This is a genomic window from Mesorhizobium sp. M2A.F.Ca.ET.043.02.1.1, assembly GCF_003952405.1.
Lineage (GTDB): Bacteria > Pseudomonadota > Alphaproteobacteria > Rhizobiales > Rhizobiaceae > Mesorhizobium.
In genome coordinates this window covers 2,938,716-2,994,436 of record NZ_CP034445.1, presented here as the reverse complement: position 1 = coordinate 2,994,436, position 55,721 = coordinate 2,938,716, and the positions used below count along the sequence as shown (strand labels likewise).

Genomic DNA, 55,721 nt, shown 5'->3' with positions numbered 1-55,721 from the left:
GGCGACGAAGGCATCCTGGCGCTCGGCGCCCTCACCCATTGGTGGCTGTCGTTCCGCGCCTTCCTGCACCGCCGCGCCGAGCGCCGCAGGCGGGAGCGCGACGAGTTCGAGCCGCCGATGCAGCCCAAGTCCAGCGCCTGGCGGCGCGCCGCCGAGCGCGTCGAATCTGCCGAATTCGCCGAAAGCCGGGTGAGCCCGGGCGGCCGCGCCCGTGTCGAGCCGGAATTCTTTGCCGCCATGGTCAACGACCGCAGCGCTTCAGTCGATCCGGCGGACCAGGATATTTTCGAAAACGAGCAGGACGAGGACGTCGACCTCGACGACTTCGACGACGAGGCGCCTGCCCAGCGGCGCGGCGCGCACGCCAAGGTGCAGAATTTCCGCTCCGATGCCGCGACCCGTGTCGCGGCGCCGGCGGCGCGGCCGGTGCCGGGCGCCCGTGTACAGCGCGAGGCGCAGACCTCGCTGATCGGCTCCGACACGTTCGAGATGCCGTCGCTGCATTTCCTGTCCGAGCCGAAGAACGTCGCCAAGGATCCAAGCCTGTCGAAGGACGCGCTGGAGCAGAACGCGCGGCTGCTCGAAGGCGTGCTGGAGGATTTCGGCGTCAAGGGCGAGATCATCCATGTCCGCCCCGGTCCGGTCGTCACGCTCTACGAGCTGGAGCCGGCGCCCGGCATCAAGTCCTCGCGCGTCATCGGCCTGTCCGACGACATCGCCCGCTCGATGAGCGCGATCGCCTGCCGCGTCGCCGTGGTGCCTGGCCGCAATGCCATCGGCATCGAGCTGCCCAACGCCAAGCGCGAGACGGTCTATCTCAGGGAGATCATGGCCAGTCGCGACTTCGAGACGACCAAGGCGAAGCTGGCGCTGGCGCTCGGCAAGACCATCAATGGCGAGGCGGTCATCGTCGACATCGCCAAGATGCCGCATGTGCTGGTCGCCGGCACCACCGGCTCCGGCAAGTCGGTCGCCATCAACACGATGATCCTGTCGCTGCTCTACCGGATGACGCCGCAGGAATGCCGGCTGATCATGATCGACCCGAAGATGCTCGAGCTCTCCGTCTATGACGGCATCCCGCATCTGCTCACGCCGGTCGTCACCGATCCGAAGAAGGCGGTCGTGGCGCTGAAATGGACCGTGCGGGAGATGGAGGACCGCTACCGCAAGATGTCCAAGGTCGGCGTGCGCAACATCGACGGCTTCAACGCACGCGTTCAGCAAGCGGAGAAAAAGGGAGAGAAGATCTCGCGCACGGTGCAGACCGGATTCGACCGCCAGACCGGCGAGGCGATCTACGAGACCGAGAACCTCGATCTCGAGCCGATGCCCTATATCGTGGTCATCATCGACGAGATGGCCGACCTGATGATGGTGGCCGGCAAGGATATCGAAGGCGCGGTACAGCGCCTGGCGCAGATGGCGCGCGCCGCCGGCATCCATGTCATCATGGCGACGCAACGTCCCTCGGTCGACGTCATCACCGGCACCATCAAGGCCAATTTCCCGACCCGCATCTCCTTCCAGGTGACGTCGAAGATCGACAGCCGCACCATCCTTGGCGAGCAGGGCGCCGAGCAGCTGCTCGGCATGGGCGACATGCTCTACATGGCCGGCGGCGGGCGCATCCAGCGCGTCCACGGTCCGTTCGTCTCGGACGACGAGGTCGAGCGGATCGTCGCGCATCTGAAGCTGCAGGGCGTGCCGGAATATCTCGACGCCATCACGGAGGACGACGAGGAAGAGGACGAGGATGGCCCGTCCGGCAAGGGTGGTTCCGGCGGCGGTGGCGCCGGCAATTTCGAGGATTCCGACGATCCCTACGACCAGGCGGTGGCGGTGGTGCTGCGCGACGGCAAGGCCTCGACCAGCTACATCCAGCGGCGGCTCGGCATCGGCTACAACCGCGCCGCCTCGATCATCGAGAAGATGGAGAAGGAAGGCATTGTCGGCCCGGCCAACCATGCCGGCAAACGCGAGATTCTGGTGCCGACCGAGGATGACAAGTTCTAGGGTTTGTCAATATTCTGGTGAGGCCGGCCTGACCTGAATCTCGACAAACCTTGGCCCGACCAGAACGTAGGGTGAGCAGGCAACCGGAAATCGTCTGGCGCGTTTGTGCGAAGTTGTCGCGCACCCGCCAAACTTAGGCCCCAGTGGGAGTCCAGATACTGCCACGACACGAATCACAGGAAGTGACCGGCATGAACACCCAGACCGAATTCGCCATCACCCGCCGCCAGCTCCTCGGCCTCGGCTTGATGCTTGGCGGAGCTGCCGCTCTCAACCTTGTGCCCGGCTACCAGCTCGTGGCGGCCGCGCAGGCGGCGGTGCCGCCGGCGGCGCAGAAGATCGCCGATCATTTCTCCTCGGTGAAGTCGATGAGCGGCGAGTTCGTCCAGTTCGGCCCGAAGGGCGAGCAGACCGGCGGCAAGTTCTTCCTGGAGCGTCCGGGCAAGATCCGCTTCAACTATGACGGCTCCTCCAACTTCCGCGTCATCTCCGACGGCAAGTCGGTGGTGATCCTGAACAAGAAGCTCAACACTTCCGACCTCTACCCGCTGTCGAAGACGCCGCTGAAATTGCTGCTCGACGACCGGATCGATCTCTCCGGCGGGCGCGTCAAGGCCGTCAAGGAAGAGGACGACCTCACGACCATCAAGCTTTCCGACAAGTCGGTCTTCGGCAATGCCATGATCACCATGATGTTTGACCCGAAGACCTATGATCTGCGCCAGTGGACGATCACCGACGCGCAAGGCAAGGACACGACGGTGATGATCTTCAACACCAAGGAAGGCGTTAGCTTCCCGGCCGACACGTTTGCGATCGACTACACGGCGAACCGCGAGCTGAACACGAAGACGCGGTAGGCTTTCGCCGCGGTCGGAGCTTTATCCCGTTACGTTGGCGCCGCCCCTCATCTGGCTGCCGCCATCTTCTCCCCGTGAACGGGGAGAAGGGGCTTGGCGTCACCGCTTTCGCCGATCCCAGAGCGTCGCAACCGCTTCTTTCTCCCCGTTTACGGGGAGAAATGCCCGGCAGGGCAATGAGGGGCTGCGCCGACCTCCGTGAGTATAGCCGACCTTGTCTTTCCGGCGCGCGGCTGGCACTAGTTCGGCGATTCCTTTCCGGACCCGCCTGAATGCCTTTCACCATCGCCACCTGGAACATCAACTCCGTGCGCCTGCGCATGCCGATCGTCGAGCGGCTGCTGAAGGAGCATGCGCCGGACGTGCTGTGCCTGCAGGAAACCAAGGTGCCGGACGAGCTGTTCCCGGAGAAGGCATTCCGCAAGGCGGGCTACGAGCACATCCTGTTTCACGGCCAGAAGGGCTATCACGGCGTCGCCACCGTCGCGCGCCGGCCGATCGAGCTGGTCGAGAAGCGGCGCTTCTGCGAGATCGACGACAGCCGGCATCTGTCGGTCAGGGTCCAGGCGGGCGGCAAATCGGTGCTGGTGCATAATTTCTACGTGCCGGCCGGCGGCGATGAGCCCGATCCGGAGATTAACCGCAAATTCCGCCACAAGCTCGATTTCGTCTACGAGATGAATTCCGTGCCGGCGATCGGCGACGAATCGTCGGCGTCGATCCTGGTCGGCGACCTGAACATCGCGCCGCAGGAGCACGATGTCTGGTCGCACAAGCAGCTGCTCAACGTCGTCAGCCATACGCCGGTCGAGACGACGAATTTCGAGGCGATGCGCAAGACCGGCGGCTGGGTCGACCTGATGCGGCTCAACGTGCCGGCCGAGCAGAAGCTCTACACCTGGTGGAGCTATCGCGCGAAGGACTGGGAAGCGTCGAACCGCGGCCGCCGCCTCGACCATGTCTGGTCGTCTGCCAATCTGGTGCCGAGCTTCAAGGGATATGAAATCCTGCAGGCGGCGCGAGGCTGGGAAAAGCCGTCCGACCATGTGCCGGTGATTGCGCGGTTCGACCTGGATTAGGACGGGCCTTCCGGCGGCGCCTACCCCGTAAAACGCGGCGCCAGTTCCTCGATGCGGGCGATCATCTGCTGGAATTCCTCCAGGATGCGCTCATGCAACAGCACCGCGATCTCCGGATATTCTTCCAGGATTCGGTGGAACATCTTGCGGCTCAATCGGATCACTTCAGAGTCGACCGCTGCGGAGGCGCTGGTCAGCCGGTTGGTGTCGGCTATCAGCGCCAGTTCGCTCAGCATAGTGCCCGGACCCGCGGTGCCGATCGGGACGCGTTCGCCCCCTAGCTCCCGATAGAGCGTGATCAGGCCGCTGACCACGATGTAGGCAGAATCAGCAACATCATCCTCGCGGTAGAGCTTATGGTCGGCCTGCAGCATGGTGGTCTCGGCGCCGAAGGCGAGCAGGCGCAACTGTTCCTGGGTGAAGCCCTGGAAAAGCTTCACGCCGGACAGGATGCGGATGTCGTCATCCAGCGCCATCCTAGCTGTGTCCCCGAGCGGTCAGTCCAGTCCCTCCTTTGGAGCGGCGCGCCCTCCTGGGCGCGCGAGAAGCGCTCCACCATGCATCGTGCGATGCGTGCAACGAGCCGATCCATCACCCTCCAGCATCAGGATCTACCCGAAGCGGTCCCGCCCGACCGCTCTCATCTCTTTTGGCTCAATTCCGGACGGAAGGCTACGGCGAAGCCGCCAAGCCCAGCCGTTTCGTACTTTTCCTGGAATTGCTTAGATCATGAAATGTTTAAGGAACCAGCTTGTAGCCGCCGCTTTCTGTCACAAGAATTTCGGCATTGGAAGGATCGCGCTCGATCTTCTGGCGCAACCGGTAGACATGGGTCTCGAGCGTGTGCGTGGTGACGCCGGAATTGTAGCCCCAGACCTCTTCCAGCAGCACGTCGCGCGTCACCACCTTCTGGTCGGCGCGGTAGAGATATTTGATGATCGAGGCTTCCTTCTCGGTCAGCCGCACCTTGGCGCCGCGCGGATCGATCAAGAGCTTCTGGCTGGGCTTGAACGTGTAGGGTCCGACCGAGAAGGTGGCGTCCTCGCTCTGCTCATGCTGGCGAAGCTGGGCGCGGATGCGGGCTAACAGGACGGCGAAGCGGAAGGGCTTGGTCACATAATCGTTGGCGCCGGCCTCGAGACCCAGAATCGTGTCGGAATCGGTGTCGTGGCCGGTCAGCATGATGATCGGCGCCTTGTAGCCGCCCTTGCGCAGGATCTTCACCGCCTCGCGGCCATCCATATCGGGCAGGCCGACATCCATGATGAGCAGGTCGACGACGCCGCCGCGCGCAGCGGCAACGCCTTTCGCGGCGGTCGATTCCTGCTGAACGTCGAATTCCTCGTAGAGCGCCAGCTGCTCGACCAGGGTGGCGCGCAGGTCGTCGTCGTCATCGACGATCAGGATGGTGCGTGATGTCATGGATATCAATCCGTTGTTTTAAAAAGAATATTCAGTTGACCTCCCCCATTTATGCGGAAGCTCACCGGCGCAACAGCCGATCACAGTGATTTGTTCCGTGACACGATCATACAAGAAAAAACGCGCGCGCAATGAGGCGGGCGCATTTTTGCCGAAAGGCCTGCGCGTTTTGGTGGTGCGGACGCGGCCCGGCAATCCCGCGCAAGGCTTCCTGCAAGCCGGCATAACGGCGTTTCCCTGCGCCCTGGGGCGCAGCGGCATCACAGCCAACAAGCATGAAGGGGATGGCGCGACGCCGCTGGCGTCGATGCGCATCCTGTCGGGCTATTTCCGGGGCGATCATTTCGCGGGCGGGCGCAGGACGAAGCTTCCGATGGCGCCGATCGGTCCGGATCTCGGCTGGTGCGAGGTGCCTAACGACCGCAACTACAACCGTCCGGTGAAGATCCCCTATGGCGCGAGCCATGAGCGGATGAAGCGCGACGACCGGCTCTACGATGTCTGCCTGGTGCTCGACTGGAACATCGCGCCGCGCTTGCGCGGGCGCGGCAGCGCGATCTTCTTCCATCTGGCCCGGCCGGGCTTCACGCCGACCCAGGGCTGCGTGGCGGTGACGGCGCGGACCATGGCAAGGCTGCTTCCGTTGCTGTCGGATAGGACGGTGGTGAAGGTGGTGAGGTAGGTAGGCAGTAGGGCAGTAGGGCAGTAGGCGGTTCTTTTCGCTACTGCCCTACTCCCTTACTGCCTTAGCGACGACGCTGCCAACCTGTCCCCAGCAGTCCGATCTCTCGGAACTCGCGGTCCAATGCCTTTGCGATGTCGCGACGCCGGCTGCCGACGTCGCGCAGGTCGCGGTCGGAAAGGTCTTCGACGGATTCCCCAGGCAAGGTGGCGGCGACGCGGGCCTGGCGCAGCCAATCGCGTGCCGAACGCAGCCAAAGGGTCAGGCCCGAGGGCGATTCCAGGGGGGTGCAGGGCTTCAGGGCGATCTCGGACATGGCTTTATCCCGTGTTCTCCGGATATCAAATCCGGTTTGATGGTGTTTCGATGAAGCCATCATGCCGGATTGAAAAACAAACGAGAAACGAGTAGTTCTTTTCCGATCATCAAGTTTTATTTGGAGATCATATGTCCAGGCTGCTGCCCGGAACGCGCGCGCTGAGGACGTTCGACGCGGCCGCCAGGCACCTCAATTTCACCCGCGCCGCCGACGAGCTCGGCCTGACGCCGGCGGCGGTCAGCCACCAGATCAAGGAAATCGAGGATCAGCTCGACCTGGTGCTGTTCACGCGCACCAGCCGTAGCATCCGGCTGACCGAGGCGGGCAGCCTGCTGCATGATGCGTCGATCGACGCGCTCGACCTGCTCAACCGGGCGGTGTCTCGAGCCCGCAAGATGACGCGCGGCACTGCATTGTTGAAGGTGACGCTCGACGCGCAGTTCGCGACGAAATGGCTGATGCGCCGCATCGACGATTTCCGCCAACAGAAGCCCGGCATCGAGCTGCGCTTCGACATCACCTACGACGTAAGGGACTTCGAGCGCGACGATGTCGATATCGGCATCCGCTTCGGTACCGGCAAATATCCGGGGCTCGTCGCGCACCGGCTGTTCGAGAACATCATCATCCCGGTGTGCAGCCCAGCGCTGCTGGCGTCGGGTCCGCCGCTGAACGAGCCGCGCGATCTCTTCAACCATACGCTCGCGCATATCGAATGGTCGCGGCAGGGTGTGACCTGGCCGAACTGGAGCATGTGGATGCAGGCGGCCGGCGTCGATGATTTCGACGACAGCCGCACGCTGGTGTTCGGATCGTCAACCGATGCCACCCAGGCAGCGCTGGACGGCAATGCGGTGGCACTGGCCGACTTCGCCATGGTCGCCAACGATCTTTCGCAAGGGCGCCTGGTGCGACCCTTCGAGCTCGGCATCAAGGTCGCGCCGGAATTCGCCTATTTCCTGGTCTACCCCGAGACTGCGAAAGACGACGCGCGGGTCACCGCTTTTCGCGAATGGCTGCTGGACGAGGCGGCGAAAACGCCGACATAGTACCTGTCGTCAGACTGCCGGCGCGGCCGGCGCGCCGAACCAGCCGATGACGGCGCCGATGATCAGCATCACGCCCAGCCAATGGCCGGCATCGATCAGGGTCAGGGCCCAGCCGAAACCTTCATAGCGGTGGTTGACGGCAAGCGTGGTGGCGATGAAGCCCAGCCAAAGCACGAACCCGAACAGCAAGCCCGCGACCGGGTTCGGCTCGCCGCCGGTGATTGCCCCCACCACCAATGTCAGGACAAGCGCCATGACCAGCTCGGCGACGAAGCTGACGATGAAGGGAACGGCCGAGCGTTGCATGGTGGCCGGGTCGAGCTTGGCCGCCTTCAGCCAAGGCTTGCTCAGGCTCATATACCAGGCTGCGCCGAACAACCATGCGACGACGGCGGCGACAACCACCGCCAGCCAGTTCACGACCGAAAAATCCATGCTTTCCCCTCCAGATCGAGACGCGATGGAACGCTTGTTCGGCGATCGCGTCAAGCGAGGCGCCAGACGGTCGTGCGCTTGACTTCGGCATCCTCCAGCACGCGCGTCACCGGAACCTGGTAGACAGCAAGCGATTGCAGCCCGGTCCTGGGGAGGTAGGCGCGGCCGGGATCGCCGACGAGGATCTCGGCGCCGCGCGCCTTCAGTGACGCGAACCAGGGCAGCAGCCTGTCGGCGAAAGCCTTGTCGTAGAAGACGTCACCGGCAAGCACGACGTCCCAGCCATCGTCGGAGCCGACGCAATCCGTGCCGAGGAACTGCGCTTCGACGCCGTTGGCTTCGAGGTTAAGCGCGATCGCCGTCTCGCAGAACGGATCGATGTCGGCGGCGATCGCCTGCCTCGCACCCGCTTTCATCGCGGCTATGGCGACGAGGCCCGAGCCGGAGGCGAAGTCGAGCACGCGTCTGCCGCGCACCGCCCCGGGATTGTCGAGCACATAGCGGGCGAGGCCCTGGCCGCCGGCCCAGGCGAAGGCCCAGAAGGGCGGCGGCAGGCCGATCTCGGCCAACTCCTCCTCGGTGCGCAGCCAAAGGTCATGTGCCTCGTCGGCGAGGTGCAGCAGCACTTCCGGCACATGCGGCGGCGCCATCAGCGCTGTGTTGTCGAGGATGAACTTTTTGGCGCTTTTCGGCGTGAGCCTGGTCACGGCGCCGGGTTGAGCTTGGCCATGCGGCAGACCTCTTTCCATTCGGCCGGCGTCACCGGCTGCACGGAAAGCCGGCCGAGCCGGACCAGCGCCATCTCGGCGAGCTTGGGATTGGCCTTGACCTGTTCCAACGTCACCGGCTTCGGCACGTCCTTGTAGGCGCGGATGTCGACGCATTCCCAGCGCGGATCGTCGGTCGTCGTATCGGGATGCGCCAGCGCGCAGACCTCGGCGATGCCGACAATGTCGAGCCCTTCATTGGAATGATAGAAGAAGCCGAGATCGCCGATCTGCATCGCCTTCATGTTGTTGCGGGCGGCGTAGTTGCGCACGCCGTCCCACTGCGTGCCGGCCTTGCCCTTGGCCTTCAGCGCCTCGAAGGAAAAGACCGAGGGTTCGGACTTGAACAGCCAGTAGTTCATGCTCGTATTCCTCCTTGGCGCACGGACCTGAATTAACTAGCCGCCGGCTTGTTGAAGGTCCAGTTCCACTGACGGATCTCGACGCTCTCGAACAGGCCCGCCTTGGCGTAAGGGTCGGCTGCCGACAGCGCCTGCGCTGCAGCCAGGTCCGGCGCCTCGACCACGACGAGGCTGCCGTCCGGCTTGCCCTCGGCGTTGAGGAAGGGACCGGCGAAGGCCAGCTTCCCCTCGCCGTTCAGGCCTTCGAGAAACGCGACATGGGTCGGCCTGGTGTCGATGCGCAGCTGCAGGCTGCCGGGCTTGTCCTTGCAAATCAACGCAAACAGCATTTTTCAACTCCGATGGTTCAGATGTCGGTTTCGGTCTTGAGCGGGCGTGTCATCAGCGCGGTCACGGCCTGGCCGATGGTGATCCTGCCGTCGAGGATGGCGGCGACGGCCGAAATGATCGGCGCCTCGATGCCGCGCTCGGCGGCGATGCGGGCGGCAATGCCCGCCGTCGGCACGCCTTCGGCAAGCGGCAGGCCGGCAAGCGGCTTGCCCTGGCCGAGCGCCAGGCCATAGGCGAAATTGCGCGATTGCCTCGAGGAGCAGGTGAGCAAGAGGTCGCCAAGGCCGGAAAGCCCCATCAGCGTCTCCGGCCTGGCCCCGAAAGCGGCGCCGATGCGGCGCAATTCGACGAAGCCGCGCGTCACCATGGCGGCCTGGGCGCTTGCGCCAAGACCCGCGCCGGTGACGGCGCCCGCGGCGATGGCAAAGACGTTCTTCAGCGCGCCGCCGATCTCGACGCCGATCAGGTCGTCGCTGGAATAGCAGCGCAGATTCTCCGCCGAGAAGCGCGCGGCAAGCTCGGCCGCCAGTTCCGCCTCGCGGGCCGCGACCACGACCGCCGTCGGCAGGCCGCGCGCGACATCGCTGGCGAAGCTCGGGCCGGAAAGTGCTGCGACCGGATTGCCCGGCAGGCTTTCCTCGACAATCGTCGAGAGCAGCGCGCCGGTGTCGCGCTCGATGCCCTTGGCGCAGAGCACAAGCGGTATGCCCGCAGGAACGTGGTTGTCGGCTTGGGCCAGGACGGCGCGCAGCGACTGCGCCGGCGTCACGGCGAGCACGCAGTCGGCGCCGTCGAGCGCGGCCGCCATGTCGCTGGTGGCCGCGATGCCGGGCGCGATCTTGATGCCAGGCAAATAGCGCGGGTTCTCGCCGCGGGCGATGGCGGCGACGGTATCAGCGTCGCGCGCATAGAGACGCACATCATGGCCGGCGCGCAGCATGGCAAGGGCCAGCGCCGTGCCCCAGGCGCCGCCGCCGAGCACCGCGACGCGCCAGCCGCTGCCGGATTTCCTGCCGCTCGTTTCCTTCGCGCTCATGCCTTGGCCCCGCGCCGACCCGAGCCGACCAGGGGCGCGGAAACGCTGTCGAGCGGCCAGCGCGAACGTGGCACGAAGTCGGCGCTGTTTTCGTCGGCGATGCCGGCGCGCAGGCGTTCGATGCCGGCCCAGGCGATCATCGCCGCATTGTCGGTGCACAGTTTCTGCGGCGGCGCGACAAAGGCGAAGCCGGCTTGCGCGCAAAGCGCTTCAAGCGTCGCCTTGATCGTGCGGTTGGCCGCAACGCCGCCGGCGACGACCAGCGCCGGTTTTGCCTGATCGGGAAATTCCTGGCGGAAGCGGGCAAGGGCGCGGCCGACACGGTCGCCCAGCGCGTCGGCCACCGCCGCCTGGAAGGAAGCGCAGATGTCGGCGACGTCCTGGTCGCTCAACGGCGCAATCGCGGTCGCCGCCTGGCGCACCGCCGTCTTCAGACCCGAGAAGGAGAAATCCGGCTGCGCCGAGCCTTTCATCGGGCGCGGGAAGGCGAAGCGGCCGGCGTCGCCTGTCGCCGCCGCCTTCTCGACATTCGGGCCGCCGGGATAGGGCAGGCCGAGCATCTTGGCCGTCTTGTCGAAGGCCTCGCCGAGCGCATCGTCGATCGTGGTCGCCCAGCGCTGGTAGTCGCCGACGCCGCGCACCGCGACGATCTGGGTGTGGCCGCCGGAGACGAGCAGCAGAAGGTAAGGGAAGTCCAGCCCGTCGGTCAGCCGCGCGGTCAGCGCGTGGCCCTCGAGGTGGTTGATGGCGATCAGCGGCTTGTTCGCGGCGGCCGCGATCGCCTTGGCCGTCATCAGGCCGACGATCAGCCCACCCACCAGGCCAGGCCCCGCCGTCGCGGCGATGGCGTCGACCTCGTCCAGCGACACCTTGGAATCTTCAAGTGCCGCCTCGACGATGCCGTCCAGAGCCTCGACATGGGCACGCGCGGCGATCTCCGGCACGACGCCGCCGAAGGCCGCATGCTCCTCGATCTGGCTCAACACCACGTTGGACAGGATTTCGGGCGCGGCGCCGCCGTCCAGCGCCACAACGCTGGCCGCCGTCTCGTCGCAGCTCGTCTCAATGCCCAGAACGCGGATCAATTGGTCGCTAGCCTCAAAGATTGTATCACCGGAGGTCTATCGATATTCAGGTGATGCCGGCCTGCAAATGACGGGTTCCTGCGCTTCCGGTGCTCACGTACTTCAAGTACGCTCCGCTCCGGTTCTCGGAACCCACCATTTTCGGCTCGGCCTGACCTGAATCTCGACAGACCTCGGCCAAGGACGGGGTTATCACGGACCGCGCGCCATGCAAACTTTGAAAATCGGAACACGCGGCAGCCCGCTGGCGCTGGCACAGGCGCATGAGACGCGGGCGCGGCTGATGCAGGCGCACGGGCTGCCGGAGCAGGCGTTCGAGGTGGTGCCGATCTCGACCAGCGGCGACCGCATCCAGGACCGGCCGCTCTCGGAAGCCGGCGGCAAGGGCCTGTTCACCAAGGAAATCGAGGAAGCGCTGCTCGACGGGCGCATCGACATCGCCGTGCATTCGTCGAAGGACATGCCGACGGTGCTGCCCGACGGGCTGGAGCTTGTCACCTTCCTGTCGCGCGAGGACGCGCGCGACGCTTTCATCGGCAAGCGGGTGAAGCGGATCGCCGACCTGCCGCATGGCGCGGTGGTCGGTTCGTCGTCGCTCAGGCGCCAGGCGCTGCTTCGCCGCATGCGCCCGGATTTCGAGGTGGTGATCTTCCGCGGCAATGTGCAGACGAGGCTGCGCAAGCTCGACGAGGGCGTCGCCGAGGGCACGATCCTGGCCTATGCCGGGCTGAAGCGGCTCGGGCTCGAACATGTCGTCACCGACCTGATGTCGCTCGAGGATTTTCCGCCGGCGCCGGGGCAAGGCGCGATCGGCATCGAAACCCGTGTCGGCGACCGCGAGGTCGAAAAAATGCTGGCGGCGATCCATCACGTGCCGACCGGCCAGGCGCTCGCCTGCGAGCGCGCCTTCCTCGCCGCGCTCGACGGCTCCTGCCGCACGCCGATCGCCGGCCATGCGACGGTCGCAGGCGAAAAACTGTCCTTCGCCGGGCTGATCATCTCGCCCGACGGTTCGCAATCGCATGAGGTGCGGCTGGAAGGCGAGGCCGCGGACGCGGCGGAGATCGGGCTTGACGCCGCGCGGACGGTCCGCGCCAGGGCGGGCGCTGAATTCTTCGACGGCTGGGCCTGACATGGTCCGCGTCCTGGTGACGAGGCCGGAGCCCGGCGCGTCGCGCACGGCGCGACACCTCGAAGCCCTGGGATTTCAGCCTGTCCTGCTGCCGCTTACCGAGACGAGGGCATTGCCGGTCGAGTCGGCCATCGGCGCCGATGCCGTCGCGGTTGCGGTCACCAGCGCCAATGCGGTGCGCCATGCGCCAAAGCCGCTGGTCGCGTCGCTTGCGGGCCTGCCATGCCACGCGGTCGGCAAACGGACGGCCGAGGCCTGCCGCGCGGCGGGATTTTTATCGGTCGCGGAAGGTCCGGGCGATGCCGAGGCGCTGGCCGACGCCATCGCCGGCGGCCTTGCCGGCAAGGCAATCGTCTATCTGTGCGGCCGCGTCCGCTTTCCGGTGTTCGAGCAGCGGCTGACGGCGGCCGGCGTGCATGTCCAGGCAATCGAGACCTACGACACGACAGGCGTCGACTATGGCGATGCCGATGTGGTCGCCCGCCTGTCGGGCCGGCCGGTCGAGGCCGCGCTGCTCTATTCAGCCAAGGCCAGCTTAGCGCTGGTCGGCCTGATGGCGCGGCCGACGCTACGGTATCTCTTTGAAAAAACGCAGTTCCTGGCGCTCTCGACGCGCGTCGGCCAGCCGATGGAAGGCATTGCCGGCAGCAGGGTCCGCGTCGCGTCCCAGCCTGAGGAAGAGGCGTTGCTCGCGCTTTTGTCGCAACCGCGCTAGGCCGCGTCATCACACCGCCCCTTTTCACCGCTTGGTGATGTGCTAGAGCATCCTGAAGCTCTGGACCCTTCGATCCATCCCAAGCCAATTGCGGAGCCCAAGCATGGTCAAGACGCCGAAGATGCGACATTCGAAGACCCGGCGCGAGCCGGTGACCATCGAACTCGAGCCCGGCGCCGTCTCGCGAATCACCGACGAGGATGCCGCGAAGGCCAAGGCCGCGCAGACCGACGAGGCGAAGGCGGAAGAGGCTGCGGCCGCTTCGCAGCCGGAGGCGCCGGAAGAGCCGATCCATGCCGAGCAGGCCGATATCGAGCCGTGGGAGCATAGCGACGCCGCCCAGGCAGCGGCCGAAAGGCCCGAAGCCGCCAAAGGCGAGCCCGAGGCGCCGTATCCAAGCGACTCCGATGAGCCGAGGAGCCAGCCCCAGGGCTTCGACTACAATTTCGAGGACGCATCCGCGCCTGGGTCCAGCGCCCCGGCATCGAAATCAAGCGAGACGCGGGCCGAGGATCGCGCGCCGCAGCCGCCGCGCAGAACCGGCGTCAGCGCCATCGCAGCGGGGGTCATCGGCGGCGTGATCGCGCTTGCCGGCGCCGGCCTGCTGCAGGCGGTCGGCCTGCTTGGCGCGCCGGGATCGAACGGCGGATCGCTCGAAGGCGTCAATGGCGAGATCGCGTCGCTGAAAAGCGAGATCGCGGCGCTGAAGGAAAGCGGCGACAAGGGAGCCTCCGCCAAGGTCGAGGGTCTGTCCACGGCGATCGAGCAGGTCAAGTCCGATGTGGCGGCGTTGAAATCCTCGGCGGGCCAAGGCGGTGACAGTGCCGCGCTCAAGGCGCTCGGCGACAAGGTCGGCCAGATCGAGACCGCCGTTGCCGATCTGCAGAAGAACGGCAATACGGCGCCCGTCGATCTCGGTCCGCTCAACGAGAAGATAGCCGGGCTCGACGCTCTGGTGAAATCGACCGGCGACGCGGCCAAGGCCGAGGATGGCCGGCTGGCGGCGCTGGAACAGTCCGTGTCGCAGCTTTCCGGCAAGGTCGAGGCGCAGGCCTCGCAGCCCAAGATCGCGCTGGCCATTGCCGCCTCGGCGCTGAAGGCGGCGCTCGACCGCGGCGCGCCCTTCGCGACCGAGCTCGACACCTTCGCGGCCATCGCGCCGGACGCGCCCGAGCTCGCGGCGCTGCGCTCCTATGCCGATAAGGGCGTGCCGACCCGCGCCACCATCGCGTCGGAGGCCGAGACCGCCGCAAACGCCATGGTCGAGGCGGCAAAGCCTGTCGACCAGGATGCCGGTTTCTTCCAGAGCCTGGTGTCGAGCGCGGAATCGCTGGTCAAGGTGCGGCCGGTCGGCAGCGTTGAAGGCAAGGGCGCGCCCGAAACCGTCGCCCGCATGGAAGTGGCGGTCAACCAGGGCGACTACGCCAAGGCGCTCAGCGAATATGACACGCTGCCCGACGCCGCGAAGGCGGCCGGCGCCGACTTTGCCGGCAAACTGAAGGCGCGGCTGGAGGTCGAAAAGCAGCTCGAAGCGCTGATTGCCGGCGCGACGAAGGCGTGAGGACGAACAGATGATCCGCCTTCTCGCCTTCCTCTCCGTCGTCTTCGCGCTGGGGCTGGGCTTTGCCTGGCTGGCCGACCGTCCGGGCGAGATGCTCGTCACCTTCAACGGCTACCAGTACCAGGTCACGCTGATGGTGGCGGCGGTGGCGATCGTTGCCGTCGTCGCCGCGGTGATGATCGTCTGGTGGCTGATCAAGTCGTTGTGGAACAGCCCCTACACGATCTCGCGCTATTTCCGCGTGCGCCGCCGCGACCGCGGCTACCAGGCGCTGTCGACCGGCATGATCGCGGCCGGCGCCGGCGACGGCGCGCTGGCGCGCAAGAAGACCAAGGAAGCGGCGAAGCTGATCAACGCCGACCAGGAGCCGCTGATCAATTTGCTCGACGCGCAGGCCTCGCTGCTCGAAGGCGACCATAAAGGCGCGCGCGAGAAATTCGAGCGTATGCTCGACGATCCCGAGATGCGGCTGCTCGGCCTGCGCGGGCTTTATCTGGAAGCCGAGCGGCTCGGCGACCGCAATGCCGCGCGCCACTATGCCGGCCGCGCGGCGGCGGTGGCGCCGCAGCTCGCCTGGGCGGCGGAGTCGACGCTGGAGGAACTGACCGAACGCGGCGACTGGGATGGCGCGCTGAAGCTGGTCGAGGGGCAAAAATCGACAAGGCAGATCGAGCGCGACGCGGCCAACCGCCGCCGCGCCGTGCTGCTGACGGCCAAGGCGCAGGCGCTGGTCGACAGCGACCCGAACGCGGCCCGCACCGCGGCGCTCGAAGCCAACAAGCTGGCGCCCGATTTCGCGCCGGCCGCGGTGATCGCCGCCGATCTGGTTATCCGGCAAAACGACGTGCGCAAGGGCGCCAAGATCCTGGAAGCCGCCTGGAAGGCCGAGCCGCATCCCGACATTGCCGAGCTTTACACGCATGCGAGGCCGGGCGATGCCGTGCTCGACCGTCTCAACCGGGCGAGGAAGCTGCAGGAATTGAAGAGGAACCACGCCGAGTCGTCAATGGCCGTGGCGCGCGCGGCGCTCGACGCGCAGGACTTCGCCACCGCGCGGCGCGAGGCGGAGGCCGCGATCCGCATGGATCGCCGCGAGGGGGCCTATCTGCTGCTCGCCGATATCGAGGAAGCCGAGACCGGCGACCAGGGCAAGGTCAGGCAGCTGCTGTCCAAAGCCGTACGCGCGCCGCGCGATCCGGCCTGGGTGGCGGACGGCGTCATCTCCGAGCGCTGGGCGCCGGTGTCGCCGGTCACCGGCAAGCTCGACGCCTTCACCTGGCGCGCGCCGATGGAGCGGCTCGGCCAGCTGATCGACAGCGAGACGGACGCCGCGGTGCCGGCGATCACAGCTGCGCCGCCCGCTGCAGCACCCGCTGAAAAGGCGATCGACATTGTTGCGGACGCGCCTGTCGAGAAGCCCTTGCCGGCGAATGGCGGCGAGAAGGACGCGGCTGTTACGGAAGATGTCAGCGAAGCTGAAACCGCTGGGCGGGGTTCGGAATTACCTCCTCTGCCCGACGATCCGGGTGTCGCGCCGGAAGAGGAAGCGGAAAAATCGCCGCGCCGGTTTCGTTTGTTCTGAGGCAGGGTTTTGGCGGGTAGGGAAAAACATCAATGTTCGAGCGCGTATTGGCCTTCCTGAGGGACCTGCCGGCCGGCGGCGAAGCCAAGCCGAGCGCCGACGATCCGCGCGTCGCGGCCTCAGCGCTGCTCTACCACGTGATGAACGCCGACGGCGTGCGCCAGGACGTCGAATGGGAGCGCTTCAAGCAGATCCTGGCCGAGACCTATTCGGTGAGCGGCGAGGAGCTCGACGCGCTGGCCGCGGCCGGCGAGCGCGCCGACAATGAGGCGATCGACCTCTACGCCTTCACCAGCGTCTTGAAGCGCGATCTCGACGCCGAGGCGCGCAAGGCCTTCATCGGCCTGATGTGGGAAATCGTCTATGCCGACGGCGAGCTTGACGAGCTGGAGGACAACACCGTCTGGCGGGTCGCCGAGCTGATCGGCGTCGAGCGCCGTGACCGCATCGAGGCGCGCCGCAAGGCGGCGGCGCAGGTGCCCGGCGCGCGGGGCAAGTCGAGCGACGAATAACGGGACCCATCGCCTTCCATGCCACCCAGAGCGAGGCCGAGACCAAAAATCCTGATCGTGCTGCATCAGGAAACGTCGAGCCCCGGCCGCGTCGGCCATATGCTGCTGGAAGAAGGTTTCGATCTCGACGTCCGCCGGCCGCCATTGGGCGACGAATTGCCCTGCACGCTGGACGATCATGCCGGCGCGGTGGTGTTCGGCGGGCCGATGAGCGCCAATGACGAGGACGAGTTCGTCCGCCGCGAGACCGACTGGCTGCAAATCCCGCTGAAGGAGAACCGGCCGTTCCTCGGCATCTGCCTCGGCGCGCAGATGCTCGCCAACCATCTCGGCGGCAAGGTCGAGGGCCATGGCGACGGACTGGTCGAGATCGGCTGGTATCCGCTGAAGGCGACCGAGGCCGGCAGGAAGCTGCTGCACTGGCCGGAAATGGTCTATCAGTTCCACCGCGAGGGCTTTTCGCTGCCGAAGGAAGCGACGCTGCTGGCGACAGCGGAAACCTATCCCAACCAGGCGTTTCGTTACGGCGAGAACGCCTGGGGTATCCAGTTCCATGGCGAGCTGACCCGGATAATGATGCATCGCTGGGTGGTGCGCGGCGCGCATCGCTTCGAGCTCCCCGGCGCCCAGCCCGGCCGCGACCATCTCGGCGGCCGGCTGATCTGGGACATGCACCTCAAGCGCTGGCTGGGTGAGTTTTTGGGGCTGATTTTTGGCAGGCCGGCGGCGGGGTAAAGTCAACCGAATGTGCTTCGAACGGCTGTGCTCGACTCAAAAAACCGCCTCCGCCTTCAAGGATTTTGCTCGCTAGAGCGTTTCACCGTTTCACGGAAACGGCGAACCGCTCTATCTCTTTTGTCTTGACGCAATTCCTGACGGAAAACCGCTCACACTTTTCCTGGAATTGCTTCAGTAAGCTCCTGTATTTTCTCGAGGAGATTTTTGACGAGCAGTCGGTAGACGCGCGTGAGTTCGTCCGGCGACAATTCAACTCTGATGTCGTACTTGCCGGAATAGTTCGCCTGGAGATCAACGGTGCCGAACAGCGTCGTCGCGCCATCGCGAATGTCGGTGGCCACGATCATGTTCGCCAATGGCTGATCCAGCAGAATGACGCCTGGTTGTCCTGGATGATTGTGCGTTGTCGTGCGTATTTTCACAACGTAAACCTCCTGTCAGGTGAGAGCCCGCCTCGCCACATCAGCATCGGGCCCTGTCCAAGATAGAAGCCATCCCCTGGAAACGCGAGGAACAAAAACGGATGGTATCGGAGCGGCCCCGAATCTGTGTTATCCGCCGCCCCATCAATCAAAAGGAAGATATTGTGAGCGAACTGACCCTGGCCGAGGCGACCGAAAATATCTATGCCTCACTCCGAGCGGACAATGCCGACCTCGATGCGCATATCGCGGCCCTCAAGGCGGCGCTGGCACGGGAGGGGAAGAAGCAAGCGGTGTTCGATCCGGCCAGGCTGGTGCAGAACAACCGCGCCGGCCGCAAGCTGATGCAGGCCTATTTTCGTCAGCGCGGCGTCAGCGTGAGCTTCTCGGAGTAGGTCTGCTCGCGACCCGTCTCGTTGACCGACGGCGCAGCCTGATCGGCTCCAGCGTCGGATTTGGCGGCTTAGATACAGGGCGCGATCACTCGCGGCTGTTCAAATGCCGCACCTGCCGCAGCGCCGGGAACAGCCAGGCCCACAATCCCGCGACCGCGACAGCCCCGATGCCGCCGATCACCACGGCGGGGACGGTGCCGATCAGGGCCGCCATCGTGCCGGCGCGGAATTCGCCGACCTCGTTGGAGGCGCCGACGAAGACCTGGTTGACGGCGTTGACGCGGCCGCGCACCTCGTCGGGCGTCCAGAGCTGGATCAGCGTCTCGCGGATATAGACGCTGAACATGTCGGTGGCGCCGAGCAAGGCGAGGGCTGCGATAGACAGCCAGGTGATGGTCGAGACGCCAAACAGCACGGTGAAGGCGCCGAACAAGGCGACGAAGCCCAGCATGATCTTGCCGGCATGGTCGCGGAGCGGGTGACCGGCAAGCCAGACGGCGACGCAGATCGCGCCGATGCCGGGCGCCGAGCGCAGCAGGCCGAGGCCCCAGGGGCCAAGCTGCAGGATGTCGCGCGCATAGACCGGCAGCAGCGCCGAGGCGCCCGACAGAAGCACGGCGAAGAGGTCGAGCGAGATCGCGCCGAGCACGATCTTCTCGCCCCAGATATATCGGAAGCCGGCAAACAGCGTCTGCATCGTCGGCTTGTCGGTGGCCGTCTGCTGAGCGGGCTTCGGGATGGTGAAGATGAGCACCGCGGCGGCGAGCATCAATATGGCGGCGGTGGCGTAGGCGACTTCCGCCGACACGCCGTAGAGCAGGCCGCCGGCGACCGGGCCGACGATGGTCGCCGTCTGCCAGGCCGACGAGTTCCAGGCGATGGCGTTGGCGAAATCCTCCTGCGGCACGAGATTGGCGAAGAGCGAGGACGAAGCCGGTCCGTAGAAGGCCCGCGCAATGCCGAACATCACCAGCACGATGAAGATCGGCAGCGGGCCGTGAAGGCCACGCAGCGTCAGAAGCAGCAGGGCCAGCGCGCAGCCGGCCTCGACCAGCGTCGCCAGCGTCATAATCAGCCGGCGGCCGAAGCGGTCGGCGACCACCCCGGTGACCAGGACCAGAAGCAGCGAAGGCAGGAACTGGACGATGCCGACAATGCCGAGATCGAACGGGTCGCGGGTCAGGTCGTAGACCTGCCAGCCGACCGCAACGGACACGATCATCGTGGCGAAGGTGGTGAGGAAACGCGCCGTCCAGTAGCTGACGAACGGGCGGTGCCGGAACGCGGCGTAACGCTGGTCTGGTGAGGTTGCTTCGACGGTCATGATTCGAGGGCCCCGTTGCGACAATGGCCGGCGGGGCACTTCCACGATGGGGGCTGGTCCGGCCAGAACCCTTTAGCCCAGTTCGTCCTGCCATGCGCGCAAAAATCCGCGCTGGATCAAAGAAAATCGAATTTTTGCCCGGACGGCGATTCAGCTCCGCAACGCGGCGGAGATGGCGGCCAGCCCGCCGCGCAGCTCCGCTTCCGTCGGCCAGCCGAAGCCAAGGCGGAAGAAGCGCTTCGGCATCTCGAACCAGTGGCCGGGACCGACATAGGCGCCGTGCTCCTCCAGCAGCCGGGTGTAGAAGCGGTTGAGGTCGAAGCCCGCATCGACATTGAGCCGCGGGAACCCGACGACGCCGCCTTGCGGCCGCACCCAGTCGACCAGCGTCTCGCCGTCGATCCAGGCCTGCACGATGTCGCGGCGCCTTGCCATCTCCGGCAGCAGCGAGGCGAGGAAGGCGTCACGGCGTTCAAGCGTGGCGCGGGCGATCGCCTCGTCGATGACGCTGCCGCAGATGCCGATCTGCTCCTTGGCGGCAAGGAAGGTTTCCTGCAGCTCCGGATCGCGAGTCAGCAGCCAGCCGATGCGGATGCCCGGAATGCCGAAGGCTTTGGACAGGGAGCATACGCTGATGGCGCTTGGGCTGAGCGAGGCCGCCGCCGGCAGGCGCTCGCCGTAGGAGAGATCGCGATAGGTCTCGTCGACCAGCAGGCGGCACTTGTGATGTTCGGCAAGCGCGATCAGCGCGTCGAGATCGGCGCGTGTCATCATCGTGCCGGTCGGGTTGTGCGGGCAGGTGACGCTGATCAGTTTCGTGTTCGGCCGCAGCTCCGCCTTCACGTGCTCGATGTCGATGGCAAAGCCCTGGTCGAAATCGAGATCGACATAGGAGATGGCGCAGCCGATCGCCTTCGGCGTCTCGATGTTGGTGGCGTAGTTCGGCCGGACGACGACAAGATGGTCAGCGGGCGACAGCAGCGCGGTGGCGATGATGAACAGAGCGCCGGCCGCGCCCGCCGTCACCAGCACATCGGCGTGGGAAAGGCCGTTGTCCTGCGCGGCGATCAGCGCGCGCAGGTCCTTGTCGCCGCGATGCTCGCCATAGAACAAGGTGAGGTCCGGCAGCGTCAGACCGATGTCGGAGAGTTTCTGGTCGGCGATCGAGCTTTCGGAGAGGTTGTAGCGGATGCGGTCGTAGCCGTATTCCTCCGGCGCTTCCTTCTCGATCAGCATCCTGGCGTAGTTCATGGTCGGTTCCCCCAATGGAACAGTTCACCGTTTCCACGAAACGGTGAACCGCTCCCCCTTTTTGTTCTTGCGCAATTCCAGACGGAAAACCGCGTCACACTTTTCCTGGAATTGCTCTGGCGGTAGCAACCAAGCCACAAAAGCAGGAAGCCTGCCAAGGCGGATTCCTCGGCAGGCTTCCTCAAATCATTGGTGCAGGCGCGCTATTTCAGGCGAGCGATTCAGACGGGCGCCTTGGCCTTCCTGCCCTTGGCTGGCTTCACCGGTTCCGGCTCCGCCTTGCGGCCGAGGCCGATCGATTTGGCCAGCTGCGAGCGCGAGGCCGCATAGTTGGGAGCGACCATCGGATAGTCGACCGGCAAGCCCCATTTGGCGCGGTAGGCTTCGGGCGTCAGGCCGAAATGCACGCCGATATGGCGCTTCAGGGATTTGAACTTCTTCCCGTCCTCGAGGCAGATGATGTAGTCAGGCGTCACCGAGCGCCTGGGATTGACGGCGGGGGTCGGCGGGGGCGCCGCGGGTTCCGCCGGCTGGCTGATCCCGCCGATCGATGAGGCGACGCTGGCGATCAGCCCGCCCAGGTCCGAAGCGGGCAGGCGGTTTTTCGCGACATAGGCCGATACGATGTGAGCGGTGAGCTCGAGCAGGTCGACTTCCTTGGCTGTGCTGGTGTCTTCGTCCACGTAGTCCCTCCATTTCCTACCGCAAGGCCGCGAAACCGATCCGGCTTTCGCGGCGTGTAATCTCAAAGCGCTGCCAGCGTTGTTGGCGAATTCGAAAGCCGCAGGGGCCGCAGGCCGGCGAATTCCTAGTCGGCAAATCTGCGCGACGCAACGTTTGTCGCATCAATACACGCTGTTTTGAACAATTATACTGAAATGTAACTATATCAGACGATCAGCGCCTTGTCGCGCCATAGACGAAATCCACCCTCGAAAGCGCGAGTGTTGTCGCCGCGCCGGGATTTTTCAGGCAATTCATCGAGCTTGTCGACATTGCCGCCGCCGATCACGACATAGTCCGGCTGCAAGGCGGCCCGAAGCCTGCCCACGACGTCGAAAACGTATTTGCGCCACTTCTTCTTCCCGTGCTTCACCAGGCCGCGCTCGCCGACATAATCCTCGAAAGTCGCGCCCTTCTTGTAAGGCAGATGGGCAAGCTCCATCGGCTGGCCGACATTCCTGATGATCATGGCGGCGCCCAGGCCCGTGCCGAGGCCGAGGAACAGCATGCGGCCCCCGTCATAGCTGCCGATCGCCTGCATCAGCGCGTCGTTGACGAGCTTCACCGGCTTGCCGAAAGCGGCGGTGAAATCATAGCCGTTCCAGCCCTTGCCGAGATTGAAGGGATCGAGCGAGGGCTTGTTGTCCGTTACAGGGCCGGGAAAGCCCATCGAGATCAAGTCGTAGGTCAGGCCCTCCGCCAGTTTCCCGACCGAAGCGACGACCTGGTCGGGGGTCAGGCTCGGGCCGGACGGAACGCGGCGCATCTCGCCGCCGGCGCTGGTGAGGATCTTCACATGCGAGCCGCCGACATCGATGCTGAGCACGATCGGATCGCTGCCCGTCGCGGCGGTCTTTGCTGCCTTCGCCATTCCCTCCTCCCCGGAAATTATCTGGTCGGATTGATCCAGCCATCGGGCGGGCCGAAGCCTTTCATGGCGTCGGCCGGCCCCCAGGTCTTGGGCGCGTAGATTGCCGGCGGCGTGGTGTCGCCGAGCACCGGGCCGACGATGCGCCAGGCAAGCTCTGCGGCGTCCTGGCGCGTGAACAGCTGGCCATTGCCGTTCATGGCGTCGCCGATCAGCCTTTCGTAAGGCGGCATGTCGCCCTTGGAGTCGTCGAGCGCGGTGAGCTCCACCTGCTCGCCGATCATGTCGTCGCCGGCCCTCTTGCGCTGAGCGCCGATCGAGATTGCCACCTGCGGGTCGATGCGGAAGCGCACGTAATTGGCGTCGTCCGGCTTGATCGGATCGAAGACGTCGAGCGGCGGCCGCTTCAGCCGCACGATCACCTCGGTGGCGTGCACCGGCATGTTCTTGCCGGCGCGGATGAAGAAGGGCACGTCGCGCCAGCGCCAGGTGTCGACGAAGAAGCGCACCGCGGCGAAGGTCTCGACCGGCGAGTTGGGCCTGACGCCCGGCTCGGCCAGATAGCCGTCGAACTGGCCGCGCACGACGTCGTCCCTGGTCAGCGTGCGGATCGCGCGCAGCACCTGCACCTTCTCGTCGATCAGGTCGTCGGCCGAGCGGCCGACCGGCGGCTCCATGGCGAGCAGAAGCAGGATGTTGAGCAAATGGTTCTCGATCACGTCGCGGATGCAGCCGACATCGTCATAGAATTTGCCGCGGCCCTCGATGCCGAAATCCTCGGCCATGGTGATCTGCACGCTCTCGACGAAGTTGCGGTTCCAGATCGGCTCGAGGAAGGAGTTGGCGAAGCGGAAATAGAGCAGGTTCTGGATCGCCTCCTTGCCAAGATAGTGGTCGATGCGGAAGATCGACTGCTCGTCGAACACCAGATGCAGCACCCGGTTCAGCCAGCGCGCCGACTGCAGATCGTGGCCGAAGGGTTTTTCGATCATCAGCCGCGCGCCGCGCGCGGTGCCGGACTGCTCCAACCCCTGCACGACGGTCTCGAACATCGTCGGCGGCACGGCCATATAGTGCAGCGGGTGTTGCGCCGGACCCAGCGCCGTCCTCAGCTTCTCGAAGGTGGCGCCGTCGCGGTAGTCGCCGCTGACATAGCGCAGCTGCGAGGCGAGCTTGGCAAAGACCATGTCGTCGATGCCGCCCAGCGCGGTGACGATGCCGTCGCGGGCGCGGTCGACCAGCTTGGGCAGCTCCCAAGGGTCGAAGGCAACGCCGATCACCGGCTCGGCCAACGTTCCCTTGGCGACCATCTGGTAGAGCGCCGGGAATATTTTCTTGTGCGCAAGGTCGCCGGTCGCTCCGAAAAGCACCAGCGTGTCGGACCTCTCCTGGCTCATGCCGTCTCTCCCCTCACGCGCCGGTCTTCGGCTTTTCGACATGGCCGCCGAAGGCATAGCGCATGGCGGACAGGAGCTTGTCGGCGAATTGCGATTCGCCTTGGGAGGAGAAGCGGTCGAACAGCGCCGAGGACAGCACCGGGGCCGGCACGCCGGTGTCGATCGCCGCCTTCAGCGTCCAGCGTCCCTCGCCGGAGTCGGAGACGCGACCGCCGAACTGGGCGAGCGCCGGATCGCTCTTCAGCGCGCCGGCGGTGAGATCGAGCAGCCAGGAACCGATGACGCTGCCATGCCGCCAGACTTCGGCGACCTGGGGCAGGTCGATATCGAACTGGTAGTACTGCGGGTTTTCGAGCGGGCTCGTCTCTGCGTCGGCCGTGCGCTGCCTTTTGCCGGCATTGGCCGATTTCAGGATGTTCATGCCCTCGGCATAGGCGGCCATGACGCCATATTCGATGCCGTTATGCACCATCTTGACGAAGTGACCGGCGCCGCTCGGGCCGCAATGCAGATAGCCGAAAGCCGCCGTTCCATCGTCCTTTGAGGGACTGGTTCCGGCGTCCGGGCCCGGCGCCAGCGTGGCGAAGACCGAATCGAGGTGCTTCACCGCGTCGTCCGGGCCGCCGATCATCAGGCAGTAGCCGCGTTCAAGGCCCCAGACGCCGCCGCTGGTGCCGACATCGACGAAGTTGATGCCCTTCACCGCCAGCTTTGCCGCTAGGTCGACGGCATCGTGGTAGTAGGAATTGCCGCCATCGATGATGATGTCGCCCGGCTCCATCAGCGCCGCCACCTGGTCGACGATCCTGCCGGTGATCGCGGCCGGAAGCATCAGCCAGGCGCAGCGCGGCTTGGCGAGCTTGCCGACGAACTCTTCCAGCGAGGCAGCGCCCACGGCGCCGTCCTTGACCATGCCGGCGACGCTTGCCGAATTGATATCGTAGACGACGCATTCATGGCCGTCGCGCATCAGACGCCGCACCATATTGGCGCCCATCCTGCCCAGCCCCATCATTCCGATCTGCATGGTTTCATCCCGATTGCTTGAGGAAAGAAGAATTCACTGGCCGTTTGGTTGGTCGATCGCGACGGTAAAGTCGACATTCTCCCAACGCATCGCTTCCGGCCAGAAAAAAGTGAAGACGATGGTGGTTCCCGGTTGCAGGCGGTTAACGGGCAAATCCACCAGATGGATGCCGAACGCGTTTTCGACCGTCCTGCTGTCCTGCACCGTCAGCCATTTGTCGCTGCTCCAATGGACGACGCCAGGCGCCGACAATTCGACGCGCAACAGCTTGCCGGCGGGGATGGCGCGGATCTTGTTGTTGAAGCGCCATGTCCGCAGCGGCGAGACCGTCTTGCCCTTGATGTAGCGTTCGACGCCCTGCGGCGGCAGGTCGAAGACGGCGCCGTCGCGCAGCGAGCGCAACAGCTTGATGTGTTCGGCATGCGCCCAGACCAGCGGCATGGCGCTGCCGGACGGCTTGCCCAGCCACAGCTCGCGGTCAGGCATGTCGGGGCGATCCCAGACCTGCTCCGGCAGAAGGCCGCCCACGCCCGCCGAGCGTTCGAAAGTCTCCAGCAGCTGCGCGGCCTTGTCCTTGCGGCCGGCGGCCAGCTCGTAATGGGCGCGCTCGCCGGCAAGCAACGGCCATGGCCGTCCCTGGCCGGTGCCGTCGAAAGGCGAGCCATCCTCATGCTCGCCATAGCCGTCGCCGGTATAGCGGTACCAGAGCGGCCCTTGCGGCAGGTCGCAGCGCAGCTCGGCGTCGATCGCCTTGACGGTGTTCAGGATGCGCGGGTCGTCCGCGGCTCTGAGGCCGAAACGCACCAGCGCCAAAGCGTCCGGGCTGATGATGGCTTCCGCCGGCTCGTCGGTATCGGCCGGCGGCCGGTTCTTGATCGGCACGAAGCCGTCCTTCGGCGAGGCGGCGCCGCCGTCGTCTGGCGGGGCGATGCGGACATAGTAGCCTTCGACACCCGCTTTGGCGCCCGCCTCAGTGCCGGTCACAAAGGTCCAGCGCTCGATCTGGTCGTTCCAGCAATCGGCGGTCTCGCGCAGATAGTTTGCCGGCTCATTTTTGCCGCAGGCATCGAGCATGTCGGCCGCGGCAAGCAGCCCGGCTATCTCCACGGCCAGTGTGAAGGGGCTGTAGCCGGCATCCTCCTCCCAGCGGTCCTCGCCGGTGACCGGGCCGTTGCGCACGACATAGGCGGCCGCGTTCTCGATCATGGCCAGGAAGTCCGCGAGCTTCGACTTCGGCAGATGGCCGGCGCGGCGCAGAGCGTCGGCGAGCAGCAGCGGAAAGGCGCATTCGTCCATCTGGATGCCCGGCCAATAGGCGGTGCCGTCGGACCAGACATTCTGCGGCCAGTGGCCGTCCGGTTGCTGGATCGAACGCAGATAGGCGAGGATCTGCAGCGCCTGCCTGCCGTCGCCGGCGGCAAGGAAGCCGCCCGCCGTCTCTACCAGGTCGCGCGGCCAGACGAGGTGATAGCCGCCGAGGTCGTCGTCGCCCTTGTTGAAGCCCCAGGGGATCGACAGGCTGGCTACCGCGGCGCCGGGCCTGGCGACCGACAGGTGTGTCGCCAGCACCGCCGTGCTGGCGCGGTAGGTGTTCAGACCGGAGGCGGCGCGGCGGTCGAGCTTTTCCAACCTTGCCTGGAATGTCCGCCAATTGTCGACATAGGTTTTCGCGGCCGGCTCGAAACCCTGTTTCAGGCTCGCAAGCGCAAGGTCGGCGGCTTCCTCCGGCGAAGCGCCGAAGCCGAGCGCCAGCAGCGCAACCGTCTTGCCGGCCGAAAAGCCGATCTCGCCGGTGAGCGCGACATTGCCGTCTTCCGCCGTATGACAGGAAGGATCGAGCGCGCAGCTGTCGTGCAGTTGCCGCCAGCCGTCGGAAAAGCCGACATAGCCGGCCGAGCAGGCGCCCCAGGGCAAGGATGAAGCAAGCGCCAGCGAGACGCCGCGACCGGTGGCGAACAGAAGACGCTCCCCCTTATGCTCGCCGATCCAGGCGGTGTTGCCCATGCCGGCATTGACGAGATGCGGCGCGAGCAGCGCGTAGACGCGATAGTCGGCGGCCTGGCCCTTGATCGCGGTGAAACTTGTTTCCTGGAGCAGGACAGGTCGTTTCGAATCCGTAACGAGTCGCTTCTCGATTTTGTACGCGCCGTCGGATGCGGTGTTGGTCAGTCGGTAGCCAGGCACCCCGTCCTCGAACGGTTCGACGGCATGGGCCGCATCGCGCTTCTCTTCGGAAAAATAGCCGTCCGGACCGGTGACGATCAGCCCTAGGTCGCGCGTGCAGGCGCTGTCGAGGCGCGGGTAATAAATCTCATTCAGGATGCCGTGACTGGTGGTGAACCAGAGCGGGCTCCTTGCCGAAAGGGCGGTGCCGACGCCGCTCTTGGCGCTTGATGTCCAGCGCGCCGGAATCCCGGGCGCGCCTTTGGCAACGGTCGGCGTTACTGCCATCCAAACCTCTCTTCTGCCGCGTTCCTAGACCATCAGCGGGAGGCTTTTCAATCGTCGCACCGCAAGTTGATCGGTGGCCCATCAAGCTTTGCCGTTGACAGCTTGCAGTTCCTCGAAATTTGTCTGACAATAGATAAAAAACAGGCGCTACACGTCACGGCCATTCGTCAAGATCAGCAACCTCGGGAGGAACCGACATGAAGAAACTGCTCGTATTGAGTGCATTCGCGGCGATGCTCGCCTCGGGCACCGCGCTTGCCGACACCAGCGGCAAGAAGATCGCCTTTTCCAACAATTACGCCGGCAATTCGTGGCGCCAGGCGATGCTCGACAGTTACGGCATCGTCACCAAGAAGGCGGTCGAGGACAAGATCGTCGCCGCGGCGGATGTCTTCACCACCGCCGACAAGGAGGTGCCGACCCAGGCGGCGCAGGTGCAGAACCTGATCCTGCAGGGCTATGACGCCATCGTCATCAACGCTGCCTCGCCCGACGCGCTGAACGGCGCCATCAAGCAGGCCTGCGATGCCAACATCGTCGTCGTCTCCTTTGACGGCATCGTGACCGAGCCTTGCGCCTATCGGGTCGTCGTCGACTTCAAGGACATGGGCAAGCAGGAAGTCGAGCAGATGGCCAAGTTCCAGCCCAAGGGCGGCAATCTGCTGGAAATCCGCGGTCTGGCCGGCACCTCGATCGACGACGCCATCCATGCCGGCATCCTCGAGGGCGTAGCCGCTCATCCCGAGTTCAAGATCGTCGGCTCCGTGACCGGCGACTGGGACCAGACGACGGCGCAGAAAGCGGTGGCGACCATCCTGCCTTCGCTCCCCGACGTCGTCGGCATCGTCGACCAGGGCGGCGACGGCTATGGCGCGGCGCAAGCCTTCGCAGCCGCCAACAAGCCGCGCCCGACCATCATCATGGGCAACCGCCAGGACGAGCTGAAGTGGTGGAAGGAGCAGAAGGAGAAGGACGGCTACAAGACCTGGTCGGCTTCGATCGCGCCCGGCGTGTCGACGCTGGCCTTCTGGGTGGCGCAGCAGGTGCTCGACGGACGCAAGGACATTCCGCACGACCTCCTGGTGCCCTATCTCGCTTTCACCCAGGACGATTTCGAGGCCGCGCTGCCGAAGATCAAGGAAGGCGGTGTCGCCACGCACGAATACACGCAGGAAGAGGCTATCGCGGCGATCAAGGCAAATATCAAGTAATAGGGCATGATCCCGAAAAGTGTGCGGCGGTTTTCGGAAAAGATCATGCTCAAACAAGGGACAAAGTGGGATGACGCTTCGAAGAAGGGGCATCCCACTTTTATGATCGCATTGCCGCACGCATCGCCAGCCGGGTATCGTTGAGCATGCTCAAGGCAAACACCGACATCGTCAGGCTGAACGGCGCCGAAAAGCATTTCGGCGCCGTTCGTGCGCTCAACGGCGTCGACTTCCATGTCGGCGCCGGCGAATGCGTCGGGCTGGTCGGGCATAACGGCGCCGGCAAGTCGACGCTCATGCATATGGTGGCCGGCACGCTGCGGCCGGATGGCGGACAGATCGCGGTGCGCGGCAACGAAGAGGCCAGCTATTCCGTGGCGCGCGCGCTGGAACTCGGCATACGCTGCGTGTTCCAGGAACTGTCGCTCTGCCCCAACCTCAGCATCGCCGAGAACACGCGTATCAATCATCCCTCGCTCGCCGGTTTCGGCTGGCGGCGCAGGGCGGCCGATCTCATCTGCGCCAAGCTCGACGAGATCTTCCCGGATCATGGCATTTCGGCGGACGACATTGCCGGCGACCTGTCGATCGGAAGGCGGCAGATGGTCGAGGTGGCGCGCGCCTTCACGCTGACCCGCGAGCCGCTGCATCTGGTCATCCTAGACGAACCGACCTCGTCGCTCGACGCGCACACAGCAGGCCAGTTGCTTTCCTTCGTTCGCCGCTTCGTCGAGCAGGGCGGCAGCTGCATCCTGATCTCGCATGTGCTGGGCGAGGTGCTGCAGAACGCCGACCGCATCGTGGTGATGCGCGACGGCAAGGTGGTCGCGGCCGATGCCGCCGATGCCTTCGACCGCGACAAGCTCGTCGCCGCCATGGGTGGCGCCGAAGGGCATCACAAGGCCGCCGCCGAGGTCCGCAAGACCGAGCCTGGCGCGCTCAAGGTGCGGGCGCGCCCGGCGAGGCAGCAGGACGGCAAGGAGCTTGTCGCCCGGGCCGGCGAGATCATCGGCCTCGCCGGGCTTGCCGGCCATGGCCAGACCGACCTTTTGCTGGCGATCTTCTCGGCGGCCGCCCGCGCCAGGACTGGCATCGAGGTGACGGCGCCCGTGGCGCTGGTCGCGGGCGACCGCCAATCGGACGGCATCTTTTCGCAATGGTCGATCGCGCAGAATATCGGCATCCGCTCGCTGGCCAAGCTGCGCAACGGCCTGCTGATCTCGCCGCAGCGCGAGACGGAGCTCGCCGAATCCTGGAAGAACAAGATCGGCATCCGCACGCCGGACATGAACAACAACATCTATTCGCTGTCGGGCGGCAACCAGCAGAAGGCGCTGTTTGCCCGCGCGCTCGGCTCCGACGCCGAGATCGTGCTGATGGACGACCCGATGCGCGGCGTCGATATCGGCACCAAGCTGGAAGTCTACGACCTCGTGCGCGAGGAAGCCGCCAAGGGCCGCACCTTCCTCTGGTACACGACCGAGACCGAAGAGCTCGACAATTGCGACCATGTCTATGTCTTCAAGAACGGTCGCATCGTCGCCAATCTCGGCCGCGACGAGCTGACGGAGGAAAAGATCATCCAGTCCTCGTTCGGCGATGCGGCCTGACATGACCGCGATCGCTCCCGGAACGCTCCCGAAATCCTCGCCACGCGGCAGCGCCGCCAGGGCGCGCCTGCTGCGCGGCCTTTTGCCGGCCTTGTCGCTGGCGCTGGTGCTGATGGCGATCGCCTGGCTCAACCCGCGCGCCATCAGCTATTTCGGCTTCAACCTGATGCTCAATCTGGCGATCCCGATCGCGCTGGCGACGATCGCGCAGATGTTCGTCATCGCCGGCAACGAGCTCGACCTGTCAATTGGAACGTTCGTCGGCTTCGTCGGCTGCGTCACCGCGACCTGGCTGCGCGACGCGCCGTTCATCGGCATTGTCGTGCTGCTCGGCTCGATCGGCGTTTATGCCTTGCTCGGCGCGCTCATTTACCTGCGCAATTTGCCGTCGATCGTGGTGACGCTCGGCATGAGCTTCGTCTGGCAGGGGCTTGCCATCCTCGTCCTGCCCAAGCCCGGAGGCAAGGCGCCGGACTGGCTGCTTTCGATCATGTCCTTCAAGCCACCTTATATCCCGTTCCCGATCCTTGCCGCGCTGATCATCGCCGCGGTCGTGCATTTCGGCCTGATGCGCACCTCTTATGGCGTCATCCTGCGCGGCTCCGGCGGCAATGCCGCGGCGCTGAGGCGCGCCGGCTGGTCGCTGCTCAAGACAAAGATCGTGCTGTTCGCGCTGACCGGCGTGTTCGGCGTTCTGTCGGGCATGGCGCTGATCGGCATCACTACGTCGGCCGACGCCAATATCGGCAATGGCTACACGCTGCTCTCGATCGCCGGCGTCATCCTCGGCGGCGGCGAGTTCGTGGGCGGCCGCGTGTCGCCGATCGGCGCGGTGCTCGGCGCTTTGACGCTGGCGCTCGCGGCCTCGCCGCTTTTGACCTTCATGCACATCCCGCCCGACTGGCAGGTCGCCGCCAATGGCGCGATCCTGATCATCGTGCTGGCGGCGCGCGTGCTGATCAGCCGCAGGGAGCGGTAGCGATGACCTCGGTGCGGATGCTGCTTGAAAAACCCTGGATCTGGTCCTTCGCCGGCGCGCTCGTCGTCTGGCTGGCGACCGTCGCCTTCACCGGCGGCTATGGCGCCGGCGGCATGGTCACTGCAGCACTTTCGCTCGCCGTCTTCACCGTCATCGTCGGCGTAGGCCAGATGTTCGTCATCACGCTGGGACCCGGCAATGTCGACCTGTCGCTGCCGGCCAATATCGGCCTGGCCAGCGCGGTCGCCATGAAGGTGATGGGCGGCAGCGATTCGATGATCGTCGTCGGGCTGCTTGCCGCACTTGCCTGCGGGGCGGCGATCGGTGTCATCAACTATCTCTTGATCTGGGCACTGCGCATCCCGCCGATCATCGCGACGCTGTCAGCGAGCTTCATCATCCAGTCGGTCGACATCAGCTACGGCCGCGGCCTGCAGATCAAGCCGCCGCCGGGCTTCGCCGACTTCACAAATTGGCAGGTGCTGGGCATACCCGTGCTGGCGATGCTGACTGTGCTGTTCACGATCGGCGCCGCACTTGCGCTGCAGCGCATGATCTACGGCCGCTCGGTGCTGGCGATCGGCCAGAACATCCGCGCCGCCTGGCTGGCCGGCGTCCATGTCGGCCGCATCCGCTTCCTCACCTACACGCTGTGCGGGGCGCTGGGCGGCATCGACGGGGCGCTGCTCGCCGGTTACTTCCGCGGCGCCAATGTCGATATCGGCAACGAATACCTGCTCGCCTCGATCGCGGTCGTCGTCATCGGCGGCACCTCGGTCGCCGGCGGCAAGGCGAACGTGCCGGGCGTCTGGGGCGCCGGCCTGTTCCTGGTGCTGCTGCTCACCATGCTCAACACCTTCGGCGTCAGCGCCGGCGTGCGGCTGGTGCTGACTGGGCTGATCATCGTCGGCGTAATCACGGCTGCCGGCGGCGAGAAGGCCGCGCGGTAACAGCTTCCGCCGGCCATCTCCCGATGAGGCAAGCGGTTCGCGCTATTTCGCTGCCTTTGCCCGCGCGATCGCGTCGACGATCATCTTCTTGGCGTATTTGGAATCGTGCCAGCCCTCGATCTTGACCCATTTGCCGGGCTCGAGATCCTTGTAGTGCTCGAAGAAGTGCTGCACCTGCTGTCGCGTGATTTCCGGCAGATGCGTGTATTCGGTGACGTTCTCGTAGCGCAGCGTCAGCTTGGGCGAGGGGACGGCGATCACCTTCTCGTCCTGGCCGGCATTGTCTTCCATGATCAGCACACCGATCGGCCGCACATTGATGACGCAGCCCGGCACCAGCGCGCGGGTGTTGCAGACCAGAACATCGATCGGGTCGCCGTCGCCCGACAGTGTGTGCGGCACAAAGCCGTAATTGCCGGGATAGCGCATGGAGGTGTGCAGGAAGCGGTCGACGAACAAGGTGCCGGCCTCCTTGTCCATCTCGTATTTGATCGGTTCGCCGCCGATCGGCACCTCGATGATGACGTTGATGTCGTCGGGCGGGTTCTTCCCGATCGGCACGGCTTCGATACGCATGGCTAAATCCCTCTTTCGATTGAAAAGACCGATAGCGGGGGACGCGTCATGGTGCAATGCGTCGAATAGTGCCGGACGCTAATGGAATCGCACAGTTTGTGATCGCCTGTAACTTAGGCGACGCTAATCGTTCCAGACGAAAGCGACCTTCTTCAGCGCCTTCTGCTCGAAGACCTCGACGCCTTCGGCGATATCGCGGCCGCCATTGCCGGCATAGAAGGCCAGGGCGTTGTGGTTGTCTTCCAGCGCCCACACCACAAGGCCGCGCAGGCCGTGGTCGGCAAGCCTGGCCCTGGCCGCCTTGAACAGGCGGCTGCCGAGCCCGATGCCCTGATATTCGGGCCGCAGATAGAGCTCGTAGATCTCGCCCTGCTGCCTGAGCTCGCGGGCGCGGTTCTTGCCGATCGTCGCATAGCCGGCGACGGTCCCGCCGATCTCGACAACCAGCACGGTGGCGGCGCGGCGAATCGCGTTGGCCCACCAGTCGACGCCGCGGCGGTTGATCATCGAGGTCAGCGTGCGGTGCGGGATGATGCCGGAATAGGCGCCGCGCCAAGCCTGCTGGTGCACCTCGGCGATGGCGCTCGCGTCGCGCGGCTCTGCCTTCCGGATGTCAATGGTCAGCGTGTTCATGATTGGTTAACCATAAACCCGCATCGGGCGATTGCAAAGAGTCCCCCAACACGTCTCGACGCTTTCGCACAGGCTGAAGGTGCGTCCGCCGACGAGGCCTAGAGCCGGATGATTTCGGGTCTGTTCGACCTGAAATCTGAATCCTTTTCTAGATCCAAGAGATAGAGCATGATGTCATCCGAAAACCGCTTCACGCTTTTCGGCATCATGCTCTGGTCAGATCTCGACGAGATGATCGTCGAGCTCGTTGGTGTCGCCTTCCGTGACCGGGAAATGCTCGGCGAGCACGGCGCCAACCGTGGCGACAGCTTTGACGAAGCCGTCGGCCAGCCGGTTGTCGCCGGCATGTTTGGTCAGGTCGCGCACAACGCCGTCCCAGACATGCTGGCCGACCTTGGCGTCGATGCCGGAATCGGCAACGACCTCGGCATAGCGCTCGGCGATGGAGACGAAGATGAGCACGCCAGTGCGCGCCTGCGTGCGGTGGACGTTGCGCGCCAGGAACTGCTTCATCGCGTTGGCGTGCGCGGCCTGATAGCGCAGCCTTCGCGGCACGAAATGCATGCGCAAGGCGGGCAGGAACCAGAGCAGGGCGAACACCGAGGCCAGCGCCAACAGTTGCGCCAGCACGAAATGCGGCAGCCGGATGGTCAGCCACAAGCCCTCCAGCCCGTAGGCGACGGCGAGGCTGGCGATGAACAGGCCGATTGTCGTGGTGAACGCGGCCGGAAAGAAGTAGCCCTCGCTGGCGCGAGCGACGACGCAGTAGATCTCGCCGTCGGTCTTCAATTCGGCGGTGCGGATCGCCTCGGCGATGCGGTCATGATCCTCGGCGCTGATCGGTCGCGTTGCCATGGTGCCTCACCAGCTTCCCGAAGAGCCGCCGCCGCCGGACGAACCGCCGCCGCCGGAAAATCCGCCGCCGCCCGAGGACCAGCCACCGCCGCCTGACGACCAGCCGCCGCCCCCAGACGACCAGCCGCCCGAGGAAGAACGCCGGTTCTGATCGAAAGTCATGCCGAGCCAGCGGTAGCGGCCCGGCCCGATCTTCTGGCCGAAGATCGGCGGCAACACCGTCATCGCTATGCCGCCGAAGAAGATCAGCGCCCAGATGGTGATGAAAATGGCGAAGAACAGGTCGTCGGAATTGAACGGCGCCTGCTCGTTGCGCTTGCCGCGCGCCTCCAGTTCTTCGGGATTGCCCTCCAGCACCATGATCATGTCGTCGACGGCCTTGGTGATGCCGCCGGAGAAGTCACCGGCGCGGAAGGCCGGCACCATGTCGTTCTCGATGATCAGCTTGGTGTGCAGGTCGGTCAGCGTGCCTTCGAGCCCATAGCCGACCTCGATACGCATCTTGCGGTCGTTCGGCGCGACCAAGAGCAGCACACCGTTGTTTTCCTTGGCCTGGCCGAGCTTCCAAAAGCGGAACAGCCGGTTGGCGTAAGGCTCGATCTCCTCGCCGCCGAGGCTGGGGATGGTGGCGACGACGATCTGGTCGGAGCCCTTGGTCTCGAAGTCGGCGAGCTTCTGGGTCAGCGCCGCGCGGGTGCCGGCATCGATGATGCCGGCATTGTCGACAACGCGGCCGGTCAGCGCGGGGAGGTCGGCGGCGAAGGCGACGAAGGGGAGGAGGAAAAGGCAGAAGCTCAGCAAAACGCCAATGAAGGCATTCTGTCGCGCCCCCCTCTGGCCTGCCGGCCATCTCCCCCACGAGGGGGGAGATTGGCGGTTCGGCCGCCGGCTAGCCCTTTCAGACGTTGGAGCTTGGCGAAAGCCAACGTGACATCCAATCTCCCCCCTTGTGGGGGAGATGGCCGGCAGGCCAGAGGGGGGCGCGAAGGAACGCAAAGCTGACAGGCTCGATTAAATCGCCGCTCACCCGCCCTGCTTCGTGCTGGTGCCGAAATTGACCTTCGGCACCTGCATCTTGTCCTCGTCGACGGTGAAGTTGGCGAAGGGCTCGTTGCCGCGGAACCAGAAGGTCGCCCACAGCACGGACGGGAAGGTCTTCAGCGTCAGATTGTAGTCCCTCACCGCCTGGATGTAGTCGCGCCGCGCAACCGCGATGCGGTTCTCGGTGCCTTCGAGCTGCGCCTGCAGCGCGAGGAAATTCTGGTTGGCCTTGAGGTCGGGATAGGCTTCCGAGACCGCGATCAGACGCGACAGCGCGCTGGTCAGTCCGGCCTGGGCATCCTGGAACTTCTTCAGCGCGTCCGGGTCCTTCAGCGTCTCCGGGGTCACGGTGATCTGCGTCGCCTTGGCGCGCGCCTGAACGACCGCGTCGAGCGTGTCCTTCTCGTGCGAGGCATAGCCCTTCACCGTCTCGACAAGGTTCGGGATCAGATCGGAACGGCGCTGATACTGATTGAGCACCTCGCTCCAGGCCGCCCTGGCGTTCTCTTCCGCGGTCGGAATGGTGTTGTAGCCGCAGCCGGCAAGCAGCGGCAGCACGAAAGCCATCACCAGGAAGGCGGGCAGATTGCGGAAGACGGAAGGTGGTGAGAGGCGCTCGGTAATCATGAATGGTCCCTCGACAGAAGTTGCATGCGAAGCATTACCACAATCCACGCGCAAGAAAATGTCCGGCGCATGACGCCGGTCCCGGTTCAGCCGTGAGCCACTGTGAATGGCGGCGCGAACAAGTTAAGCTGCGGGCCGGAAAGGACAATTGCCATGGCAGAGCGCCGGGACGACGAGGCCGAATCGCGCCGCATCCTCGAACGCGTGCAACAGGAAACGTCCCCAGGCGGCGCGTCGTTCATCACCCGCGCGGCGAAGGATGCCCGCGACCGCGTCACCGCCGCCGACACGGACCGCACCGATCCCATCGAATATTGGGGAACCCGCATTGGCCGAACGCTCGGCTTCGTCATTGCCATTGGGCTATTGGCCTGGCTGGTGTATGCCGCCACGCGTGGCGGTTAGGAATCAAGCCTCATGAATGCAGAAAAAACCGACGCGCCGCGCGCGGTCATCGTCATCTCCAGCCATGTCGCCCGGGGCTCGGTCGGCAATCGCGCCGCGGTGTTCGCGCTGGAGACGCTGGGTTTCCCGGTCTGGGCAGTGCCGACCGTCATCCTGCCCTGGCATCCGGGGCACAGCCGAGCCACGCGCATCGTGCCGCCGCTCGACCAGTTCAAGGCGCTGATGGCCGATCTCGAGCGGGCGCCCTGGCTGGGCGAGGTGCGGGCCGTGCTTTCGGGCTATCTCGGCGAAGCGGGCCAGGCGGAAGCCGTTGCCTCGCTCGTCGCCGCCGTCAAGGAAAAGACCCCGAACGCGCTTTACGTCTGCGATCCGGTGATGGGCGATTCCGGCGGGCTCTACGTGCCGGAATCGACGGCCGCCGCCATGCGCGACAAATTGATGCCGATCGCGGACATCGCGACGCCGAACCGCTATGAGCTGGAATGGATGGCCGGCGCGCCGCTGCCCGACATCAAGGCGGTGACGGCGGCCGCGCTTCATGCCGGTCCGTCCACAATGCTGGTGACCTCGGCGCCGGCGATGATGGCGGGCGGCATCGGCAATTTCCTGCTCGACGGCAGCCAGGCGCTGCTTGCGGAGCACCGTGTGATCGAGAGGCCGCCGAACGGGCTAGGCGACCTGACGGCCGCGGTCTATCTGGCGCGGATTCTCTCCGGCCAGGCGCCGGTCAAGGCGCTGCAATCGACCACGGCGGCCGTTTACGAGATTCTCGCGCGCACCGCGAAGCGCGGCGGCGACGAGCTGCAGCTCGAAACCGACGCCCAGAGCCTGTCGCATCCAATGGCCATGGTGCAGCTGCGCCATCTGCTGCATCCCGGGCGGGACAAGCGGGCGTGAAACTGGTCGGCCACGCGCTGGCCGGCGTCGACGGCTGCAAGGCCGGCTGGATCGCCGTCCACCGCGAAGCGGACGCCGCGCCGTCCGTCTCGGTCTTCCCGAGCCTCCAGGTGCTGCTCGATGCGCTGCCCGATGCATTGATCGCCGTCGACATGCCGATCGGCCTGCCGGATTTTTCAAGCAAGGGCGGCCGCGGGCCGGAGGCGCTGGTGCGGCCGCTGATCGGCGCGCGGCAATCGAGCGTGTTCGCCATCCCCTCGCGCGCGGCGCTCTATGCCGACACCAGCGACTTCACCACGATCGAAGCCTGGTATGCGGCGCATCGGCGGGCGAGCGCGGTGGCCATGGGGACTTCCGACCCGCCACGCGGCGTTTCCATCCAGGCTTTCGGCATCTTTGCCAAGATCCGCGAGATCGATCAGCTGTTGATCGCGCGGCCCGAACTGCGCGGCCGTGTCTTCGAATCGCATCCGGAAGTGGCGTTCTGCCGACTGAATGGCGGCACGGCGATGGCGCTGCCGAAGAAGACAAAGGGCGCGGTCAACCCGGCCGGCATGGAGGAGCGCAAGGCGCTGCTTTGCCGGCATGGCTATGAGAAGCGTTTCCTCGATCAGGCGCCGCCGCGGGGTGCTGCGAGCGACGACTTCCTCGACGCGGCGGCGATGATGCTGATCGCCGGGCGTATCGCCAGCGGCGCGGCGCGGCCTTCCCCCGACCCACCTCTGGCCGACCGTTTCGGCATACCCGTCGCCATCTGGGCTTGAGGCAAAATCGACCGCGCAGCTTTTGGCGGCATGCGATTGCGACGCCGCCATCCGCAATTCGGCATTGCCCACGACCTGCATTTGCCGCTAGAGGCTTTTTCGATCGCAACGAGCTGCCGCCTCCAACCCCCGGAAAGGCTCTAGCCGCCCATGCCTCACCTCCCCGAGCACCTCCTCGCCGGCTATCGCAACTTCATGAGTGGCCGCTACCCAACCGAAAGCGACCGCTATCGCTCGCTGGCGCGCGACGGTCAGGCGCCCGAGACGATGATCGTCGCCTGCTGCGATTCGCGCTCGGCGCCGGAAGCGATCTTCGATGCCGGTCCCGGCGAGCTCTTCGTGTTGCGCAATGTCGCCAATCTGGTGCCGCCCTACGAGCCGGACGGCGAGTATCACTCGACCTCGGCCGCGCTCGAATTCGCCGTGCAGAGCCTGAAGGTGAAGAACATCGTGGTGATGGGCCACGGCCGCTGCGGCGGCATCCGCGCCGCGCTCGACACCAACTCCGCGCCGCTGTCGCCCGGCGATTTCATCGGCAAATGGATGAGCCTGATCGCGCCAGCCGCCGAGACCGTGGCCTCCAGCACGATGATGACAACGACGGAGCGCCAGACCGCGCTGGAGCGTATTTCGGTCCGCTACTCCATCGCCAATCTCAGGACCTTTCCCTGCGTCTCGATCCTCGAAGGCAAGGGCAAGCTCTCGCTCTACGGCGCATGGTTCGACATCTCGACCGGGGAGCTGTGGGTGATGAACAAGGAAACCGGCGATTTCGAGCGGCCGGAGCTTTAACGGAGGCGTGATGCACCGGATCAGCTGGAGGATCGTTCTGGCGGCGACGCTGCTCATGTCCTCGCTCGTCCGCGCCAGCGCGGATGACGGCGCCATCATCGATCGCTGGTATTCGGCGCTGCTGGTCGCCGACCGTACCGAATTGTCCGACCTGCTTGCCGACGACGTGCGCATGAAGCTCGACGACATCGGCGTCGTCCAGACCAAAGAGGATTTCATCGCCTCGATCGACGAATGGCAGGGCGCGGTCGCGGGCGCGGCGATCCGCCATCGCATCGAAAAGAGCGAGAATGGTGAGACCACGGTGCTCGCCTGTTACGATTTTCCCAACAACGATACGCTCATGCGCGAGACCTTCACCGTCGCCCGCGGGCGCATCGTCGCCAGCACGCAGACAGCGGTGGCGCAGGACTGCAGCGGCTATTGAGGCGAGGTCCGTGTTGCGCGGCGCGCGGCATCGCCCTACATCCGAGGCAGCCCGCCTCCAAATCAGTCCACCGGAATCGCTCATGTCATCTTCAAAAGCCGTCGATCTCGCCGCCCATCCGCTGACCCTTTGGCAGGGTCCGCTCGGCCTGCCCGATTTCTCGCGCATCGGCGACAATGATTTTGGCCCTGTCTTCGACGCGGCGCTGGCGGCGCACCAGGCCGAGATCGACGCCATCGCCGGCAACAGAGAGACGCCGACCATCGAGAACACGCTTGCCGCGCTCGAGCTCGCCGGCGAGCCGCTCGACCATGTCTCGTCGATCTTCTGGTGCCGCGCCGGCGCCCACACCAACGACACGATCCAGGCGATGGAACGCGAGGTTTCGCCAAAGATGTCGCGGCATTTCTCCGCGATCTCGATGAACGAGAAGCTGTTTGCCCGCATCGACGATCTCTACCAGCGGCGCGACAGCCTGAAGCTCGATGCCGAGACGCTGCGGGTGCTGGAGAAGACCTGGAAGGGATTTGTCCGGTCGGGCGCCAAGCTGGATGCGGAGGGCAAGAAGCGGCTTGCGGCCATCAATGAAGAGCTCTCGTCGCTCGGGACCAAGTTCGGCCAGAACGTGCTCGCCGACGAACGCGACTGGGCGCTGTTCCTCGACGAGGCCGATCTTGCCGGCCTGCCGGATTTCTTGAAGAGCGCCATGGCCGAGGCGGCCGAGATGCGCGGCCAGAAGGGCCGCTATGCGGTGACGCTGTCGCGCTCGATCTACGAGCCGTTCTCGACCTTCTCCGAGCGCCGCGACCTGCGCGAGATCGCGTTCAAGGCTTTCATCATGCGCGGCCAGAATGGCGGCGCCTCCGACAACACCGATGTCGTGCGTGACATGCTGAAGCTGCGCGCCGAGAAGGCGAAGCTGCTTGGTTACGATTCCTTCGCGGCGCTGAAGCTCGACGATACGATGGCGAAGACCCCGAAGGCGGTGCACGAGCTGCTCGATCCGGTGTGGGAGAAGGCGCTGGAAAAAGCCGCCGCCGACCAGAAGGAGCTGGAGCGGCTGGCGACAGAAGCCGGCAGCAACGAGAAGTTCGCGGCCTGGGACTGGCGCTTCTACCAGGAGAAGCTGCGTGCCGAGAAATTCGCCTTCGACGAGGCGGAGCTGAAGCCGTATTTGCAGCTCGAGCGCGTCATCAAGGCTTGCTTCGATGTCGCCACGAAACTGTTCGGCATCACTTTCGAGGAGAAGAAGGGCATCGCCGCCTGGCATCCCGATGCACGAGTCTTCGTGGTGAAGAATGCCGACGGCAGCGAGCGCGGCCTGTTCCTGGCCGATTATTTCGCCCGTCCGTCAAAACGTTCCGGCGCCTGGATGAGCGCGCTGAAATCCGGCTACAAGCTCGGTCATGGTTCCAAGCCGGTGATCTACAACATCATGAACTTCGCCAAGCCGCCGGCCGGCGAGGCGGCGCTGCTGTCGGTCGATGAGGCGAAGACGCTGTTCCACGAGTTCGGCCATGCGCTGCACGGCATGCTGACCGACGTCACCTGGCCGTCGGTCTCGGGCACTTCGGTCAGCCGCGATTTCGTCGAACTGCCCTCGCAGCTTTACGAGCATTGGCTGACGGTGCCCGCGGTGCTGGAAAAGCACGCGCTGCACGTCAAGACCGGCAAGCCGATGCCGAAGGCGCTGCTCGACAAGATGCTTGCGACCCGCACCTTCGGCGCCGGTTTCGCCACGGTCGAGTTCACCGCCTCGGCGCTGATCGACATGGCCTATCATGCAAGGCCTGAGGCGCCGGCCGAGCCGCTTCGGTTCGAGGCCGAGACGCTGGAAAAACTGCATATGCCCGACACGATCGCCATGCGCCACCGCACCCCGCATTTCGGCCATGTCTTCGCCGGCAACGGATATTCAGCCGGCTATTATTCCTACATGTGGTCGGAAGTGCTCGACGCGGACGCCTTCTCGGCTTTCGAGGAAACGGGCGATGCCTTCAATCCGGAATTGGCCGAGCGGCTGCGGAAGAACATCTACGCCGCGGGTGGGTCGAAGGATCCTGAGGAGCTTTACACGGCGTTCCGGGGAAAGATGCCGTCGCCCGAGGCGATGATGGTGAAGCGGGGGCTGGTGTGACTGGCTAATCTCCCCCCTTGTCGGGGAGATGGCCGGCAGGCCAGAGGGGGGCGCTGTCCCGCCGACGTTGCAGTCCATCATAGTGGCCGCCGCCCCTCGTTCCGTTCGCTGCCCCAGGCTAGGTGAGGCCGCGATCCTTCGCGCCCCCCTCTGCCCTGCCGGGCATCTCCCCCACAAGGGGGGAGATTGGCTGTTTCCACGGATCCGCCACCCTCGGCCAGATCGGCCGGTTGAGCTTCCTGTAATCCGTCTTCGCCGGGTTGCTCGGATAGGAGCTCGGCGCCGCGACATAAATGATCTCGGCGGCGATCGGTGCGAAGCCGGCGTAGAAATGGTTGGTCGATTTGATCAGCAGGATGTCCTTGCTGAGCGGATCGATGCCGATGTTGGAGAAGACATCCGGCTCGAAGGTCTGGGTGCGGTTGGTGTTCAAGATGACGTCGACTTCCGTGCCTTCGATGCGCACCACAGCCGACGGCCCCAACGTCACCCGGCTCGGACCGAAGCTTTGCCAGCCTTCGTTGGTCGTCTTCAGCACCGTGACGCGCGCGTCGATCGGCTCGCCGGCCTGCGGCCCGGCCTTGCCGCCGAAGCGCAGATCGATGACCGCGCCCTCGCCGGCGGCATGGCAGAAGGTCACGGCGATCGGGTCCCAGATCGTCGCCACACCGACCTTGTTCACGCCGCGCTTGAGCAGCTCGCGCAACACGATGGTGCCGTCGCCCGGCACGCCGCCGCCGGGATTGTCCCAGATATCTGCGATCACGACTGGCTTGTCCTGGTGCGTCGCGCGCACGGCAAGCGCCTGTTCGATGCCCGCCGAGGCGGAGAGCATCGTCATCGCGGTTTTTTCGCGCAGCGCATAGAGCTCGCGCCCGAGGCTTTCCGCCAAAGCATCGCCCTTTGCCTTGTCGTTGTCGGTGACGACCAGGATGCGCGTGCCCATCTCCGGCACGTCGGCGGCCATGAAGCCGTGGATGACCGAGACCGACAGCACGCCGTCCTTGCCATGCAGCGCCTTGATCCTGTCGACGAAGGAGCGCATCGGCTCGCGGCTGGTCGGCAGCACCTGGATCATGCGGCAGTCGAAGGTCGAGATCACCGGCTCGATCTCGCCGCGCGCCGCGGCAAGGCCGAGCTCGACGACATGCTCGCCGCGCTCATAGAAATCGGTATGCGGGAATTCGAGGAAATAGGCCATGATATCGCAGGCCGCGACGCGTTTCGGCGTCAAATGGCTGTGCGGATCGAACTCCGAAGCGATCACCACCTTCGGCCCCACGATAGCGCGCACGCGTTCCAGCAGATCGCCTTCGCAATCGTCATAGCCTTGCGCGACCATGGCGCCATGCAGGCCAAGGATCACCGCATCGACCGGTAGGGCGGCCTTGAGCTGGTCGAGGATCTCGTCACGCAGCGCCTCATAGGTCTGACGCTGCACCAGGCCGCCGGGCTCGGCCCAGGTCGCCGTGCCTTCGATGACGGTCAGATCTTCCTTCGTGGCGCGCTTGCGCAGCGCCACGATCGGCGAGGAGCACAGCGTCGGCGTCTCTGGGTGTTTTCCCGGGCCGGCATAGAAGGCCATCTCGAACGAGGCCCGGTCGGTCGGCACCGGCGAGAAGGTGTTGGTTTCCGTCGCCAGCGAGGCGGTGAAGATGCGCATGAACGCTCCCTAGACTTCTTGTTTTTGCGATTCCGGACGAAAACCGCTGCGTATTCCTGGAATTGCCGGGATTGCTATTTGACGGCCCCGAGCGCAAGGCCCCGGACGAGGTAGCGCTGCAGCCAGATGAAAAGGATCGCCACCGGCAGCGTCGCCAAAAGCGTGGCGGCCATGACATGGTGCCATTCGATCGTATAGCGGCCGGCGACGAGCGAGAAAACCTGGATCGGCAGCGTGTAGCTTTCCTGGCTGCGGAGCATGGTGAGCGCGACCACGAACTCGTTCCAGGCGTTGATGAAGGTGAAGATCGCCGTCACCGCGATCGCCGGCAGGCAGAGCGGCAGGAAGACCTTGCGCAGCGTCAGCCAGCGGCCGGCGCCTTCCATCCAGGCCGCCTCCTCGAGATCGCGCGGGATGGTGTCGAAATAGCTCTGCAGCATCCACACCGTGAAGGCGACGTTGAAGGCCATGTAGATGAAGCCGAGCGCGGTGGTCGACTCGACCAGGCCCCAGGCCGCCATCAGCCTGAACAGGCCGAGCACCAGCACGATCGGCGAGATCATCTGCGAGATCAAAAGGAACTGGCGGAAGGCCCCATAGCCGGCAAAACGAAAGCGCGACATGGCATAGGCGGCTGGGACCGAGATCATGATCGCGCCGAGGGTCGCCAGCGCCGAGACATAAAGCGAATTCAGAAGCGCCTGGCCGAAGCCGGTCGCCACCCACATGTCCGCGAAATTCGACCAGCGGAACTCGCTCGGCCACCAGGTCGGCGTCAGCACCTCGGTGCGCGGCTTGACGGCGGTGAGGAACATCACCGCGAAGGGGAAGATCGTCACCACGATCAACGGAGCCAGCAGCAGCCAGGCGATGACGGTGCGTTTCAGCTTCGGCGTCATGCGCGCTGCTCCCGCATGGCAAGCCGCACATAGATCATGGTGAAGACGAGCAGGATCGCGAACATCACCAGCGACACGGCGGAGGCCTCGCCCAGTTTGCCGATGCGGAAGGCGAGCTTATAGAGATGCGTCACCAATATGTCGGTCGAGTTGGCCGGCCCGCCCTGCGTCATCACCCAAATGATCGGGAAGGAGTTGAAGACATAGATGGTGTTGAGCACGATCGCGATGTTGATGAAGGGTTTGAGCAGCGGAAAGGTGATCTCGCGGAACTGCTGGAACAGTGTCGCGCCCTCGAGCGCGGCCGCCTCATAGAGATCGTCGGGGATCGACGACAGGCCGCCGAGGAAGATCGTGGTGGTGAAGGGCACGGTCACCAATATGCCGATCAGCACCTGCATCGGGAAAGCGGTCTCGGCGCTCGCCAGCCACTGGATGTTCTGGCTGATCAGCCCGAGCTTCATCAACGCCGAATTCAGCATGCCGCTTTCGCCGTTGAGCGCCCAGCGCCAGACCACCGCGGTCATGGTCAGCGACACCGCCCATGGCAGCATGATGATGACGCGGGCGATGCCTCGGCCATAGAAATCCATGTTGAGGATCATCGCCACCGGGATCGATAGCAGCAGCGCGCCGCCCACGACCAGCGCCGTCCACAGCCCAGTGCGCCAGAGCGCCGCGACGAAATCCGGGTCGGCGGCAAGCGCCGAGAAATTGGCCAGGCCGCTGAATTCGCGAAGCTGGCCAAAGCGGTTGACGTCGTGCGTCGAGATCTGGATCAGGTCCCAGACCGGCCAGAAGATCACCACCGCCGCCAAGAGCAGGCTGGGCAGCGTCAGCAGATAGGGCAGGAAACGATTTTGCATCGGCTGGCTTGTACTGCGTTGCGTTGTTGGTGGTGCTGGTTTGCCAGCCTGTGCAATGCTCGCCTGTCCCAGGCTCGGTCTCGAACACTTTTCTCGGCGTTAGCGCTGCCCCTCACCTGCCTGCCGGCATCCTCTCCCCGTATAGTGACGGGGAGAGAGACGCTGTCGCCGGCGATTTCGCCAATCACCAACGTAGCAGGAAAAGCGCCAGCGTTGCGGCCAGTGTCCAGCGGATAGATGGGTAACACTTTGAACCGGATACATAGGTAACAGTTTTCTCTCCCTATGATGCGGTCGCCGCAGCGCCAAGCGGTCGGCTTGGCGCGGCGCTGCGGCGAACCAGTTTCATGTGCTTCTCATCGATGAAGCCGAGCGGATGGGTGTGGAAGCGCATCGTCCACTCGCCATCCTCAGTCTCTTCAATGGCAATCGGTTCGCCGGCCAACGTGGCCGAGACATAGATCTCGGTGCCCCGCCATTTGGACCGCGCCGTTCTGGCGCACGCCGCGCACCGCTGCCTCGGTCGGATAATCGGGTTCAGGGGCTGTCTTCGGCATCGGTCGGGTCGAGGGGCGGTAATGCTGTGCCGGGGTGTCCATGCCCAGCGCCTCGTGCGGACGCTCCTCATTGTAGCTGCGCCGGAAGTCCTCGAAGGCCCTGGCTTGAGCCGCTTTGTCAGCCTTCGGTGCATCGGCCATCGGCAGCATGGTCAGATGGAAACGCTCATGGCGCCCGTTCTGCTGCGGCTTGCCTGGCTGGATGCGCTCCAGGGCGATGCCGAGCTTAATGAAGCGCACTGCCAGCGGCGTCAGCCCTGTGACGCCGGCCGACGCAAAGGGTGGGCCATTGTCGCTTCGAATGCGATCCGGCAGACCGTTTTCCTCAAACAATCGCTCAAACACCGGCCACGCCTCCTCGTCGGCCGTCGAGCCCGTCGCCTCGAGCCCCAGCAGGTAGCGGCTCAATGCATCCATCACCGTCAATGGCTTGCAGCGCCAGCCGTCACGGGTCCGGAACCAGCCCTTGTGGTCTACCGTCCACACCGCATTCGGCGCCGCAGGCTCCGGCCATGGCCCATTGCCCACAGCCCGCCAGCGCCGGCGTCCCACAAGACCATGCCGCTTCAGGATCTCGCCAGCTGTCGAGACTGCCGGCCAGCCACAACTGGGCTCCGCCCGCTTCAGCCGCGCCATGATCTTCTTCGGCCCCCACAGCGGATGCGCTTCCTTCTCCGCCACGATCCGCTCCACCAGCTCGGCTGCCGTTGCTCGGCCGTGATCGAGCGGCGCCCGCGGCCGGTCGTGCAGGCCTTCCGGCCCGGTCTCCCGGTAACGCCCAAGCCATTTGTAGCCGGTCTTGCGTGAGATCTCGAAGGCCGCGCAAAGCTGCGTCATCGTCTCCTCGCCAGCTAGGCATTCAACAACAAAACGAAGCCGCTCATCCATGATGCCAGTCTCTCGCCAAACCATCGCCGGTCCTCCCGGCTGGCAAGAAAACTGTCACCCATCTAATCGATCCATTCTGTTACCTATCTATCCGGTTCGGACACCAGCCCCTTTCTCCCCGTCCCTATACGGGGAGAAATGCCCGGCAGGGCAATGAGGGGCGGCGCCGACGTAGAAGATTTGTCCCTTTGTCTGGAATGATTATCTGTCCGTCCGGCTATTCGGTCGAACACCTTTCAAAAAGATGTGGCGCGCCCCGCGGGGTAGGGCGCGCCACGGGCGCAGGGAGATACGCCCTTATTTCTTGAGCACGGCGTTGGCCTTGGCCGCTGCATCCTTCAGGCCGGCTTCGGGGTCCCCGCCGAGATAGATCTTCTGCATGGCGTCCGACGTGATCTGGGCGATCTCTTCCCAGCCCGGAATGACCGGCGCGAAGCGGGCATCGGGCAGGAGCGCGGTGAAGGCGGCAAGGTCGGCGTTGTTGACGTAATAGTCCATCTTCGCCTCTTCCTTGTTCACCGGCAGGAAGCCTTCGCCCTGCGTGAACTTGGCGCGCTGCTCCTTGGTGAACAGGAAGTCGAGCAGCTTCCAGGCCTCGTCCTTGTTCTTGGAGTTCTTGAACATGATGATGGAATCGGTGACGCCGTAGGTGCCGCGCGCGCCGGTCGGGCCGGCGGGGATGGCGGCGACGCCGTATTTCAGGTTCGGCGCTTCTTCCTTGATCTGGTTGGACAGGAAGGGCGCGGTGATCATCATGCCGACCTTGCCCTGTTTGAACAGGTTCTGCACGTCCTCGCGGTTGTTGGAGGTGACGCCCGGTTCCGTCAGGCCCTCGTCGATCATCGACTTGTAGAGCTTGGCCGCTTCGAGCGCGCCGGGCGTGCTCAGGCCGGACGTGCCGTCCTTGTTGAGAATCTCGGTGCCCTGCGACCACATCGCATAGTAGTAATAGACGTCGGTCTCGATCTCCTTGCCTTGCAAGCCGAAGCCGAAGGCGCCGACCGCCTTGATCTTGCGCGCGTCCTCCTGCAGCTCGGTCCAGGTCGCCGGCGGCTTGGCGATGCCGGCCTTCTCAAACAGCTCCTTGTTGTAATACATGGCGCGCGCGGAAGCTGCGATCGGCAGGCCATAGGTGTGGCCATTCATGATGGAGGGCTGCAGGAATGTGTCGATAAAGCGGTCCTTGAACTCGGGCTTGATGTAGCTGTCGAGCGGCTCGGCGACATCCTGCTGGACGAAGTCGATCAGCCAGCGGGTGCCGATGATCGAGAGATCCGCATTGGTGCCGGCGGTGATGTCGGTGGTGAGCTTCTGCAGCAGCACATCCCACGGCACCACTTCATACTTAATGGTGATGCCGGGATTGGCCGCCTCGAATTCCTTCTTCACCGCTTCGAAATAGGGGCCGGTCTTGGCGCTGTATTCGGCGACGGTGACGCGCACCTCGCCCGCATCGGCTGGTGCTGCCAGGGCCAGCATGCTCATTCCGGCCAGCAGGCCGACAGTCCATTTTGCAAGGCTCATCTGAATTCTCCCATTGATGCACGTTGGCGCCTGCCTCTTGTGAGAACAGGATTTATGTTACTTTCCTACATTATCCATGATTTGGCGCTACGCAAGCGGATTATCATGTTGCTTAATTACATTTGCTTGGTTAGCTTATTGGCTCAAAATGAGGGGTGGAGGAGGACGCAGCGTGGGTTCGACAGCCGAGTTCGAAGGCAAGACCGTCGTCGTCACCGGAGCCGGCGGCGGCCTCGGGTCGGCGATCGTCGAGCTGATGGCCGAACGCGGCGCGCGCATCGTCGGCTGCGACCAGTCGGCGGAGGCATTGGTCAGCCCGCATATCGCTTCCCGCCACGTCTTCAACTTGCTCGACCGGGCGTCGATCGAAGCCGCGATCCCGGCGCTGCTCGACCAAGACGGCGTTCCCGACATCCTAATCAACAATGCCGGCTGGACGCGCGCCGAGACGCTGGCGGCGCTGACGGCTGACAGGATCGAGCAGGAGCTCGACCTCAATTTGACCGGCGTGATGAGTTTCGCGGACCCGCTGATCAAGGCGATGGCGGGGTGCGGTTCGGGCAGCGTCGTTTTCATCTCCTCGGTCAACGCTATCGCGCATTTCGGCAATCCGGCCTATGCGGCGGCCAAGGCCGGCATCAACGCCTATGCCAAATCGGTCGCCGTCGAGCTCGGTCGCAGCGGGCTGCGCGCCAACGTCGTGTGCCCGGGCTCGATCCGCACCGCCGCCTGGGACCATCGCCTGGCCAAGGATCCCCAGATCCTCGGCCGGCTGAAGCGGCTCTATCCGCTGGGCCGCATCGTCAATGCACGGGAAGTGGCCGAAGCTGTCGCCTTCCTTGCCTCGGACCGCGCTTCCGGCATAACTGGCGCCGTGGTGCCTGTGGACGCCGGCCTGACAGCCGGCTATCTGCCATTCATCGACGACATATTGGGAGCGTGACCATGACCGACGTCCAGTTCCGCAACCTGTCGAAATCCTTCGGGCAGCACAAAATCCTCGAAGACATCAACCTCGATATCCGGACCGGCGAGTTCGTCGTTCTGGTCGGCCCGTCCGGCTGCGGCAAGTCCACTCTGCTGCGCATGTTGGCCGGGCTGGAGACGATCACCTCCGGCGATCTCGTCCTTGGCGGCACGCGCGCCAACGACCTGCCGCCGCAGAAGCGCAACATCGCCATGGTGTTCCAGTCCTACGCGCTGTTCCCGCATCTGAAGGCGTCGGAAAATATCGGCTTCGGCCCAAAAATCCGCGGCGAGAACCGCGCCGCGATCGACGACAAGGTGAAGAAGGCTTCGGGCGTGCTCAACCTCTTCTCCTATCTCGACCGCTATCCACGGCAATTGTCGGGCGGCCAGCGCCAGCGCGTCGCCATGGGCCGCGCCATCGTGCGCGAACCTTCGGTGTTCCTGTTCGACGAGCCGCTCTCCAATCTCGACGCGCAATTGCGCGTGCAGATGCGCACCGAGATCAAGGCGCTGCACCAGCGGCTGAAATCGACCATCGTCTACGTCACTCACGATCAGATCGAGGCGATGACCATGGCCGACCGTATCGTGGTGATGGACCGCGGCCGCATCCAGCAGGTCGGGCAGCCACTGGAGCTTTACGACCGGCCGGCCAACAAATTCGTCGCCGGCTTCATCGGCTCGCCGTCGATGAGCTTTGTCTCTGGCGCGCTGAAGACGGCCGGAGCTCAGTCTTGGTTCGAGACCAGCGGCGGCGGCCGCCTGGCGCTCTCGGGCAAAGCGGCTTCCGGCCGCGACACGGTCGAAGCCGGTATCCGGCCCGAGCACTTCGTCGTCGGCGCCGGTGAGAATGCCATCGCGATCAAGGTCGATGTCGTCGAGCCGACCGGTTCGGAAACCCATGTCTACGGTTCGGTCGGCGACGACACGGTACGCGCTGTGTTCCGCGACCGGCTGCAGGTGAAGCCCGGCGACCGGCTGCCGGTGAGCGTCGATCCGCGCAACATCCACCTCTTCGACAAGGCGACCGGCCTGCCGCTGTGAGAAGACGATGAAGAGCCCGGCCGACATCATCACCCGCCTGCATCTGATATCGCAGGACGGCACCAAATCGGACCGACGGCTGGCGGGGCTGGTGCTTTCCGACCTCGATTTCGCGTCGAAGGCGGCCATCTCCGAGATCGCCGCGCGCGTCGCCGTCAGCGAGCCGACCGTCACCCGCTTCTGCCGCAATCTCGGCTGCGAGGGGCTTCGCGATTTCAAGTTCTACCTGGCGCAGGCCATCGCCATCGGCGGCCAGTATCTGTCGCCGGAGCCGCTCAGCCGCGACGCGCGCGAGCAGCGCATCGCCTCGGCCATCACCGAGGCGGCGATTGCCGCCATCCAGCGCGCCAGCGAAAACCTCGATATGACGACGCTGATGGATGTTGCCGCCCGGATTGCAAGTTCCGGCAACGTGCTCTGCATCGGCTCCGGCGGCATTTCCTCGATGATGGCGACGGAGATGCAGAACCGGCTGTTCCGGTTGGGCCTCTCGGCGCTCGCCCAGACCGACGGCCAGCTGCAGCGCATGTATGCCGCCGTCGCGACCCCGGAGACGACGCTGCTCGCCTTCTCCGTCTCGGGCTATGCGCGCTCGGTGATCGAGGCGGTCGAGGTGGCACAGCAATATGGCGCCGCCACCGTCGCCATCACCGCGCCGGACTCGGCCCTGGCCAAGGTCGCCGGCACGGTGATCCTTTTGCAGTCGGTCGAGGACGGCAACATCTACAAGCCGACCTCGTCGCGCTACGCGCTCCTGGCGATCGTCGACATGATCGCCACCACGGTCGCGGAATCGCGCGGACCGAAAGTGCTGGAGAATCTGCGGCGCATCAAGCAGAGCGTGAACACGCTGAAGGTGGACGATCCGAAGCTGCCGCTGGGGGATTGAGTGGTTTTGAAGACTCACCCTCACCCGGATTACCGACCGAATTGCGAAGAGCAATTCGGGGCAATCCGACCTCTCCCCAAGGGGAGAGGAGCAGGTCGGCGCCGGCGCCAAGCTCTTCTCCCCGCCGGGGAGAAGGTGGCCGCGTAACGGCCGGATGAGGGGGCGTCGCCAGCGTTATTTGCTGAGCGTCTCAAGTCGCTCCACCAACTCAGCCGCATCCGCCACAACCCGCAGCGTCTTTAGCCGCGATGTACCGCCGGCGACTACGGAAACGGCCGACACCCGCACACCCAGCGCCTTGGCCATCATCCGCTCCAGCGCTTGATTGGCGGCGCCGTTTTCCGGCACGGCGCGCACGCGGGCTTTGAGGTGACTGCGCCCGTCGGCGGCGGTCTCGATGCCGTCGATCCGGTCAAGCGCCGCTTTCGGCGTCAGCCGCACGAAGAGGTCGATGCCGTTGTCGCGCAGCCGAAACGGCGTGCTCATCAGCCGCCGGCCACGACCCAGGACCAAACCGTGGTGACCAGGAACTGGCGGATGAAGAAAAGGATCAGCAGCAGGATGATCGGCGAAATGTCGATGCCGCCAAGATCGGGCATGAAGCGGCGGATGGGGCGCAGGGCCGGCTCGGTCAGCCGATAGAGCATGTTGCCGACGCTGCCGACGAACTGGTTGCGCGAATTGACGACGTTGAAGGCGTAGAGCCAGGAAAAGATCGCCGAGGCGATAATGATCCACCAGTAGATATCAAGCGCCATGACGATGGTCTGAATAAGGGCGATCATGCCGGTCTCCAAATTGTCGCCGACATGTAGCCATTGCTAAGCGTGCGGGCAAGGCCCGCGGGCTTGCCGTGCGGGCAAGGCCCGCGGGCTTGGCGAGTGGGCAAGGCCCCCCGGCCACGGCGCTTGTGGCCGGCCCGGTCTTTCGCCTTGACATCAAACGGCCGCGACCGATACAAGCCGATCCGCTGGAACGGGGCTGTAGCTCAGCTGGGAGAGCGCATCGTTCGCAATGATGAGGTCAGGGGTTCGATCCCCCTCAGCTCCACCAGCCAGCACCGCCGGTGCTTTTCACGTCGCCTTCTGCCTCCTTGCTCGCCATTTCGTGACCGCCGGATTTCGGGCCGCGTGGCTGGAACCAATGGCGGGGCAATTCGGTTCAGCTATACATTTGAAGCCAACGTGCGCGGCCGGTTGGGCAAGCGGCGATCCTTGAGGAGTTCCATCATGCAGATTTCGTCCAGGTTCCGTTCCGTCGCGGTTGCGGCAATCGCCGCCGCGGGCGTGACCATTGCCAGCGCCGCGCACGCCGACAGCGGCACGATCCGCTTTTCCGTCTACAAGGCGGCCTTCTTCATCGGCGGCTCCGGCGGTGAAGGCACGCTGACCTTCCATGGCAAACGTTATCCGATCTCGGTCGGCGGCGTCTCGGGCGGCCTCGCTTTCGGGGCCTCCAAGACCTATTTCCAGGGCAGGGTGCGCCATATCCGCCGCGCAAGCGACGTGACGGGCGTCTACGGCGCTGCCGGCGGCGGCGGGGCCCTCGGCAAGGGCGCCCAGGTGATCGTCATGACCAATGACAAGGGCGCTCAACTCGAGCTCACCGGCAGGCAGGTCGGCCTGCAGGTCAATGCCGATCTCAGCGGCATCAGCATCGCGCTGAAGCGGTAGAAGGAACAGCCTCGGCTCTTCGTGGATAGGCCGGCAAAGGCGCTGCCCGGGCGCCGAATGCCGGCCACTAGAGGCTAAGAGACGCTTGGCAGGGTCTCGGCCTCAAGGCGCCTCAATCGTCCCAGTCATCCCAATTATCTTCGTCCCGCGGGGGGTAGTTTGGAACGACCCGGATAATCGGCCGCGGACGTTGATAGCGCCAGTCATACTCGTCCCGTGGCTGCGGCTCATAGGTGCGATAAGCGGGCTGGTAATAGTGTTTCCGCCAGTATTGGTGCTTGTTGTGCGGCCGAACGCAGTATCCGTCCTCGGTCAGATAGGCGCATGTGACATGCGCCTCCCGCACCAGGCTATTTTCAGCCGGCACGCCGATGATCGGCGCCGCCTCCACCGCCGGCATCACCGCCAGCATGGTCCCGGCAAGGGTAAGAATGGGTAATTTCATCGACCTCTCCAACCTCTCCAGATCAAGGCCGGAACAACGTCCTGATTGGGGCGATTTGCGGCGGCCGAGATCACTTTGATTTTCGGTCGCACATATGAGCGTTAGATCATGTACCGCCGGCGTCAGGCAGGCGGCACGCCTTGGAGATTGGCCGAAACGCCTATCGCGTCGTCATTCCAGGGCGGAGCAGGAGCGAAGCTCCGTCGCGAAGACCCTGGAATCCATGCCGTTACCTTCGCCAAGGCGTGCAACGGAGCAGAATTCTGCACCGTGGCGGCGCTTCCAAGTCACGGAATGGATTCTATGGTCTGCGCCGCGTCGCTCGCTCCTTGCTCCGCCATAGAATGACGAGGTCGGGGCGGCTTCAACCAACCCCCGGCGTCGGCGCTGATGTCACGGACATGAACGGAAAATCCTGCGCCAAGACAAACGGCAATCTTTCAAAATCCACGTGTTCGGGGAATTAATTCGCCAGCTGATCGAGAAGCGTGTCTATTTCGCCTTTCTTTGGGGCTTCGGGCGAAGCAGGGGCGGGCTGGGGGTCGGCTTGCGGGTCGACCGGTGCGGGTTCGGCCGCCGGCGCGGCGGCCTCGGTCCCGCTGCTGCTGTCCGAATTTGTCGGCGCCGCGTTTTCCGCATTGCCGTTGTTCGGCGTCACGGGTGGTTCCGGCGCGGCGGGCGGCGCCTTCGGCCGGGGCGCGGCGTTGCGCAGAAGATCGCCGATCAGATCCGCCGCTCCCTTGCCGGACCCGTCGCCGTTCGAGCCCGTTTGGCCCGGGATCAGCTTGTCGAGATTGAGTTTTCCGGTTGGCAGCCCAAGGCGGCTCAATATATCCAGCGCGCTCTGCGGGTCCTTGGCCAACGCGCTCAGGTCCGGGTACACACGGGGCGCGGAGAGCGGGCCCTGGACCACGACCGGCACTCCGATGCCCTTCACGGCAACGTCGCCTCCTTGGCCTGAAAGCGAAGCGACGACGCGCGGGTTGAGACGCATGTCGAGCGTCTGGTCGGCGAGATCAATCCTGCCCGAGCCGTCCATCCGCAGCAGCGGGCCCAGCAGGCTGATGTCCGTCGTCTGCGCGACGCCGTTCTCGATCGCGAACGAGGCGCCGAGCTCGGTGAATGTCGTCTTCTTGGCCTGATCCTGCTTGAAGCCGCCGGCGAGCAGCCCGACCAAATTGTTGTAGACCTCCGCTATGTCGATGCCGCGGAAGGCGCCATCGCTGAATTTTGCCGCCGCCTTGCCGCCGAGCGAGCGAGCAAGCGACTTGGTGGTCTTTCCCGCGCCTGAAATCGCGACCGTCGCATCAAGCGTTCCTTCGATGCGGTCGAAATCAGCCGCATCACGCAGCAAGGGCGCCGCGGCCGCGCCGGTGATTGCGGTGTTGAGGTCCAGGAAAGCGGCGTTGCCGGAGCCGTCGGCGGTCATTTCGGCCGCGATCGTACCGCCATAGAAGGGGCTTTGCGGCAGGTTCAGGTGAGCCTTCCCATCCGTCACCGTCAGGCTGGTCGCCACCGGCCCGGCGAAGACCTTGCCATAGCCGAGCTTGTCGGCCCGGATATCCACTTTGGCATCGATACCCTTGAGGAAGGAGAGATCGACCGGCGCGTCGGTTGCCACGCCCGGTTTCTGCTTGCCGCCGGCTGCGGCACCGCCGCCAGCGAGCGCTGCAAGGTCGAGTTTCGCGAAACTGAGCGACGTCCGGATCGTGAAAGGCTCTCCCAGCTTCACCGAGCCTTGCCCGGACGCCTTGACGCCGTTCAAAGCGATGGTGGCCTTCTGGAAGGAGAATTGCGTTTGGCTAGCGTCGACATCGCCCTTGAAGGCAAAGTCCTGCAGACTGCCGGACGCGCCCTGTCCCAGCCATTGCATCAGCCTGTCGAACGAGGGCGATGTGGCCGAGACCTGGCCCTTGACCGTGCCGCCACCCCCGACAGTGCCGCTTATGCTGCCTTCGAGATATTTGGAGGAGACCGAAAGGCTGATCGGCCCGGACGCATCGGCGACGGAGCCACCGGCCAGAAAGGATGCGGGCGCGACCTGGGACTTGAACGCAACAGCCTGCCCCCGCCAGGCGAGCTTGCCTGTCACATCGACCGGCTTGCCGATGTCGCGAACCTTCGCGTCAAGAGTGAGCCCGGTGATGTCGTTGGCGGTCCGGTCCTGGGCATCGGCAAGCGCCGCAAGCGGAAGCTTGCCTTCGCGTATCCCGACCGTTCCCTGCAGATTGAGGCTGCTGTGGATGCGTTGCGCGGCAAGCCCACGAAAAGCGAATCCCATATCGGCCGTAAGCTTGCCGGACAGCGGCACGGCTTGTCCGGCCAGCTTCGCTATCGAGCCGATGTCCAGCCCCGAGCTCGCAACATTGCCCCGTATGGTCGGAGGCGTTTCAGCGACATTCGTCGAGGCGTTCGCCGTGAGGCTTCCCGCGTCGAGGCCGAAATGCTCCAGCTTTGCCTCGAGATGCCCGTCGCGCAATGTCGCGGCGAGCTGGACATCGGAAGCCCGTATCTTGCCGCTGAGCAACTCATCGATTGTCACGCTGATGTCGGCGTCGAAAGCGGCCAGCATGGCAAGATCAGGCTCTCCGGAGCCGGCCGAAGCTTTGCCCGCGCTGGAACCGCCGTTTCCGAGATCGCTCAAGGCGTCGATATCGACGCGCTTGGCCGCCAGGTCGGCGAAGAAGCGATGCCGCGGCCCGGGCTGAAAGAGCGCGTCCATCTGGAAGCTCTGGTCGCCGATCTCGAACTTCCCGCCCTTGATCTGATAGCTGCCATTGCCGTTGAGCTGGATCTCGCCGCTCGCCTGCAAGGCAGAGAATTTGGCAACCGGCGCCGGATCGAGCCGCGCCTCGACGGC

Annotated in this window: 57 protein-coding genes and 1 tRNA gene (2 of these 58 cut by a window edge); 27 read left to right on the top strand and 31 right to left on the bottom strand. The window is 64.9% G+C overall.

Annotated elements, in window-relative coordinates; genetic code table 11:
- From EJ068_RS14110 to xth, 3 genes are all read left to right on the top strand, one after another.
- Positions 1-2,016 carry the 3' portion of a DNA translocase FtsK gene (locus EJ068_RS14110; RefSeq protein WP_127250192.1) on the top strand. The gene continues 660 nt to the left of window position 1, outside the view, so only the last 2,016 of its 2,676 coding nucleotides appear in the window; the start codon falls outside the window, past its left edge; it ends in the stop codon at positions 2,014-2,016.
- Between the two features lie 191 nt (positions 2,017-2,207).
- Entirely contained in the window at positions 2,208-2,876 is a 669-nt protein-coding gene (locus EJ068_RS14105) for an outer membrane lipoprotein carrier protein LolA (RefSeq protein ID WP_042645542.1), read from the top strand.
- A 272-nt stretch (positions 2,877-3,148) separates the two neighbouring features.
- A complete protein-coding gene (gene xth / locus EJ068_RS14100; RefSeq protein ID WP_127250191.1) occupies positions 3,149-3,955 on the top strand; it encodes an exodeoxyribonuclease III in 807 nt (268 codons plus the stop codon).
- Positions 3,956-3,975: 20 nt separating this feature from the next.
- Here xth and EJ068_RS14095 read toward each other — a convergent pair whose 3' ends face one another.
- Together EJ068_RS14095 and EJ068_RS14090 are read right to left on the bottom strand one after the other, a co-directional pair.
- The gene (locus tag EJ068_RS14095) at positions 3,976-4,431 is read right to left on the bottom strand and encodes a cyclic nucleotide-binding domain-containing protein (RefSeq protein ID WP_126080489.1); all 456 of its coding nucleotides are present in this window, start codon (positions 4,429-4,431) and stop codon (positions 3,976-3,978) included.
- A 262-nt stretch (positions 4,432-4,693) separates the two neighbouring features.
- Positions 4,694-5,377 (bottom strand): response regulator transcription factor, encoded by a 684-nt coding sequence (locus EJ068_RS14090; protein ID WP_040991447.1) that lies wholly within the window; start codon positions 5,375-5,377, stop codon positions 4,694-4,696.
- A 148-nt stretch (positions 5,378-5,525) separates the two neighbouring features.
- On the opposite strand from EJ068_RS14090, the gene EJ068_RS14085 reads away from it, so the two are divergent.
- The gene (locus EJ068_RS14085) at positions 5,526-6,059 is read left to right on the top strand and encodes a L,D-transpeptidase (RefSeq protein WP_245463417.1); all 534 of its coding nucleotides are present in this window, start codon (positions 5,526-5,528) and stop codon (positions 6,057-6,059) included.
- Positions 6,060-6,123: 64 nt separating this feature from the next.
- Here the strand turns inward: EJ068_RS14085 and EJ068_RS14080 are convergent, their stop codons facing one another.
- Positions 6,124-6,375: a hypothetical protein gene (locus tag EJ068_RS14080; RefSeq protein WP_126080490.1), complete on the bottom strand. Its 252-nt coding sequence runs from the start codon at positions 6,373-6,375 to the stop codon at positions 6,124-6,126.
- Positions 6,376-6,506: 131 nt separating this feature from the next.
- Between EJ068_RS14080 and gcvA the strand changes: the two genes are divergently transcribed.
- Entirely contained in the window at positions 6,507-7,427 is a 921-nt protein-coding gene (gene gcvA, locus EJ068_RS14075) for a transcriptional regulator GcvA (RefSeq protein WP_127250190.1), read from the top strand.
- Positions 7,428-7,436: 9 nt separating this feature from the next.
- Here the strand turns inward: gcvA and EJ068_RS14070 are convergent, their stop codons facing one another.
- The 6 genes from EJ068_RS14070 to tsaD are packed head-to-tail and all read right to left on the bottom strand — an operon-like array spanning position 7,437 to position 11,439.
- Complete coding sequence (locus tag EJ068_RS14070; protein ID WP_127250189.1) at positions 7,437-7,862, bottom strand: DUF1761 domain-containing protein; 426 nt, start codon at positions 7,860-7,862, stop codon at positions 7,437-7,439.
- Positions 7,863-7,912: 50 nt separating this feature from the next.
- The gene (locus tag EJ068_RS14065) at positions 7,913-8,611 is read right to left on the bottom strand and encodes a methyltransferase (protein ID WP_189342039.1); all 699 of its coding nucleotides are present in this window, start codon (positions 8,609-8,611) and stop codon (positions 7,913-7,915) included.
- On the bottom strand, positions 8,566-8,991 hold the full coding sequence (locus EJ068_RS14060; RefSeq protein ID WP_127250187.1) for an EVE domain-containing protein: 426 nt from the start codon (positions 8,989-8,991) through the stop codon (positions 8,566-8,568). Before EJ068_RS14060 ends, EJ068_RS14065 begins: the two co-directional genes overlap by 46 nt.
- Before the next feature lie 32 nt (positions 8,992-9,023).
- Positions 9,024-9,320, bottom strand: coding sequence for a YciI-like protein (locus EJ068_RS14055; protein WP_127250186.1), 297 nt, complete (start codon positions 9,318-9,320; stop codon positions 9,024-9,026).
- A gap of 17 nt (positions 9,321-9,337) precedes the next feature.
- A complete protein-coding gene (locus EJ068_RS14050) occupies positions 9,338-10,357 on the bottom strand; it encodes an NAD(P)H-dependent glycerol-3-phosphate dehydrogenase (RefSeq protein ID WP_127250185.1) in 1,020 nt (339 codons plus the stop codon).
- Positions 10,354-11,439, bottom strand: a complete 1,086-nt coding sequence (gene tsaD / locus EJ068_RS14045; RefSeq protein ID WP_189342040.1) for a tRNA (adenosine(37)-N6)-threonylcarbamoyltransferase complex transferase subunit TsaD — start codon at positions 11,437-11,439, stop codon at positions 10,354-10,356. Before tsaD ends, EJ068_RS14050 begins: the two co-directional genes overlap by 4 nt.
- 211 nt (positions 11,440-11,650) lie before the next feature.
- Between tsaD and hemC the strand changes: the two genes are divergently transcribed.
- The 6 genes from hemC (at position 11,651) to EJ068_RS14015 (ending at position 17,679) form a co-directional block, all read left to right on the top strand.
- Complete coding sequence (gene hemC, locus EJ068_RS14040; protein WP_127250183.1) at positions 11,651-12,574, top strand: hydroxymethylbilane synthase; 924 nt, start codon at positions 11,651-11,653, stop codon at positions 12,572-12,574.
- A gap of 1 nt (position 12,575) precedes the next feature.
- The gene (locus tag EJ068_RS14035) at positions 12,576-13,289 is read left to right on the top strand and encodes a uroporphyrinogen-III synthase (RefSeq protein WP_127250182.1); all 714 of its coding nucleotides are present in this window, start codon (positions 12,576-12,578) and stop codon (positions 13,287-13,289) included.
- A gap of 103 nt (positions 13,290-13,392) precedes the next feature.
- A complete protein-coding gene (locus EJ068_RS14030; RefSeq protein ID WP_128314965.1) occupies positions 13,393-14,850 on the top strand; it encodes a COG4223 family protein in 1,458 nt (485 codons plus the stop codon).
- A 10-nt stretch (positions 14,851-14,860) separates the two neighbouring features.
- Positions 14,861-16,432 (top strand): heme biosynthesis protein HemY, encoded by a 1,572-nt coding sequence (locus EJ068_RS14025; RefSeq protein WP_127253602.1) that lies wholly within the window; start codon positions 14,861-14,863, stop codon positions 16,430-16,432.
- A 32-nt stretch (positions 16,433-16,464) separates the two neighbouring features.
- Positions 16,465-16,944, top strand: a complete 480-nt coding sequence (locus EJ068_RS14020; RefSeq protein ID WP_127253601.1) for a TerB family tellurite resistance protein — start codon at positions 16,465-16,467, stop codon at positions 16,942-16,944.
- A gap of 18 nt (positions 16,945-16,962) precedes the next feature.
- Positions 16,963-17,679, top strand: a complete 717-nt coding sequence (locus EJ068_RS14015) for a glutamine amidotransferase (RefSeq protein WP_127253600.1) — start codon at positions 16,963-16,965, stop codon at positions 17,677-17,679.
- A 152-nt stretch (positions 17,680-17,831) separates the two neighbouring features.
- Here EJ068_RS14015 and EJ068_RS14010 read toward each other — a convergent pair whose 3' ends face one another.
- Positions 17,832-18,104, bottom strand: a complete 273-nt coding sequence (locus tag EJ068_RS14010) for a hypothetical protein (protein ID WP_128315084.1) — start codon at positions 18,102-18,104, stop codon at positions 17,832-17,834.
- Positions 18,105-18,265: 161 nt separating this feature from the next.
- Between EJ068_RS14010 and EJ068_RS14005 the strand changes: the two genes are divergently transcribed.
- Entirely contained in the window at positions 18,266-18,499 is a 234-nt protein-coding gene (locus EJ068_RS14005; RefSeq protein ID WP_127253603.1) for a hypothetical protein, read from the top strand.
- 85 nt (positions 18,500-18,584) lie between these two features.
- Here EJ068_RS14005 and EJ068_RS14000 read toward each other — a convergent pair whose 3' ends face one another.
- From EJ068_RS14000 to EJ068_RS13970, 7 genes are all read right to left on the bottom strand, one after another.
- Entirely contained in the window at positions 18,585-19,826 is a 1,242-nt protein-coding gene (locus tag EJ068_RS14000) for an MFS transporter (RefSeq protein WP_189342075.1), read from the bottom strand.
- Between the two features lie 147 nt (positions 19,827-19,973).
- Complete coding sequence (locus EJ068_RS13995) at positions 19,974-21,074, bottom strand: aminotransferase class I/II-fold pyridoxal phosphate-dependent enzyme (RefSeq protein WP_127386455.1); 1,101 nt, start codon at positions 21,072-21,074, stop codon at positions 19,974-19,976.
- A gap of 221 nt (positions 21,075-21,295) precedes the next feature.
- Positions 21,296-21,757, bottom strand: coding sequence for a MucR family transcriptional regulator (locus EJ068_RS13990; protein ID WP_129554597.1), 462 nt, complete (start codon positions 21,755-21,757; stop codon positions 21,296-21,298).
- Between the two features lie 206 nt (positions 21,758-21,963).
- Entirely contained in the window at positions 21,964-22,668 is a 705-nt protein-coding gene (locus EJ068_RS13985) for an ROK family protein (RefSeq protein ID WP_127251638.1), read from the bottom strand.
- A 17-nt stretch (positions 22,669-22,685) separates the two neighbouring features.
- Entirely contained in the window at positions 22,686-24,062 is a 1,377-nt protein-coding gene (gene zwf, locus EJ068_RS13980; protein ID WP_126080508.1) for a glucose-6-phosphate dehydrogenase, read from the bottom strand.
- 13 nt (positions 24,063-24,075) lie between these two features.
- Positions 24,076-25,089, bottom strand: a complete 1,014-nt coding sequence (gene gnd, locus EJ068_RS13975) for a phosphogluconate dehydrogenase (NAD(+)-dependent, decarboxylating) (protein ID WP_127251637.1) — start codon at positions 25,087-25,089, stop codon at positions 24,076-24,078.
- A 33-nt stretch (positions 25,090-25,122) separates the two neighbouring features.
- Entirely contained in the window at positions 25,123-27,540 is a 2,418-nt protein-coding gene (locus tag EJ068_RS13970) for a glucan 1,4-alpha-glucosidase (protein WP_127251636.1), read from the bottom strand.
- A 197-nt stretch (positions 27,541-27,737) separates the two neighbouring features.
- On the opposite strand from EJ068_RS13970, the gene EJ068_RS13965 reads away from it, so the two are divergent.
- The 4 genes from EJ068_RS13965 to EJ068_RS13950 all read left to right on the top strand — a co-directional run bounded on the left by EJ068_RS13965 (position 27,738) and on the right by EJ068_RS13950 (position 32,290).
- Positions 27,738-28,751 carry an ABC transporter substrate-binding protein gene (locus EJ068_RS13965; protein WP_042645570.1) on the top strand — a complete coding sequence of 338 codons (1,014 nt, stop codon included), beginning with the start codon at positions 27,738-27,740 and terminating at the stop codon, positions 28,749-28,751.
- A gap of 146 nt (positions 28,752-28,897) precedes the next feature.
- Positions 28,898-30,361: a sugar ABC transporter ATP-binding protein gene (locus tag EJ068_RS13960; RefSeq protein WP_127251635.1), complete on the top strand. Its 1,464-nt coding sequence runs from the start codon at positions 28,898-28,900 to the stop codon at positions 30,359-30,361.
- Between the two features lies 1 nt (position 30,362).
- Positions 30,363-31,340, top strand: a complete 978-nt coding sequence (locus EJ068_RS13955) for an ABC transporter permease (RefSeq protein WP_189341980.1) — start codon at positions 30,363-30,365, stop codon at positions 31,338-31,340.
- Between the two features lie 2 nt (positions 31,341-31,342).
- On the top strand, positions 31,343-32,290 hold the full coding sequence (locus tag EJ068_RS13950) for an ABC transporter permease (protein ID WP_127251633.1): 948 nt from the start codon (positions 31,343-31,345) through the stop codon (positions 32,288-32,290).
- Between the two features lie 42 nt (positions 32,291-32,332).
- Here the strand turns inward: EJ068_RS13950 and ppa are convergent, their stop codons facing one another.
- The 5 genes from ppa to EJ068_RS13920 all read right to left on the bottom strand — a co-directional run bounded on the left by ppa (position 32,333) and on the right by EJ068_RS13920 (position 36,022).
- Complete coding sequence (gene ppa / locus EJ068_RS13945; RefSeq protein WP_126063718.1) at positions 32,333-32,866, bottom strand: inorganic diphosphatase; 534 nt, start codon at positions 32,864-32,866, stop codon at positions 32,333-32,335.
- Positions 32,867-32,989: 123 nt separating this feature from the next.
- Positions 32,990-33,499 (bottom strand): GNAT family N-acetyltransferase, encoded by a 510-nt coding sequence (locus tag EJ068_RS13940; RefSeq protein ID WP_127251632.1) that lies wholly within the window; start codon positions 33,497-33,499, stop codon positions 32,990-32,992.
- A gap of 216 nt (positions 33,500-33,715) precedes the next feature.
- Positions 33,716-34,354, bottom strand: coding sequence for a TPM domain-containing protein (locus EJ068_RS13935; RefSeq protein WP_128314805.1), 639 nt, complete (start codon positions 34,352-34,354; stop codon positions 33,716-33,718).
- 6 nt (positions 34,355-34,360) lie between these two features.
- A complete protein-coding gene (locus tag EJ068_RS13930; RefSeq protein WP_245463416.1) occupies positions 34,361-35,155 on the bottom strand; it encodes a YgcG family protein in 795 nt (264 codons plus the stop codon).
- A gap of 222 nt (positions 35,156-35,377) precedes the next feature.
- Positions 35,378-36,022, bottom strand: coding sequence for a LemA family protein (locus tag EJ068_RS13920; RefSeq protein WP_127251629.1), 645 nt, complete (start codon positions 36,020-36,022; stop codon positions 35,378-35,380).
- A gap of 153 nt (positions 36,023-36,175) precedes the next feature.
- Between EJ068_RS13920 and EJ068_RS13915 the strand changes: the two genes are divergently transcribed.
- The 6 genes from EJ068_RS13915 (at position 36,176) to EJ068_RS13890 (ending at position 41,444) form a co-directional block, all read left to right on the top strand.
- Positions 36,176-36,427 (top strand): hypothetical protein, encoded by a 252-nt coding sequence (locus EJ068_RS13915; protein ID WP_127251628.1) that lies wholly within the window; start codon positions 36,176-36,178, stop codon positions 36,425-36,427.
- A gap of 12 nt (positions 36,428-36,439) precedes the next feature.
- Positions 36,440-37,324 (top strand): pyridoxal kinase PdxY, encoded by an 885-nt coding sequence (gene pdxY, locus EJ068_RS13910; protein WP_042645579.1) that lies wholly within the window; start codon positions 36,440-36,442, stop codon positions 37,322-37,324.
- Positions 37,321-38,088, top strand: a complete 768-nt coding sequence (locus tag EJ068_RS13905) for a DUF429 domain-containing protein (protein ID WP_127251627.1) — start codon at positions 37,321-37,323, stop codon at positions 38,086-38,088. Before pdxY ends, EJ068_RS13905 begins: the two co-directional genes overlap by 4 nt.
- Positions 38,089-38,238: 150 nt before the next feature.
- On the top strand, positions 38,239-38,880 hold the full coding sequence (locus EJ068_RS13900; RefSeq protein WP_040991526.1) for a carbonic anhydrase: 642 nt from the start codon (positions 38,239-38,241) through the stop codon (positions 38,878-38,880).
- A 10-nt stretch (positions 38,881-38,890) separates the two neighbouring features.
- Positions 38,891-39,307, top strand: coding sequence for a nuclear transport factor 2 family protein (locus EJ068_RS13895; RefSeq protein ID WP_126080519.1), 417 nt, complete (start codon positions 38,891-38,893; stop codon positions 39,305-39,307).
- 82 nt (positions 39,308-39,389) lie between these two features.
- Positions 39,390-41,444 (top strand): M3 family metallopeptidase, encoded by a 2,055-nt coding sequence (locus EJ068_RS13890; RefSeq protein ID WP_127251626.1) that lies wholly within the window; start codon positions 39,390-39,392, stop codon positions 41,442-41,444.
- Between the two features lie 118 nt (positions 41,445-41,562).
- On the opposite strand, the gene EJ068_RS13885 is transcribed toward EJ068_RS13890, so the two are convergent.
- The 5 genes from EJ068_RS13885 to EJ068_RS13860 all read right to left on the bottom strand — a co-directional run bounded on the left by EJ068_RS13885 (position 41,563) and on the right by EJ068_RS13860 (position 47,841).
- Positions 41,563-43,107, bottom strand: a complete 1,545-nt coding sequence (locus EJ068_RS13885) for a M81 family metallopeptidase (protein WP_127251625.1) — start codon at positions 43,105-43,107, stop codon at positions 41,563-41,565.
- A 74-nt stretch (positions 43,108-43,181) separates the two neighbouring features.
- Positions 43,182-44,006 (bottom strand): carbohydrate ABC transporter permease, encoded by an 825-nt coding sequence (locus EJ068_RS13880; RefSeq protein ID WP_126080522.1) that lies wholly within the window; start codon positions 44,004-44,006, stop codon positions 43,182-43,184.
- Entirely contained in the window at positions 44,003-44,872 is an 870-nt protein-coding gene (locus tag EJ068_RS13875; protein ID WP_127251624.1) for a sugar ABC transporter permease, read from the bottom strand. Before EJ068_RS13875 ends, EJ068_RS13880 begins: the two co-directional genes overlap by 4 nt.
- Positions 44,873-45,291: 419 nt before the next feature.
- Positions 45,292-46,266, bottom strand: coding sequence for an integrase core domain-containing protein (locus EJ068_RS13865; RefSeq protein WP_245463415.1), 975 nt, complete (start codon positions 46,264-46,266; stop codon positions 45,292-45,294).
- A gap of 348 nt (positions 46,267-46,614) precedes the next feature.
- A complete protein-coding gene (locus tag EJ068_RS13860; protein WP_126080524.1) occupies positions 46,615-47,841 on the bottom strand; it encodes a sugar ABC transporter substrate-binding protein in 1,227 nt (408 codons plus the stop codon).
- 172 nt (positions 47,842-48,013) lie between these two features.
- Here EJ068_RS13860 and EJ068_RS13855 point away from each other — a divergent pair, with 172 nt between their 5' ends.
- The 3 genes from EJ068_RS13855 to EJ068_RS13845 are packed head-to-tail and all read left to right on the top strand — an operon-like array spanning position 48,014 to position 50,743.
- A complete protein-coding gene (locus EJ068_RS13855; RefSeq protein ID WP_189342164.1) occupies positions 48,014-48,784 on the top strand; it encodes an SDR family oxidoreductase in 771 nt (256 codons plus the stop codon).
- A gap of 2 nt (positions 48,785-48,786) precedes the next feature.
- A complete protein-coding gene (gene ugpC / locus EJ068_RS13850) occupies positions 48,787-49,854 on the top strand; it encodes a sn-glycerol-3-phosphate ABC transporter ATP-binding protein UgpC (RefSeq protein ID WP_127253534.1) in 1,068 nt (355 codons plus the stop codon).
- A gap of 7 nt (positions 49,855-49,861) precedes the next feature.
- Positions 49,862-50,743 carry a MurR/RpiR family transcriptional regulator gene (locus tag EJ068_RS13845; RefSeq protein ID WP_127253533.1) on the top strand — a complete coding sequence of 294 codons (882 nt, stop codon included), beginning with the start codon at positions 49,862-49,864 and terminating at the stop codon, positions 50,741-50,743.
- Between the two features lie 174 nt (positions 50,744-50,917).
- Here the strand turns inward: EJ068_RS13845 and EJ068_RS13840 are convergent, their stop codons facing one another.
- Positions 50,918-51,229, bottom strand: a complete 312-nt coding sequence (locus EJ068_RS13840) for a DUF167 family protein (RefSeq protein ID WP_126080527.1) — start codon at positions 51,227-51,229, stop codon at positions 50,918-50,920.
- Entirely contained in the window at positions 51,229-51,528 is a 300-nt protein-coding gene (locus EJ068_RS13835) for a YggT family protein (protein ID WP_042645595.1), read from the bottom strand. The genes EJ068_RS13840 and EJ068_RS13835 overlap by 1 nt, the downstream gene beginning before the upstream one ends.
- A gap of 192 nt (positions 51,529-51,720) precedes the next feature.
- Between EJ068_RS13835 and EJ068_RS13830 the strand changes: the two genes are divergently transcribed.
- Positions 51,721-51,796: transfer RNA gene (locus EJ068_RS13830), tRNA-Ala, on the top strand.
- 176 nt (positions 51,797-51,972) lie between these two features.
- Entirely contained in the window at positions 51,973-52,416 is a 444-nt protein-coding gene (locus EJ068_RS13825) for a hypothetical protein (RefSeq protein WP_126080528.1), read from the top strand.
- 112 nt (positions 52,417-52,528) lie between these two features.
- Here EJ068_RS13825 and EJ068_RS13820 read toward each other — a convergent pair whose 3' ends face one another.
- Together EJ068_RS13820 and EJ068_RS13815 are read right to left on the bottom strand one after the other, a co-directional pair.
- Positions 52,529-52,861, bottom strand: coding sequence for a hypothetical protein (locus tag EJ068_RS13820; RefSeq protein ID WP_127253532.1), 333 nt, complete (start codon positions 52,859-52,861; stop codon positions 52,529-52,531).
- A gap of 463 nt (positions 52,862-53,324) precedes the next feature.
- A protein-coding gene (locus EJ068_RS13815) for an AsmA family protein (RefSeq protein WP_129554595.1) crosses the window boundary here: on the bottom strand, positions 53,325-55,721 show its 3' portion. Its footprint extends 690 nt past the window's final position; the window shows 2,397 of its 3,087 coding nt (coding positions 691-3,087); its start codon lies off the right edge, out of view; its stop codon occupies positions 53,325-53,327.

Bases quoted from the DNA above. Each gene is read 5' to 3' on its own strand.
- EJ068_RS14105 (WP_042645542.1), top strand. From the start codon at position 2,208: ATGAACACCCAGACCGAATTCGCCATCACCCGCCGCCAGCTCCTCGGC.
- xth (WP_127250191.1), top strand. From the start codon at position 3,149: ATGCCTTTCACCATCGCCACCTGGAACATCAACTCCGTGCGCCTGCGC.
- EJ068_RS14095 (WP_126080489.1), bottom strand. From the start codon at position 4,431: ATGGCGCTGGATGACGACATCCGCATCCTGTCCGGCGTGAAGCTTTTC.
- EJ068_RS14090 (WP_040991447.1), bottom strand. From the start codon at position 5,377: ATGACATCACGCACCATCCTGATCGTCGATGACGACGACGACCTGCGC.
- EJ068_RS14080 (WP_126080490.1), bottom strand. From the start codon at position 6,375: ATGTCCGAGATCGCCCTGAAGCCCTGCACCCCCCTGGAATCGCCCTCG.
- gcvA (WP_127250190.1), top strand. From the start codon at position 6,507: ATGTCCAGGCTGCTGCCCGGAACGCGCGCGCTGAGGACGTTCGACGCG.
- EJ068_RS14070 (WP_127250189.1), bottom strand. From the start codon at position 7,862: ATGGATTTTTCGGTCGTGAACTGGCTGGCGGTGGTTGTCGCCGCCGTC.
- EJ068_RS14065 (WP_189342039.1), bottom strand. From the start codon at position 8,611: ATGGAAAGAGGTCTGCCGCATGGCCAAGCTCAACCCGGCGCCGTGACC.
- EJ068_RS14060 (WP_127250187.1), bottom strand. From the start codon at position 8,991: ATGAACTACTGGCTGTTCAAGTCCGAACCCTCGGTCTTTTCCTTCGAG.
- EJ068_RS14055 (WP_127250186.1), bottom strand. From the start codon at position 9,320: ATGCTGTTTGCGTTGATTTGCAAGGACAAGCCCGGCAGCCTGCAGCTG.
- EJ068_RS14050 (WP_127250185.1), bottom strand. From the start codon at position 10,357: ATGAGCGCGAAGGAAACGAGCGGCAGGAAATCCGGCAGCGGCTGGCGC.
- hemC (WP_127250183.1), top strand. From the start codon at position 11,651: ATGCAAACTTTGAAAATCGGAACACGCGGCAGCCCGCTGGCGCTGGCA.
- EJ068_RS14035 (WP_127250182.1), top strand. From the start codon at position 12,576: ATGGTCCGCGTCCTGGTGACGAGGCCGGAGCCCGGCGCGTCGCGCACG.
- EJ068_RS14030 (WP_128314965.1), top strand. From the start codon at position 13,393: ATGGTCAAGACGCCGAAGATGCGACATTCGAAGACCCGGCGCGAGCCG.
- EJ068_RS14025 (WP_127253602.1), top strand. From the start codon at position 14,861: ATGATCCGCCTTCTCGCCTTCCTCTCCGTCGTCTTCGCGCTGGGGCTG.
- EJ068_RS14020 (WP_127253601.1), top strand. From the start codon at position 16,465: ATGTTCGAGCGCGTATTGGCCTTCCTGAGGGACCTGCCGGCCGGCGGC.
- EJ068_RS14015 (WP_127253600.1), top strand. From the start codon at position 16,963: ATGCCACCCAGAGCGAGGCCGAGACCAAAAATCCTGATCGTGCTGCAT.
- EJ068_RS13995 (WP_127386455.1), bottom strand. From the start codon at position 21,074: ATGAACTACGCCAGGATGCTGATCGAGAAGGAAGCGCCGGAGGAATAC.
- EJ068_RS13985 (WP_127251638.1), bottom strand. From the start codon at position 22,668: ATGGCGAAGGCAGCAAAGACCGCCGCGACGGGCAGCGATCCGATCGTG.
- zwf (WP_126080508.1), bottom strand. From the start codon at position 24,062: ATGAGCCAGGAGAGGTCCGACACGCTGGTGCTTTTCGGAGCGACCGGC.
- gnd (WP_127251637.1), bottom strand. From the start codon at position 25,089: ATGCAGATCGGAATGATGGGGCTGGGCAGGATGGGCGCCAATATGGTG.
- EJ068_RS13970 (WP_127251636.1), bottom strand. From the start codon at position 27,540: ATGGCAGTAACGCCGACCGTTGCCAAAGGCGCGCCCGGGATTCCGGCG.
- EJ068_RS13965 (WP_042645570.1), top strand. From the start codon at position 27,738: ATGAAGAAACTGCTCGTATTGAGTGCATTCGCGGCGATGCTCGCCTCG.
- EJ068_RS13960 (WP_127251635.1), top strand. From the start codon at position 28,898: ATGCTCAAGGCAAACACCGACATCGTCAGGCTGAACGGCGCCGAAAAG.
- EJ068_RS13955 (WP_189341980.1), top strand. From the start codon at position 30,363: ATGACCGCGATCGCTCCCGGAACGCTCCCGAAATCCTCGCCACGCGGC.
- EJ068_RS13950 (WP_127251633.1), top strand. From the start codon at position 31,343: ATGACCTCGGTGCGGATGCTGCTTGAAAAACCCTGGATCTGGTCCTTC.
- ppa (WP_126063718.1), bottom strand. From the start codon at position 32,866: ATGCGTATCGAAGCCGTGCCGATCGGGAAGAACCCGCCCGACGACATC.
- EJ068_RS13940 (WP_127251632.1), bottom strand. From the start codon at position 33,499: ATGAACACGCTGACCATTGACATCCGGAAGGCAGAGCCGCGCGACGCG.
- EJ068_RS13935 (WP_128314805.1), bottom strand. From the start codon at position 34,354: ATGGCAACGCGACCGATCAGCGCCGAGGATCATGACCGCATCGCCGAG.
- EJ068_RS13920 (WP_127251629.1), bottom strand. From the start codon at position 36,022: ATGATTACCGAGCGCCTCTCACCACCTTCCGTCTTCCGCAATCTGCCC.
- EJ068_RS13915 (WP_127251628.1), top strand. From the start codon at position 36,176: ATGGCAGAGCGCCGGGACGACGAGGCCGAATCGCGCCGCATCCTCGAA.
- pdxY (WP_042645579.1), top strand. From the start codon at position 36,440: ATGAATGCAGAAAAAACCGACGCGCCGCGCGCGGTCATCGTCATCTCC.
- EJ068_RS13900 (WP_040991526.1), top strand. From the start codon at position 38,239: ATGCCTCACCTCCCCGAGCACCTCCTCGCCGGCTATCGCAACTTCATG.
- EJ068_RS13895 (WP_126080519.1), top strand. From the start codon at position 38,891: ATGCACCGGATCAGCTGGAGGATCGTTCTGGCGGCGACGCTGCTCATG.
- EJ068_RS13890 (WP_127251626.1), top strand. From the start codon at position 39,390: ATGTCATCTTCAAAAGCCGTCGATCTCGCCGCCCATCCGCTGACCCTT.
- EJ068_RS13885 (WP_127251625.1), bottom strand. From the start codon at position 43,107: ATGCGCATCTTCACCGCCTCGCTGGCGACGGAAACCAACACCTTCTCG.
- EJ068_RS13880 (WP_126080522.1), bottom strand. From the start codon at position 44,006: ATGACGCCGAAGCTGAAACGCACCGTCATCGCCTGGCTGCTGCTGGCT.
- EJ068_RS13875 (WP_127251624.1), bottom strand. From the start codon at position 44,872: ATGCAAAATCGTTTCCTGCCCTATCTGCTGACGCTGCCCAGCCTGCTC.
- EJ068_RS13865 (WP_245463415.1), bottom strand. From the start codon at position 46,266: ATGACGCAGCTTTGCGCGGCCTTCGAGATCTCACGCAAGACCGGCTAC.
- EJ068_RS13860 (WP_126080524.1), bottom strand. From the start codon at position 47,841: ATGAGCCTTGCAAAATGGACTGTCGGCCTGCTGGCCGGAATGAGCATG.
- ugpC (WP_127253534.1), top strand. From the start codon at position 48,787: ATGACCGACGTCCAGTTCCGCAACCTGTCGAAATCCTTCGGGCAGCAC.
- EJ068_RS13845 (WP_127253533.1), top strand. From the start codon at position 49,862: ATGAAGAGCCCGGCCGACATCATCACCCGCCTGCATCTGATATCGCAG.
- EJ068_RS13840 (WP_126080527.1), bottom strand. From the start codon at position 51,229: ATGAGCACGCCGTTTCGGCTGCGCGACAACGGCATCGACCTCTTCGTG.
- EJ068_RS13835 (WP_042645595.1), bottom strand. From the start codon at position 51,528: ATGATCGCCCTTATTCAGACCATCGTCATGGCGCTTGATATCTACTGG.
- EJ068_RS13825 (WP_126080528.1), top strand. From the start codon at position 51,973: ATGCAGATTTCGTCCAGGTTCCGTTCCGTCGCGGTTGCGGCAATCGCC.
- EJ068_RS13820 (WP_127253532.1), bottom strand. From the start codon at position 52,861: ATGAAATTACCCATTCTTACCCTTGCCGGGACCATGCTGGCGGTGATG.